Origin of the sequence: Mannheimia bovis (assembly GCF_014541205.1) — a bacterium.
In the GTDB taxonomy this organism is placed as follows: domain Bacteria; phylum Pseudomonadota; class Gammaproteobacteria; order Enterobacterales; family Pasteurellaceae; genus Mannheimia; species Mannheimia bovis.
Genome location: NZ_CP061280.1, coordinates 802769 through 860439, shown reverse-complemented (window position 1 = coordinate 860439; position 57671 = coordinate 802769). Strand labels below are relative to the sequence as shown.

The following is a 57671-nucleotide window of genomic DNA, read 5'->3' as shown; positions in this document are numbered from 1 at the left end:
ATTCGTCCGGAAAAAGTCATTGAAATGAACAATTTCTACACTGTAACTGTGTATGAAAAAGGGGCAGAAATCATTCGTATGATCCACACCCTATTAGGCGAAGAGAAATTCCAACAAGGAATGAAGCTCTATGTAGAAAGACACGACGGTTCAGCCGCTACCTGTGAAGATTTCGTTAAGGCAATGGAAGATGCTTCAGGCGTTGATTTAGAACAGTTCCGCCGTTGGTATAGCCAATCGGGAACACCTGAACTCACGATTTCCGATGAATATGATGAAGCTCGCAAAACCTATCGCTTACATATTTCACAAATGACACCAGCTACTCAAGACCAAATGGATAAGCTGAATTTGCATATTCCACTAAAAATTGCGTTATATGGTGAAAATGACGGAAAACATATTCCATTACAGTATGAACTATTAACGGTAAGTGATGTATTGGACGTTACCGCTGAACATCAAACCTTTGAGTTCCACAATGTAACGCAACGCCCTGTGCCTGCGTTATTATGTGATTTCTCTGCCCCTGTGCGTTTAGATTACAACTACACCACCGAACAGCTTTTAACCTTACTTAAACACGCTGAAAATGATTTCATACGCTGGGATGCTGCACAAATGCTCTACACCAACGAACTGCGTGAAAATTTAAGCCGTTATCAGCAAAATCAGCCGTTTAGCTTCTCAGAAGGTTTAGTCGAAGCCTTAACTTTCGTGTTAGATAATTCAGCCAAATCGCCTGAATTAACCGCATTAACGCTCACATTACCGAAAGAAACTGAATTTGCCGAGTCGTTTAAAACCATTGACCCAACGGGTATTTCTCTTGTCCGTGAGTTTATGCAACATTCGATTGCTCAAGCATTACAAGATAAATTATTAATTGTTTATAACCAAAACAAATGTGATGCTTACCAAGTGGTCGCAGAAGATATTGCTAAACGTGCGTTACGCAATGTCTGCTTAAGTTATTTAGCCTTTACTGACTTAGGTAATACCCTTGTGCATAAACATTACAATAATGCAGACAATATGACTGATACGCTAGCCGCATTACAAGCAGCGACTAAAGCACAGCTAAGTTGCCGTGATGCATTATTGGCAGATTTTGAGGAAAAATGGAAACACGATGGCTTAGTAATGGACAAATGGTTTATGCTCCAAGCCACCCGCCCGGATGAAAACGTATTGGCGATTGTACAAAGTTTAATGGAACACCCAAGTTTTAACTTTAACAATCCAAACCGACTACGTTCATTAGTAGGAGCATTCTGCGGTCAAAACCCGAAAGCCTTCCACGCTATTGATGGCTCAGGTTATCGTTTCTTAGTCGATACCCTTATCAAACTAAATGAAAGCAACCCACAAGTGGCTGCACGACTTATTGAACCACTCATTAAACTCTCTCGTTACGATAATCAACGCCAAACCTTGATGCGTCGTGGTTTAGAGCGTTTACGTGAGATGGATAATCTCGCTCGTGATTTATTCGAGAAAATCGAAAAAGCGTTAGATTAGATAACCTCAAACTACAAGCGGTCGAATTTTGTAAATTTTTTACTAAAAACGACCGCTTGTTTGTTATTTTTAACCTTTTATCTCAAACCTATCAAAGGTTTCTCCACTACTATAATCACTAACGATCACTCGCTCTACTTTTGCAGAAGGTGAACCTTGATGTAACCATTGTTCAAACTGAGCCATTGCTAACTCATCTGCCGTTGCAATAACTTCTACCGAGCCATCATTGCAGTTTCTCACATAGCCTTTCACTCCCAATTTTTCAGCTTCTTTTAACGTGAAAAAACGAAAAGCAACACCTTGAACCCGACCATAAATCGAAAACCGTTTTACTACCATATTTTCCTCAAAAAATTAGGCTGCTTATTTTTCAATAAGCAGCCTAAACCTAAAAATGATTATTTCACGATGTATAAGTTACGAAGTAAAATATCATCTTGTGGATCTTTACCTTCATAGCCTTTCACATAAGGTTTCACCAAGCGTGGATTGACATAGTTGTAAATCGGCATAATAGCAAAATCTTTCGCTAACTGCTCTTCTGCTTTCGCATAAGCAGCTGCACGACCTGCGGCATCGGTTGCTTTGTAAGATTCTGCTACCGCAGCATCGTAGGCTTGGTTCTTATAGAATGCCGTATTGTTGCTGGAATTCGATAAGAAGTACTTAATGAAGGTCGAGGCTTGGTTATAGTCTGCCGCCCAGCCAGCACGAGAAACATCGTAGTTTGCATTACGGCGTGTATCTAAGAATGTTTTCCACTCTTGGTTCTCTAATTTCACATCCACAATACCATCTGTACCTTGTTTCCATAAGGACGAAACCGCAATCGCAATTTTCTTGTGGTTATCGTTAGTATTATAAAGAACTGTGAATTTCAGTGGGTTCGATTTGCTATAACCCGCTTCTTCCAACAATTTCAATGCTTTTGCTTTACGTTCTGCCATTGGTTGCGTTGAATACGCCGGCTGCTGGATTTTATCCCCTTCGTGGATATAAGGAGGCGTAAACACATAGGTTGGAGTTTGACCTTGCCCTAATACTTTATCGGTGATGATGTTACGATCTAAAGCTAAGTTTAATGCTTCACGCACTTTCACATTATCAAATGGAGCACGTTTGTGGTTAAACTCGTAGTAATAGGTTGAAAGTGTTCTTGCTGTGAATACTTCATTTGGAATCTCTTTTTTAAGAGTTGCAAACTGCTCCGGTGGTAAGGAATAGTTCGTCATATCCAAATCACCCGCACGATAACGAGCTACATCAGTTGTCGCATTAGGAATAGCTAAGAAAGTCGCTTTATTAATCACAGTTTCTTTGTCGTTCCAGTAATTCGGGTTACGGGCAAAAACGATTTTCTCATTAATGATGTGATCTGCTAAAGTATAAGCACCATTACCTACTAAATTTCCTTTTTTCACCCACGCATCACCTAATTTTTCTACTGTTGCTTTATGCACAGGTAAAACAGAAGAGTGAGTTACAAGCTCTGCTGCATAAGGAATTGGCTGGCTTAATTGCACTTGGAAAGTGTGATCATCAACCGCTTTCACCGCTAGCTCTTCCGGTTTTTTCTTTCCATCAATAATGTCTTGAGCATTTTCAACATTCAAATAAGTTAAGTAACTTGAGTAAGGTGAAGCAGTGAGTGGGTTCACTAAACGCTGCCAAGAGAAAACGAAATCGTGAGCGGTTACCGGCTCGCCGTTAGACCATTTAGCATCTTTACGTAATTTAAATGTCCAAGTCTTATAATCCGGTGTGCTTTCCCAAGATTCCGCCACCCCCGGTTGGATATTACCATCAGCATCTTTGGTCACTAAGCCTTCAAAAAGCTGATAAGCAACTTGAGACTCAGGCACACCTTCAATTTTATGCGGGTCAAAACTTGAAGGCTCAGAGCCGTTATTAATAACAATTTCTTGTTTGTCTGCTAATGCTGTACCTTCCGGCACTTTGGCTGCAAAAACATTAGCTGATAAGCCTAATACTAAAGAGGTGGCTAACAATGAAAGACGGAATTTTGACTGCATAATTTAAGCTCCATTTATAAATAAAGACTGGGTTCAAAATAATATTTTTCAAATTAATTTTTTTAAGTCTAGGGATTATTATTTTAATTGCAAGGGGATTTTTAAAAAAATGTGATAGATATCTCCTTTTAATCTAAAAAATGATGAAAAATATGTCAAAGAAAATAGCTCTATAAACTGTAATAATGACTAGATAACTTGCTGTAACAATTCAACAAATCAGCATAATATGCTAAACATTGATTATTAAAGCTATTTTTAGCTTGATTTAACAGAATAAAAATCCTTATTTTCTGTAAAAATACTATTTTACTTTCATTTTTTTAGTCGTTATATTCATATCCATCATTAACAAGCGGTCAATTTTGCAAAATTTTTTACAAATCTAACCGCTTGAGTACAAAATTATCTTATTGAGTTGGACTATTTTATGCAGCAAGCTAAAACCCTATATCAGAAACTTTTCGATTCACACGTTGTGTATGAAGCCGAAGGCGAAACGCCGATTATTTATATCAACCGACACTTAATTCACGAAGTAACCAGCCCACAAGCTTTCGATGGTTTGCGTGTTGCGGGTCGTCAAGTTCGCCAAGTGAGCAAAACCTTCGGCACTATGGACCACAGTATTTCTACTCAAGTGCGTGATGTGCAAAAATTGGAAGGGCAAGCGAAAGTTCAAGTATTAGAACTCGCCAAAAACTGTGAAGAAAACGGTATTTCGTTGTTCGACATCACCAAAAAACAACAGGGCATCGTACACGTTATGGGACCGGAACAAGGCTTGACTTTACCCGGAATGACCATTGTATGTGGCGATTCCCACACTGCTACCCATGGTGCTTTCGGAGCATTGGCATTTGGTATCGGTACATCTGAAGTAGAGCACGTTTTAGCTACTCAAACCTTAAAACAAGCCCGTGCGAAAAGTATGAAAGTAGAAGTGCGTGGCAAAGTGAACCCGGGTATTACCGCAAAAGATATCGTGCTTGCGATTATCGGAAAAACTACAATGGCTGGCGGTACAGGCTATGTGGTGGAATTCTGCGGTGAAGCCATTCGTGATCTTTCAATGGAAGGTAGAATGACTGTATGCAATATGGCAATCGAATTTGGTGCTAAGGCTGGTATTGTTGCCCCTGATGAAACTACTTTCGCTTACTTAAAAGATCGTCCAAATGCACCGAAAGGTAAGGACTGGGACGATGCCATTGAATATTGGAAAACGCTAAAAACCGATGAAGGTGCGGTTTACGATGCCGAAGTGATTTTAGAAGCGAAAGACATTGCACCACAAGTCACTTGGGGTACTAACCCTGGGCAAGTAATCGGGATTGATGATGTCATTCCAAACCCTGAGGAAATGGCAGATCCTGTTACTCGAGCTTCTGCGGAAAAAGCCTTAGCTTACATCGGCTTAGAGCCACATACAGATATGAAAAATGTGCCTGTTGATCAAGTCTTTATCGGCTCTTGCACCAATGCCCGTATTGAAGATTTACGTGCAGCAGCGGCAGTAATGAAAGGTCGTAAAAAAGCAGATAATGTTAAACGCATTCTTGTTGTACCGGGCTCTGGCTTAGTAAAAGAACAAGCGGAAAAAGAGGGTTTGGATAAAATCTTTATCGAAGCCGGTGCAGAATGGCGTAATCCGGGTTGCTCAATGTGTTTAGGAATGAATGATGACATCTTGGGCGAATGGGAGCGTTGTGCTTCAACCTCTAACCGTAACTTTGAAGGTCGTCAAGGGCGTAACGGTCGTACCCACTTAGTCAGCCCTGCAATGGCAGCCGCAGCAGCCGTATTTGGTAAATTTGTTGATATTCGTAATGTTTCATTAAACGCATAAGAGGTATAAAAAATGGCAGGTATCAAACAACATTCAGGCTTAGTCGTTCCTCTTGATGCAGCGAACGTGGACACTGATGCAATCATTCCAAAACAGTTTTTACAAGCAATTACCCGAGTAGGCTTTGGTAAACACCTATTCCACGAATGGCGTTATTTAGATGCGGCAGAAACCCAGCCTAATCCGGATTTTGTGCTGAATTTTCCACAATATCAAGGAGCAACAATTCTTCTTGCTCGCAAAAATTTAGGTTGCGGCTCTTCTCGTGAACACGCTCCTTGGGCATTGGCAGATTATGGCTTTAAAGTGATGATTGCCCCAAGTTTTGCGGATATTTTCTACAACAACAGCCTTAACAACCATATGCTTCCAATCAAATTAACCGAAGAAGAAGTGGAAGAGATCTTCCAATGGGTGTGGGCAAATGAAGGCAAACAGATCCACGTTGATTTAGAAGCAATGACCGTTACCTCTGGCGATAAAGTATATACTTTCGAGTTAGATGAATTCCGCCGCCACTGTTTACTCAATGGTTTAGATAATATCGGCTTAACACTTCAGCACGAGCAAAAAATTGCGGAATACGAGAGTAAAATTCCTGCATTCTTACGCTAATTTCTCAATAAAAAACGGCTAGAATTTAAATTTCTAGCCGTTTTTTCTATTCTCAACTAGCCTTCCCGACACTCTAACCAAGGCAGATTATGTTTGTAATAAACCGATTTAAACTCCCGAGCCACTAATTCTACGTAACTGCCCTCAATCGGCTGATAAGAGCGATAACGCACCTCAAATTTCGTGCCTCTAGCATTTAAATTAATATTCGCAATATGGTCGAATGGATACAGTTTCCCGCCGTCTAATTGGAAATAGATACCAAAATTCTCTTGCTTACGGCTCTCAGACCACAATGGGAAATAAGTTGCCAAATAAGAGCTGCCACCTGTGGTAAAATTCTTACAGTAATAGCTATAGCGTTTATAATTTTTCGGATTATTCAGCTCAGCTTGGCTGATATTCTCTTTTAAATAGCCTACCTGTTGCTTATGTTGCGTTGTTTTTGGTGATTGTAGTGGCGTACAAGCAAATAAGCCAATAACCGTTGTTGCCATTAAGGCAATTTTAAATTTTTTCATAAAAATCCTAATTAAATAATCCTTAAACCTGATATTTAGTTTTATCGCCAATATCAAAATGCAGCGGCATTCGCCATTTTTGAATGCTTAACACTAACAGTAACAAGCCACAGGTAACACTTAAAATCTGAACAACTACAATCCAGCCTAAAGCAAAGGCAATCCATAAGATGACCATCAAGATCGGCTGAAAATTCAAACCAAATACTCTAAAACAAAAATACTCTTTATAGCTTAATCCACCAATAACCAGTAGCATTGCACCTAAAGCTAACAACGGAAAATTAAAAATATAGAACAGTAAACCTAACCACGCTGAGAATTGGAAAATCAGGCGGAATATTTTGGCATAAAGATGTAAAGATGAAGCCAACATTGTGCCTGCTATCAATAAACCAAGTTGAGCCATTGATGTGTAATAAGGCAGCAAAAACAGCATTAATGTAGCTAGTACAAAACCGCTACGATAAACAATAACAGTTAAATAATCCCAAAAATCCATTGGCGATTTAATATGCGGATCTGCCATATTCACTCCTCCATCTTATCTGATAAACGCTAGAGCTTGTTCAACAACTTCTACGCCCGCCCCTTGTTTAGTCGCATTTTCGCTTAAATGACGACGCCACTGTCTTGCCCCTTTGCAATTTTGGAACGCCCCGAGCATATGACGAACAATATGATTTAAATAGACACCTTTTGCCAGCTCCCGTTCAATGTAAGGAAACATCTTTTTCACCGCTTCTTTAGCCATTACAAGCGGTCGATTTTCACCAAAAATTTGCAAATCAATCTCGCCTAACATCGATGGATTTTGATATGCCTCACGCCCTACCATCACGCCATCAACAAACTGTAGATGCTGTTTGATTTCCTCAATAGTTTTAATTCCGCCATTAATTGTGATATTGAGATGCGGAAAATCACGTTTGAGTTGGTAAACACGCTCATAATCCAGAGGTGGAATTTCACGGTTTTCCTTCGGGCTTAAGCCCGTAAGCCACGCTTTGCGGGCGTGGACGATAAAATCATTGCTATAAGGCTGCACTTTTTCAATAAAATCGCAGAGAAACTCATAGCTATCAAGATCATCAATTCCTATACGGTGTTTGACGGTAACCGGAATGTCTACCACATCTTGCATCGCTTTAATGCAATCGGCGACTAAATCGGCTTTTGCCATTAAGCAAGCCCCAAACATACCGTTCTGCACACGGTCAGACGGGCAGCCAACATTTAAATTGACTTCCGCATAACCTCGCTCTTCTACCAATTTAGCACAATGAGCAAGCTGAGTAGGATCACTTCCACCCAATTGCAATGCAACAGGATTTTCACTCGGGTCGTATTCCAGCAAATCATACTTGGCGTGCAAAATAGCCGGGGCGGTGATCATTTCAGTATAGAGCAACGCATTTTGGCTGAATTGACGGTGAAAATAACGACAATGACGCGTTGTCCAATCTAACATTGGTGCAACCGAAAAACGTCCACGATAAAATTGTTCAGTCTTATTCATAAAAATTCAAATAATATTGGTAAAAAATAGAAAAAAACGACCGCTTGTAACTTATAAAAACAGCCAAATATCATACTCGAAAAAGGAAGCTAAACATAGTTTTATCAAGGCTTTCTTAATTTATTGCATACTTTTGAAACAAACGATAAAACACAATATCTAGTGGTTAGACCATAAAATAAACACAATATATTGATATAAAAATTTACAAAATTATTTTCCTTTATAAATCAATAAGCTAACAAAAACGAAGTAAAAAGGTTGTTTGTCAAGTCTTGTCTTGAAACTTTTTTTGCATACAATCATCTCCCAGATTGAAATCAAACTTTAAGATAGAGCCTAAGAATATGTCTAGAAATCTTTTCCAAAAACGCTTAAATATTAAGCCGTATGAGTATCCTGAGCTTCTTGAATTTAAAGATGCTATCCGCCATTCTTACTGGTTACATACCGAGTTTAACTTTACCGGTGATATTCAAGATTACCGCACTACTATTAACGATCACGAACGCCACGTTTTAACCCGTGCGATGCTTGCTATTTCGCAAGTAGAGGTGAATGTAAAACGTTTCTGGGGTGAGTTATACCGCTATTTCCCCAAACCGGAAATGGACGATGTAGGCGGTACTTTCGCAGAAAGTGAAGTACGTCATAAAGATGCGTATTCATTCTTATTGGAAAAGTTAGGCTTAAACGAAATGTTTAGCCAAATTCACGATATTGAACCATTAATGAACCGTATTCGTTATATGGAAAGTTTTATGAAAGATAAAGATGCAGGCAAAGGCGAGTTTGTATTGTCTTTAGTGCTGTTCTCTTTATTTGTAGAGCATATTTCGTTATTCGGTCAGTTCATTATTATGATGTCATTCAACAAGCATAAAAACCTATTTAAGGGGATTTCAAATGCGGTTGAAGCAACCTCTAAAGAAGAGGAAATTCACGGAAAATTTGGTATTGCGTTATACGAAATCTTGCGTGATGAACACAGTGAACTTTTCACGCCGGAATTCTTTAGAGACTTAGAAACTCTTGCTACTCAAGCATTTGAGGCAGAAAAAGGGATCTTAGACTGGATTTTCGAAGAGGGCGATTTAAGCTTTATCACCAAAGCAACGGTAGAAAACTATATTAAGAACCGTTACAACAATTCGTTGAGTATTTTAGGTTTAGAACCGCCACACAATATTGATCCTGAATTGTTAAAAGAAACTGAGTGGTTTGATATTGAAATTCTTTCTACCAAAGAAACCGATTTCTTTAACAAACGTAGTACCGATTATTCTAAAAAAATGAAGCAGATTACCGCAGATGACTTATTCTAATACAGACCGCCCAGACTTCCACTGGTTAAATGAAGACAGCCGTTTATTCTTACAACGTGGCTATTTATTGGAAGGCACTACCGCATTAGACCGTATTCGTTTTATTGCCGAGCACGCAGAACGTAAACTTGGCATTGAAGGCTACGCGGATAAATTCTATCACTATATGGCGAGAGGCTATTTCTCACTTTCTTCACCAATTTGGTCAAACTTTGGTTTAGATCGTGGTTTGCCAATTTCGTGCTTCGGTAGCTATATTGGCGACTCAATTCACGAAATTATGGTAACCACCGCTGAAGTGGGTATGATGAGTAAAATCGGTGGCGGTACATCAGCGTATTTTGGTGATATTCGCCCACGTGGTTCTTTAATTAAGAATAATGGTAAATCAGACGGTTCATTTAACTTCAGTAAGTTATTCGATACAGTAATTGATGTGATTTCTCAAGGAACATCACGCAAAGGTCAATTTGCCGGCTATATTGATATTGAACACGGTGATATTGATGAATGGTTAGATATTCACACCGAAGGCAACCCAATCCAATTAATGTATTACGGTGTTTGCGTTGGACACGATTGGTTAGAATCAATGAAAGCAGGCGATCCATACAAACGTCAGCTTTGGGCAAAATTACTGCAACGTAAAACTGAAACCGGTATCCCATATTTATTCTTTAAAGACAATGCCAACGCAGGGCGTCCTGATGTCTATAAAGATAAAAATATGACGATTCACGCATCAAACTTATGTACTGAAATTATGTTGCCTTCAAGCAACGATGAAAGTTTCGTATGCTGTTTATCGTCAATGAACCTACTCTATTTTGATGAGTGGAAAGATACCGATGCACCGGAAACATTAACCTATTTCCTCGATGTGGTAATGAGTGAATTTATTGAGAAAAGTCGTTCAATTCCATTCTTAGAGCGTGCAAATCGTTTTGCGGTTCGCCACCGTGCATTAGGTTTAGGCGTGCTAGGTTGGCATAGTTACTTACAAGCGAACAATATTGCCTTTGATAGCTTCCAAGCAATGCAAAAAAACAATGAAATTTTCAAAACATTGCAACAAAAAACATTAAAAGCATCACAAGAATTGGCACAACGCTTTGGTGAGCCGGAAATTTTAGAAGGTTATGGTCGCCGCAATACTACTTTAATGAGTATTGCCCCAACTAAATCCAGTAGCTTTATTTTAGGTAGCGTTTCGCCATCAGTCGAACCGTTTAAATCAAACTACTATGTAAAAGATTTAGCGAAAATCAAAACTGTGTATAAAAACCCATTCTTAGAGAAACTACTCCAAGAAAAAGGCTTAGATACGGAAGAAATTTGGGAATCTATTTTACATAACGATGGCTCTGTTCAGCATTTAGAACAACTTTCCGAGCACGAAAAAGAGGTGTTTAAAACTTTTGCGGAAATCAGCCAATTAAGTGTCATTCAGCAAGCAGCTCAACGTCAGCAATATATTGACCAAGGGCAAAGTATTAATGTGATGATCCACCCTGCAACACCTGCACGTGATCTAAACCAACTCTACTTAACCGCTGAAGAGTTAGGCTTAAAGTCCATTTATTACCAAAACTCAATGAGTGCTGCTCAAGTGTTTAACCGTAACCTACTAAGCTGCTCAAGTTGTGAAGGATAATTGAAAGCGTAAAAATAAAAATGCTGAATAATGAACGTTATTCAGCACTTTTTATTTAATAAAACAAATCGTTATTTACCCCTGCTGCTCTCGACACAACTTTAGTGTTGCTTGAATTAACTCAAATGCAATTGTGCCTTTTTGTGGGATTTCGGGAAGTTCATCATCACAATCAAACCACTTCGCATCGCAAATTTCTTCTTCCTGTAGCTGAATTTCGCCACTTTCATAATCTGCCAAAAATCCAAGCATTAGAGAATTAGGAAATGCCCACGGTTGGCTACCAAAATAACGTACGTTTTTAACTTTCAATCCTGTTTCTTCAAATATTTCACGATGAACCGCATTTTCAACAGGTTCGCCCGCTTCCACAAAACCAGCTAAAGTAGTGTAAATCGTGCCTTTATGGCGTAAATGATTTGCCAGCAAAATTTGTCTGCCTTTACGCACAGCGACAATAATTGATGGGCTAATAGTTGGATAAACCCGATTACCGCAAGCATTACAATGAACCGCAATTTCATTATCTGCCAGTACGGTTTTCTCACCACATTTCCCACAAAATTGATGGGTGTGAAAGAAATGATTTAACGATACAGCCCTATGCAATAAATGACTTAATTCCGGCTCTCGCCCAATTTGCGTTCTTAAATAAACGAACTCTCGATAATTATCTTCCTCAGTTGCTTTCACTAAATAAACAGGCAAATTTTGATAAATCCCTATCGCTAATTTTTCACGCTCACTTAAGCCAAATTCTTCTGCCAAACCGCAAGGAATTTCGCCATTCACTAATGCAATATCAAAATCCCTAACAATGATCCAATATCCTTTATTCATCTTTTAATCCTAACTGTTTGAACAATTTACGTTTTTCACTTTCTGATAATATTCGGTATGCTCCACTGTCTAAATCTGCCAATTCAAAATCACCTAAACCGACACGGATCAGCCGTAAAGTTGGAAAACCAATATGTGCCGTCATTCGTCTGACTTGGCGATTTTTGCCCTCGTGAATAATCAATTCAACCCAGCTGGTTGGAATGCTTTTTCGCTCACGAATTTTGGGAGCAGATTGCCAATGATAGTTTGGCTCAGAAATCGCTTTTGCTTTCGCGGGCTGGGTTAAACCATCTTTTAATTCCACACCTTTTTCTAATTTCGCTAAATCGGTAAGAGTAGGAATGCCTTCTACTTGCACCCAATAAGTTTTTTGTTTCTCAAATTTTGGGTGAGCTAAACGATGTTGTAGCTCGCCATTATTGGTTAAAAGCAATAAGCCTTCGCTATCTCTGTCTAACCGACCTACAGGGTAAACATTGGGAATAGCGATAAAATCCTTTAACGTTTTTCGCCCTTGCTCATCGGTAAATTGCGTAAGTACATCGTAGGGCTTATTAAAGAGCACGACGGTCGTTTCAGCAAAAGTAAGCGGTCGTTTTTTCTCCCGTTTTTGCAAATTTTTAGCAAAATTTGACCGCTTGTTTGGTGCTCTTTTAAAGATTGGTTGTTTCATTTTTTCAAATTCGCCCACGCAACAGAGAGTAAAATAATTGCTCCGCCGATAATCATCTTAAGCGTTGGTATTTCACCAAAACAAATCCACGCAATTGCAATCGCGTAAACCGGCTCAAGTGAGATAATCATTGAAGCGGTACGTGCATTAATGGTATCAAGGCTTGAAATAAACAAAGTATAAGCAAGTGTTGTACACAAAAAGCCAATGCAGAAAATCCAAAACCAATCTTGTGCAGACACACTAGGCAATTCAGTTAGCGAAAAAGGTAGCAGTAAAATCGTTGCAAAAATATACTGCCACCAACTTGCCTGCACACCGGAAATTTTGCTCATTGTATTGCGGTTAAATACCGCAAGAATGCCGTAAACTAATGCCGAAAAAACACCCCAAAGTAAGCCTTGTGTGGCTTCATTACTGAAAGTAAATTCAGGAGTAACTAAAATCAAACCGATGGTAATTGCAATCAGTAATACGACTTCTCGAAAACGTAATTTTTCACGGAAGAATAAACTTTCAAACAACGCCACAAAGGCAGGGAAACTGGCAAAACCCAGCGTTGCAACCGCTACGCCTCCAACTTTAACGGCAATAAAAAAAGTTACCCAATGGGCTGATAATAATGCAGCAGAAACGACTTGTTGCCCTAATTGTTGAAAAGTGAGTTTTGCAAGCGGTTGCTTTTTCCATAAAAAATACAAAGAGATCATCGCAAATGCGATCATCACCCGCCCTAGCACGATGGTTTCGGCAGAACTTTGAATTAATGCTCCGAAAATACCTGAAGCACCGAAAAACACTGCTGTGCCGTGTACTTTCAACAGAGCAAGCGTTCTTTTATCCATTATTTGATCCTTTTGGTTTCATCTTGAGGCTCAGGCTTATGTTCAAACTCAGCATCAAACGTGTTGCTATCTTGTGGTGATTGTGAATGAAAATGGGTATTTTGCGAGGTAAAACGCATAAAAACTTTATTTTTCACACTATTAATCACAAAGGCTTGAATAAGTTTTCGGCTAAATGGCAGCACACATAAAATCGCCAAAATATCGCTTAAAAAGCCGGGAATAATCAATAAAATGCCTGCTAGAACAAACATTATTGAATTACCTACTGCTTCTGTTGGCATTTTGCCTTGACTGAGCTCCTGCTTAATTGAGTAAAGTGTGTAAACTCCCCTCAGCTTTACAAACCATAAGCCTAAAAAAGAGATAGCAACTAATAATAAAATGGTGGCTAGCACACCAATTTCAGAGCCGATGCTAACCAGCAGTGAAATTTCACAATAGATATAAAAGAAAATTCCAAAAAGGATTATTAAAATCGGCATTATTTCCTCACATTTAATTCTGCTTTTGCGGTTAAGTTTTCCGCACCTGTTGCACGTATCACAATATTATCTTCAGTACGAATACCGCCAAAGCGTTTAAAATCATCAATTTTCTGCCAGTTGAAAGCAGAAGAATAAGCACTATTTTTCCAGCTATTCAGCAACATATCAATAAAATAGAAACCCGGCTCAATAGTCAGTACCATATTTTCCTGTAAATCACGGGTACAACGCAGGCTAGGATAAGCCTCTGGTGGTGCTTTATGACTACCTCTTACATTTTGTTGAAAACCTGCCACATCGTGAACCTGAATGCCAAGTAAATGCCCTAATCCGTGTGGGAAGAATGTTCTGCTAATGCCTTCTTCAAAAATCTGCTCTGCCGGTAAATGAATAAATTGATGTTCGGCTAAGAGCTGAGAAATCATCTGCTGCATTCGGGTGTGATAATGTAAATAATTAATGCCAATCGATAAATCAGCAATAATCTCTAATTTGAATTGCTCCATTTTAGCCACCAATTCCGCAAATTCCGATGAACTATCAAAGGCATAAGTTCGAGTAAGATCAGAGGCATAGCCATTTACCGTTGTACCCGCATCAATTAAAAAGCTATGGCGTTTTGTTTCAGTATCAAAATCTAATGCCGTATAATGTAATATTGCTCCGTTTTGATTGATCGCCATAATATTGCCGTAAGGGACATTTAGATCAGACTGCTGAGTGGCTTTTAAATATTCAAGATTAATTTCAAACTCACTTTTGCCTGTAAAAAAGGCTTCTTTAGCTGCTTGATGTCCTTTCAACGCTGAAAATTGAGCTTGGTAAATACTCTCGATCTCAAATTCAGTTTTAATCGAACGCTCAAAATTAAGAATATTCAGGATTTTTTGCGGATTAATTTGGCTAAAGCCAAATGAATTTGCAAGCAGACTATCCTCTCCAATAAAAGCACAAGCGGTCGGATTTTGGATAAATTTTGCAATTTCAGTTTCAGACTTAAGTAAAACCCATTCAAATTCAGTGGCAAAAAAAGCTTCCGTCGGTATTTTTGGAGTAGAAACCCAATAATCTTCAGGGGCATAAAAGTAAATTGTTGGCTTATTTTTACCATCTAGGAATAACCAGCAATTTTCAGCTTGGGGATAAGGGAAAAAGTAATTAAAATAAGGGTTAATTTTAAATGGTGCAGTTTGATCGTCTAAAAACAATGTTCTTGCTTTGCCCGAATAAATCCACAAGCCATCTAAAAAGGTTTTCTCGAGTAAGTCTTGTACGACATTTTGCAAGCGAGAGAGATGTTTAGAAAATAATGTTTTCATAAGGAATAGAATGAATAAGTTAATTGTAAATAGAGAATTAGATACCTTAGGGCTACGCTGCCCGGAGCCGGTAATGCTGACCCGTAAAACAATCCGCACAATGGAAGATGGCGAGGTTCTACATATTATTGCCGACGACCCTGCAACTACTCGCGATATTCCGAGTTTTTGCGAATTTATGGATCATCAGCTTCTTCAAAAAGAGATTTCTTCCTCGCCATATCACTATTGGATAAAAAAAGGATTATCCTAAATGCAAGACAAGCGGTGAAATTATGCAAAAAATTTACATAAATCCACCGCTTGTATTTTTAATGACGAGTTGGTTCGTCATCAAAATCATCGTCTTCGTCGAAGAACTCGCCATCATCACCGTACTCATCGTCATCAGCATTTGGATCTTCAAAGTAAGTTCCCCAACCTTCATATTCAGCACCCGCTTTTTCAATTAAAGGCAGTAATTCTTTCTGTTGTGCCGTAATGAGATCTGCATTTAAGTTAATTTCACTCACGATATCACACACAAAAATGACTTTGCCATTTTCTTCTTCCACTTCTTCCGCTTCAGAAATTTCATAGCCAAGTTTATAAGCATCAACCACTAATTTCTCTAATTTATCAAAGTCTCGATGTGCAACGTGATGCTCAATAATATAAAGTGCATCAGGATCTGAACCGTCTTTTAATAAATTTTCAATAATTTCATCGGTTTCAGCTCGTAATTCTTCTAAATTGTACATACTCAATTCCTCATTTATTCTGCTTCAAAAATAGGGGCAAACCAGCTATCTAATTTAGCTGAGAGCTTATCCACGCCAATTTTATTTAATGCCGAGTAAGCCTCAACTTGAATATCGCCTTGAAAAGGCAAAATTGCCTCTCGCACCATTTTCACTTGTTTAGAGCGAGCTGATTGACTTAATTTATCCGCTTTGGTCAATAGTAATAAAACGGGTAAATCTGCTGAAACTGCCCATTCAATCATCTGTTGATCAAGATCTTTTAATGGATGTCGAATATCCATTAAAACCACTACACCACCTAAGCATTCTCGTTTTTGTAAGTATTCACCCAATGCCTTTTGCCATTGAATTTTCATTTGTTCTGGAACAGCTGCATAACCGTAGCCCGGCAAATCCACCAACTTACAATTCGGTTCTACTTCAAATAAGTTGATTAATTGGGTTCGACCCGGCGTTTTAGAGGTACGAGCTAAACTTTTTTGATTCGTTAAAGCATTTAATGCCGTTGATTTGCCCGCATTAGAACGGCCGGCAAACGCAATTTCCACACCTGTATCTTCCGGTAAGTGGCGAATATCAGGAGCGGAGGTTAAAAAATGGGTTTTATGATAATTTAATTTCATTTTATTCTCTTAATTTAAATGATAAGCCTCGCTCACCGTACTGGTTTGGATTTGGGTTTCCTTTAAAAATACCCCATTCTAAGAAGAGGATCATCGCAATAAAGGCAGGCATTACATTGCCAAGTAATACTTTCATTATACCTTGAGTATAGCCTGATGCCAGATAGCAAATAATCGGCACTAATACCATTAACAGGGCTTTACCTGAGCGGTCTCTATCGTGCAAACGTTTCACAATAATCGCAGATAGGCTAAATACTGAAACCCATAACGGTAAAAAACTAAAAAAAGTTAAATTAGCCAAATCTGCCAGAAAAATAGCGACTATCAATAGAAAAACAAAGTTAATCAAAAAGCCTGTCCAAAAGCCTTGTCTGTTTAATCTACCTTTAAAACCAAAAAGTGCATTATACCAAATCATACCTTACCCTAAAGCAACATCTAATATCATCATTACCACAAAGCCTAGCATTAAACTTAAGGTTGCAATATCGGTATTACCATTGCTTTGTGATTCAGGAATTAGCTCTTCTACTACCACGAAAATCATCGCTCCAGCGGCAAAAGCAAGAGCATAAGGTAGAATTGCCGTCATCGAAAGCACAAAAATCGCACCAATAACCGCTGCAATAGGTTCAACTGCCGCAGACATAGCTCCATACCAAAAGGCTTTTTTTCTACTATGCCCCTCAGCCCTAATTGGAAGAGCAAGAGAAGAACCCTCAGGTATATTCTGTAAACCAATACCTATTGCTAAGCCAATCGCTCCCATAATAGAAGCATCTACACTCGCCATTTGGCTTGCTAAAGCTCCAAAAGTTACACCAATAGCCAACCCTTCTGGAATATTATGGATCGTAATGGCTAAAAACAGTAAAGTAGTTTTTGACAACCCTTTTGTAAGCTGCTTATTTCCTTCTGCTTGCTCAATAGGCTTACTAAGGTGTAAATGTGGAACGATATAGTCAATTAGTCTGATGAAAGCACCACCAGCAAGAAAGCCAATCGCTGCCGGCAGCCAAGCTAGCTCACCATAATCAGCTTCGGCATAATCTAAAGAAGGTGAAAGCAAAGACCAAAATGAAGCTGCAATCATCACACCGGCAGCAAAGCCCATCATACTGTCCAATAATTTTCGATTTACCGATCTAAAAAAATAGACAAATGATGAGCCTAAAATTGTACATCCCCAAGTAAATAACCCGGCTAAAAATGCCTGCCATACAGGAGAAAGCGAAAGGAAATATTCAAACAAAGCAAATTAGCCATAAAAAATCAATATGTATTTATTCTATCAAATATTCAGATCTATTAATATAGCGTAAATATAGCTATGATGATGATTCTATTTGTAAAATTTAATAAAAAACCCCAAGTATTCTTTACCTTGGGGCTTGGGGTTCGTTCTTAATCTTTTTGCTTCTTTAAGAAGCTCACTAAATCGAATTTGAGATAGGTTACTTAAACATTTTCAACAGGCTCGCTAAACCACCTAATCTAGATAAAGAAAATATTTTCTGAACTGTTATAAATCGCTTTTCGCAATTCCACTTGTTCATTTCTTTAAATGATATATCGATATCATTAAATGCCATAAATATTTCTATGGAATCATCATATCCATTACTTACGAGATAATTCATACCATCACGAGTAAATGCAATAAGACCTCGTTTAACAATTCTCACATTTTCATAATCTGCTTCTTCTAAAATAGACACTAATTGTCTATCCGTAAATTCATCAAAAACTTCTTCATAAGAACTACTCATAGATACCTCCACCATTTTTATCTCTAGTCAGATTTAGCGATAATTGATCTCTCATTTGAGCATCTACATCTATTTTATAACTAAGTTGGTCACTTGGATCAGTTAAATCATATTGGTATTTATTTCCTATATTATCGGTATAAAACCATTTACCATTTTCAAATTTCATTATCAGCATTATTGGGTTCCTATATAAAAACCATATTAACTAAACAAAATATCTCATTATTTTGTCAGTACTTTATTTGTTCTACTTGCATAGCAAGTAGAACAATGGGATTATCCCATTGGCTGTCTAATTTTTATCCCATCTTCATTTTGCAAATTTCAGTTATAAAAAAACCGCTTGCTACCTCATTTCAGGCAACAAACGGTTATTTTTTCCTGCTCTTTAAAATAATAAAAACCCCTAAGTATCTCTACTTAGGGGCTCTTCTCTCTATCTATCTTCTCTTATGTATTCGGTAAAACCCGATGATGCTCTACTCTCACATGGCGAAACACCACACTACCATCGACGTTACTGCGTTTTACTTCTGAGTTCGGAATGGTGTCAGGTAGAACCACAGCACTATGGTCATCGGGATAATTCAGTTAAAATCTAAAAACAAGCTGCTACTTTGAGTATTCTTCTCTTTGTTTGTCTTTTCTTCATTCGTCTTTTTTGTTTAGTCTTTACTTTACTTCGCCTTGTGTCTTCTTGTTTCTCTATAAAAACACTTGAGCGTTGTATAGTTAAGCCTCTCGGGCAATTAGTATGGGTTAGCTCAACGTCTCGCAACGCTTACACACCCCACCTATCTACGTCGTAGTCTCCAACAACCCTTACAGACTTATAGTCTGGGAGAACTCATCTCTTGGCAAGTTTCGTGCTTAGATGCTTTCAGCACTTATCTCTTCCGCACATAGCTACTCGGCAATGCGTCTGGCGACACAACCGAAACACCAGCGGTGCGTCCACTCCGGTCCTCTCGTACTAGGAGCAGCCCCAACCAATTCTCCAACGCCCACGGCAGATAGGGACCGAACTGTCTCACGACGTTCTAAACCCAGCTCGCGTACCACTTTAAATGGCGAACAGCCATACCCTTGGGACCTACTTCAGCCCCAGGATGTGATGAGCCGACATCGAGGTGCCAAACACCGCCGTCGATATGAACTCTTGGGCGGTATCAGCCTGTTATCCCCGGAGTACCTTTTATCCGTTGAGCGATGGCCCTTCCATTCAGAACCACCGGATCACTATGACCTGCTTTCGCACCTGCTCGACTTGTCTGTCTCGCAGTTAAGCTTGCTTCTACCATTGCACTAACCTCACGATGTCCGACCGTGATTAGCAAACCTTCGTGCTCCTCCGTTACTCTTTGGGAGGAGACCGCCCCAGTCAAACTACCCACCAGACACTGTCCGAGTACTCGTTCCGAGTACTTCGTTAGAACATCAAACGTTAAAGGGTGGTATTTCAAGGACGCCTCCACAATCACTGGCGTGACTGCTTCAAAGGCTCCCACCTATCCTACACATCAAAATTCAATGTTCAGTGTCAAGCTATAGTAAAGGTTCACGGGGTCTTTCCGTCTAGCCGCGGGTACACCGCATCTTCACGGCGATTTCAATTTCACTGAGTCTCGGGTGGAGACAGCCTGGCCATCATTATGCCATTCGTGCAGGTCGGAACTTACCCGACAAGGAATTTCGCTACCTTAGGACCGTTATAGTTACGGCCGCCGTTTACTGGGGCTTCGATCAGGAGCTTCTCTTTCGATAACACCATCAATTAACCTTCCAGCACCGGGCAGGCATCACACCCTATACGTCCACTTTCGTGTTTGCAGAGTGCTGTGTTTTTAATAAACAGTTGCAGCCAGCTGGTATCTTCGACCGGTTCAACCTTCATCCGCAAGGGACTACAATCTACGCCGGCGCACCTTCTCCCGAAGTTACGGTGCTATTTTGCCTAGTTCCTTCACCCGAGTTCTCTCAAGCGCCTGAGTATTCTCTACCTGACCACCTGTGTCGGTTTATAGTACGGTTTAGATAAACCTGAAGCTTAGTGGCTTTTCCTGGAAGCGTGGTATCGGTTACTTCAGCACCGTAGTGCCTCGTCATCATCTCTCGGTGTTAAGAATGTCCGGATTTGCCTAAACATTCCACCTACCAACTTAAACAGGGATATCCAACACCCTGATAACCTAACCTTCTCCGTCCCCACATCGCAGTTTATCCAAGTACGGGAATATTAACCCGTTTCCCATCGACTACGCTTTTCAGCCTCGCCTTAGGGGCCGACTCACCCTGCCCCGATTAACGTTGGACAGGAACCCTTGGTCTTCCGGCGAACGAGTTTTTCACTCGTTTTGTCGTTACTTATGTCAGCATTCGCACTTCTGATACGTCCACCGGACTTCTCAATCCAGCTTCTTCCGCTTACAGAACGCTCCCCTACCCAACAGTGTTACCACTGATGCCGCAGCTTCGGTGACTAGTTTTAGCCCCGTTACATCTTCCGCGCAGGCCGACTCGACTAGTGAGCTATTACGCTTTCTTTAAATGATGGCTGCTTCTAAGCCAACATCCTAGCTGTCTAAGCCTTCCCACTTCGTTTCCCACTTAACTAGTACTTTGGGACCTTAGCTGGCGGTCTGGGTTGTTTCCCTCTCCACGATGGACGTTAGCACCCACCGTGTGTCTCCTGAGTATCACTCTTCGGTATTCGCAGTTTGCATCGGGTTGGTAATCCGGGATGGACCCCTAGCCGAAACAGTGCTCTACCCCCGAAGGTGTCCGCTCAAGGCTCTACCTAAATAGATTTCGGGGAGAACCAGCTATCTCCCGGTTTGATTGGCCTTTCACCCCCAGCCACAAGTCATCCGCTAATTTTTCAACATTAGTCGGTTCGGTCCTCCAATTAGTGTTACCCAATCTTCAACCTGCCCATGGCTAGATCACCGGGTTTCGGGTCTATACCTTGCAACTACACGCCCAGTTAAGACTCGGTTTCCCTTCGGCTCCCTTATTCAGTTAACCTTGCTACAAAATATAAGTCGCTGACCCATTATACAAAAGGTACGCAGTCACAGAATTAATCTGCTCCCACTGCTTGTACGCACAAGGTTTCAGGTTCTATTTCACTCCCCTCGCCGGGGTTCTTTTCGCCTTTCCTTCACAGTACTGGTTCACTATCGGTCAATCAGGAGTATTTAGCCTTGGAGGATGGTCCCCCCATCTTCAAACAGGATATCACGTGTCCCGCCCTACTTGTTGTTAGCCTAGTACCACAATAAATACTTCGGATACGGGATTATCACCCTCTACGATTGAGCTTCCCAGCTCATTCTCCTGTATTTACTGCTATCACTAACTGGCTCTTTCGCGTTCGCTCGCCGCTACTAACGAAATCTCGGTTGATTTCTTTTCCTCGGGGTACTTAGATGTTTCAGTTCTCCCGGTTTGCCTCATTATCCTATGTATTCAGATAATGATAGTAGATTCTTCATCTACTGGGTTTCCCCATTCGGATATCTTGGATTAAACGCTTCTTATCAACTCATCCAAGCTTTTCGCAGATTAGCACGTCCTTCTTCGCCTCTGATTGCCAAGGCATCCACCTTGTGCGCTTAGTCACTTAACTATACAACCTCAAATGTTTTCTGTTATTTCAATCCAGAGAAAGAAAAAACAAAACACTTAAAGTTAGTTTTTAAACTAAACACTTAGCTGCTTTTGTTCAGCTAAGATTTTTGAACTACTCAGACTTTCTTTCGAAAATCTCTCAGTTTTTCAGCTTGTTTCTAAATTTTTAAAGAACATTAAGACAATAAAAATCATCTTTAAATGGCGTCCCCACGGGGATTCGAACCCCGGTTACCGCCGTGAAAGGGCGATGTCCTAGGCCTCTAGACGATGGGGACAACATTTAAAGATGCTTTCCACTTTTCCATTTTGGGTTAAACATTTTAGCGACATTTGCAAAATCTTGCAAGATTTTAACCGCTTGAATGTCTAAATCTCATTCATCTTGTCCTACTGCTTTATCAAACAATCTGTGTGAACACTTGCTGTCGTTTCTGCTCCACTTCGCTCTCGCTTAGCTTCGCCCTTGATTTTTGGTAAGGAGGTGATCCAACCGCAGGTTCCCCTACGGTTACCTTGTTACGACTTCACCCCAGTCATGAATCATACCGTGGTAAACGCCCCCCCGAAGGTTAAGCTATCTACTTCTGGTACAACCCACTCCCATGGTGTGACGGGCGGTGTGTACAAGGCCCGGGAACGTATTCACCGCAACATTCTGATTTGCGATTACTAGCGATTCCGACTTCATGGAGTCGAGTTGCAGACTCCAATCCGGACTTAGACGTACTTTGTGAGATTCGCTCACCATCGCTGGGTCGCTGCCCTCTGTATACGCCATTGTAGCACGTGTGTAGCCCTACTCGTAAGGGCCATGATGACTTGACGTCATCCCCACCTTCCTCCGGTTTATCACCGGCAGTCTCCTTTGAGTTCCCGACCTAATCGCTGGCAACAAAGGATAAGGGTTGCGCTCGTTGCGGGACTTAACCCAACATTTCACAACACGAGCTGACGACAGCCATGCAGCACCTGTCTCTAAGTTCCCGAAGGCACAAACTCATCTCTGAGTTCTTCTTAGGATGTCAAGAGTAGGTAAGGTTCTTCGCGTTGCATCGAATTAAACCACATGCTCCACCGCTTGTGCGGGCCCCCGTCAATTCATTTGAGTTTTAACCTTGCGGCCGTACTCCCCAGGCGGTCGATTTATCACGTTAGCTACGGGCACCAAGCTCAAAGCCCAATCCCCAAATCGACAGCGTTTACGGCGTGGACTACCAGGGTATCTAATCCTGTTTGCTCCCCACGCTTTCGCACATGAGCGTCAGTACATTCCCAAGGGGCTGCCTTCGCCTTCGGTATTCCTCCACATCTCTACGCATTTCACCGCTACACGTGGAATTCTACCCCTCCCTAAAGTACTCTAGACTCCCAGTCTGAAATGCAATTCCCAGGTTAAGCCCGGGGCTTTCACATCCCACTTAAAAGTCCGCCTGCGTGCCCTTTACGCCCAGTTATTCCGATTAACGCTCGCACCCCCCGTATTACCGCGGCTGCTGGCACGGAGTTAGCCGGTGCTTCTTCTGTAGTTAACGTCAATTGATTGCTCTATTAAAACAATCACCTTCCTCGCTACCGAAAGAACTTTACAACCCGAAGGCCTTCTTCATTCACGCGGCATGGCTGCATCAGGGTTCCCCCCATTGTGCAATATTCCCCACTGCTGCCTCCCGTAGGAGTCTGGACCGTGTCTCAGTTCCAGTGTGGCTGGTCATCCTCTCAGACCAGCTAGAGATCGTCGGCTTGGTGAGCCTTTACCCCACCAACTACCTAATCTCACTTGGGCTCATCTTATGGCAGGTGGCCCGAAAGTCCCACCCTTTAGTCCTTAGACATTACGCGGTATTAGCTACCGTTTCCAGTAGTTATCCCCCTCCATAAGCCAGATTCCCAAGCATTACTCACCCGTCCGCCACTCGTCACCCAAGGAGCAAGCTCCTCTGTGCTACCGTTCGACTTGCATGTGTTAAGCCTGCCGCCAGCGTTCAATCTGAGCCATGATCAAACTCTTCAATTCAAAAAGTTTAATCGCTCAATATGTACTGACATAAAATCGCACTTTCAAACTTAGCTCAACTTAAAAAAGTTCAGTTAAAAGAAAGTAATGAATTTCTAGTTAAGCACCTATTAAGACTTCAAAATTAAAAAAATAGTTTTAAATCAAGTCTATCAACAAGTGCCCACACAGATTGTCTGATAAATTGTTAAAGAACAAAAAAGAACGACGCACTGAATATTAACTTAACTGTTCACAACAGTGCGTCGTTGTGTGCGGTGCATTATAGAGAAATATTAAATCTACGCAAGTGTTTTTTGCAAAAAATTTTAAATTTTTTACCGCTTGTTGAATTTACAATCATATTGAAAATAATTTCATCAAATATCGCTTTCTATTACATCAATAAAAATGATGCCCCTTAATACCAAAGTATCAAGGGGCAGAGCATTACGGTAATTCTTTCGAATTCCTTATTGTAGCAACGTTTCTCATTTCGCAGTACTACACGGCATATTCTAACTGTTGTATAATTTTTGTCAAATCTATTTGATAGGAGAAACGCAGATGAAACAGCTTCACTATATTCTTGGTCTTGATTTAGGCATTGCTTCCATTGGCTGGGCAATAGTAGAAATTGATGAAGATGGCTTTCCGATTCGGTTGATTGATGTCGGTGTACGTACCTTTGATAAGGCAGAAGTTGCCAAAACCGGTGAATCACTCGCCCTTGCCCGTCGTCTTGCCCGTTCAACCCGCCGTTTAATCCGTCGCCGAGCCTTTCGCCTATTAAAAGGGAAACGTCTATTAAAACAATATAATATCATTAGTAAAGAAGAACTTGCTAAATTGCCTATTGATTGCTGGGCATTACGAGTGAAAAGCTTAGATGAACGTCTTTCACCCCGAGAGTGGTCCGCCGTCTTACTTCATCTGTTAAAACATCGTGGCTATCTTTCTCAACGTAAAAATGAAGCGAAAAGTGCGGATAAAGAAATGGGTGCATTGCTTTCTGGTGTGAAGGACAACCATCAATTATTGATTGAAAACCAATTCCGCACACCGGCAGAAATTGCGGTGAAAAAATTTGCTCTTGAAGAGGGACATATCCGCAATCAGCGAGGGGCGTATACGCATACTTTCGACCGTAAGGATCTACTCGCTGAAATGCAACTACTCTTCCAAACCCAGCGAGAACTCGGAAACCCACATACAAGCGGTCAATTAGAGCAGGAATTTTGCAATTTGCTAATGTGGCAAAAACCGGCGTTATCAGGCGATGCGATTTTGAAAATGCTCGGCAAATGTACCTTTGAAACCAACAAATATAAAGCCGCCAAACACAGCTACACAGCGGAACGTTTTGTGTGGCTGACCAAACTCAATAATTTACGGATTTTGGAAAACGGCTCGGAACGTGCCCTAAATCTAGAAGAACGGACGTTGTTGCTCAATCAGCCTTATGAAAAAGCCAAACTCACCTACACCCAAGTGCGTAAATTATTGGGTTTATCGGAAGAGGCTCGTTTCAATGGTGTGCGTTACGGCAAAGAGAAAGCCGAAGATGCCACACTGATCGAGCTGAAAGCCTACCACGCTATTCGTAAAGCGGTGGAAAAGGCGGATAAATCAGCGTGGGAAACCTTGAAAAATCAGACCGCACTTTTAGACGAAATCGGCACGACATTCTCTATTTACAAAACCGATAACGACATCACTGAACAACTCAACGGAAAATTGTCTGAGACAGTGCTAAACGCTCTGCTGGAAAACCTCAACTTCGATCAATTCATTCAACTTTCCTTAAAAAGCCTCTACAAGATTGTGCCGTTGATGGAACAAGGATTGCGTTATGACGAGGCGTGCCAACAGATTTACGGCGACCATTTTGGTAAAAAATCAGGGGAAATTAACCGCTTGCTACCTCCAATTCCTGCTGATGAAATCCGCAATCCGGTGGTATTGCGTTCACTCAGCCAAGCCAGAAAAGTGATTAATGCCGTGATCCGCCTTTACGGCTCACCGGCTCGTATTCATATTGAAACCGCACGAGAACTGGGAAAATCCTATAAAGATCGCAAAGAAATTGAAAAACGGCAAGAGCAAAACCGTACCGAACGAGAAAAAGCGATACTTTCGTTCAAAGAACGCTTCCCCCATATTTTGGCAGAACCCAAAGCTAAAGATATTTTGGCATTACGTCTTTACGATCAACAAAACGGACAATGCCTATATAGCGGAAAAGCACTGGATTTACACCGTTTGTTAGAAAAAGGCTATGTAGAAATCGACCACGCCCTGCCGTTTTCCCGTACTTGGGACGATAGTCAAAATAACAAAGTATTGGTGCTTGCTGGCGAAAATCAGAATAAAGGCAATCAAACGCCATTTGAGTGGTTGAGCAAAGATGAACAGCGGTGGGCGTTATTTATTGCTCGGGTCAATGGTTGCCGTTTTCCGTATGCGAAAAAACAGCGAATTTTAACCCAAAAATTAGATGAGCAAGGCTTTATTGAACGCAACTTAAATGACACACGCTATATTGCCCGTTTCTTAGTGAATTTTGTGCGTGATAACTTGCATTTAACCGGCAAAGGAAAAAATCGGGTGTTTGCCTCAAACGGTCAAATCACCGCTTTCTTACGTGGGCGTTGGGGCTTAACCAAAGTGCGAGAAGAGAGCGACCGCCACCACGCCCTTGATGCAGTTGTGGTTGCCTGCTCTACCGTGGCAATGCAACAGAAGATTACCCGTTTTGTGAAATACCAAGAGGGTAATCTTAAAACGGCTGAACGAATTGATTATGAAACCGGCGAAATTATTCCGTTGCATTTCCCTGAACCGTGGCATTTCTTCCGCCAAGAGGTGATGATCCGCATTTTCAGTGAAAATCCACAAGAAGATCTGATTATCCAACTGCCGGATCGCCCTGAGGCAAACCACGAATTTGTACAACCGCTGTTTGTATCCCGTATGCCAACCCGCAAAATGAGTGGACCAGGGCATATGGAGACGATTAAATCTGCTAAACGCTTAGCTGAAGGGGTGAGTGTCTCCAAAGTGCCACTCACTCAGCTCAAATTAAAAGATCTGGAAAATATGGTCAATCGTGAACGGGAAAAAGATCTTTATGAGGCATTAAAAGCCCGTTTAACTGAGTTTAAAGACGATCCTTCCAAAGCTTTTACCGAGCCGTTCTATAAAAACGGCGGACAACAGGTGAAAGCCGTGAGGGTCGAACAAGTACAAAAATCAGGCGTAGTGGTGCGTAATGGCAATGGCGTAGCCGACAACGCCTCAATGGTGCGGGTTGATGTGTTTATTAAAGGCGGAAAATACTTCCTTGTGCCGATTTATACTTGGCAAGTGGCGAAAGGGATTTTGCCGAATAGAGCGGTTATTCAAGGTAAACACGAAGATGAATGGGAAATTATGGATGAAACAGCCCAATTTCTATTCTCGATGTTCCCGAATGATTTAATCCAAGTCAAAACGAAGAAAGAAACATTCTTTGGTTATTACAATGGATTAGATCGTGCAACAGGTGCAATTAACCTCAAAGAACCCGATAGTAATATCAACAAAGGTAAGTCGGGCTTACATCGTGGCATTGGAGTAAAAACCGCTCTTTCCTTTGAAAAATACCAAGTCGATGAACTCGGTAAAAATATCCGCCCTTGTCGCCCAAGCAAACGACAAGGTGTTCGCTAATCCAATCCCTGCCCCGTTCTGCGGTGCAGGGATTTTTTTATAGGAGATAAAAACAATGAGCTGGCGAAGTATTTTAATCAGCAAAGGCGGAAAATTATCCCTTCGCCAAAATCAAATGGTGATTTGGCAAGAAGAGCAGGAATTTAGTGTGCCATTGGAAGATATTGCCGTGATTGTAATCGAACATCGGGAAACCGTGATCACCACGCCCTTACTTTCTGCCCTTGCCCTTAACGGCATAACCCTACTGACCTGCGATGAGCAATTTATCCCGTGCGGACAGTGGTTGCCGTTTGGACAATATCACCGCCAACTGAAAACCTTAAAACTGCAACTGGAAATGAGCCAACCGCTGAAAAAACAGCTTTGGCAGGTAATTGTACAGCAGAAAATCCGCAACCAAGCCTTCGTTTTGAGCCAAACCAAGCGGTCAGATATCGCCGAAAAATTGCAAAATATGGCAAAACGGGTCAAATCCGGTGACAAAGAAAACCTAGAAGCCCAAGCCGCCCTTCTCTACTTCCAAACCGCTTTCGGTAAAAATTTCCGCCGTTGGCAAGAAAATGCGATCAATGCCCATCTCAACTATGCCTACACCGTTCTACGTTCAGCAGTAGCACGCTCGCTAGTGCTCTACGGCTGGTTGCCTACCTTGGGCATTTTTCACCATAGCGAACTCAACCCATTCAACCTAGCCGATGATTTTATCGAACCGTTTCGACCACTGGTGGACTTACAAGTGTGGGACCTGTGGCGACAAGAGAAATTAAGCGACAACCTAAACCCTCACACCAAACAGAAATTAGTCGGACTGTTACATTATCAATTGCATTTCCAAGACCAAACATTCAGCACTCTGGCGGCAATTGACCGCACGGTTGGCTCATTCCAAGCCGCTATATCCCAACGAGATCCGAGTTTGTTGAAACTGCCCGAAATTCTGCCGTCAAAGGAACATCATTATGAGTGAGGCAACATTTATGCGAATTATTGTTTTCTTTGACCTACCGGTTACCACCAAAGCCAAACGCAAAGCCGCCAACCAATTTAGGCAATTTTTGCTAAAAGACGGCTATCAAATGCTGCAACTTTCAGTTTATACACGGATCGTACGAGGTCGGGATTCACTCGAAAAACATAACAAACGCCTAACCCAGCATTTACCGGAAGAAGGCTCAGTACGTTGCTTGGAAGTAACCGAAAAGCAATTTACTTCAATGTTATTGCTCGTCGGCGAATTAAAGCCACAGGAGGAAAAAGTCAATGCAAACCAAATGCTACTCTTTTAGCAAAAATACAGACTAGAAATTTTTTTATGCCACATCGTTAATTTTGGTTTAATTGCTACATTTTTAATCAAAACACAATACCAAGATAGTTATTTTTATCCCTTTTCAGCAAAAAGCAAGCGGTTATTTTTCTAAAAAAATCTGCAAAATTTGCAAAAAATTTCAGGAAAATAACCGCTTACAAACGACTTTTTACTCAATTTTTTATCGAGCTATTCCTAGCAAAACCCTTGATAAATAAGGCTCTGAGCGAGGTCTATTGTAGCACTGCGAAATGAGAAAGGGAGCTACAACAAATAATAATCTTTATTACTTACTGTCATCATTGTAGCACTGCGAAATGAGAAAGGGAGCTACAACTGGGAGTTGCAATGGGGGCAAATGCGGTTAATTGTAGCACTGCGAAATGAGAAAGGGAGCTACAACACCACCCGCCCTCGTAATATCGCATTCCAAATTGTAGCACTGCGAAATGAGAAAGGGAGCTACAACAGTAGAATTGGTAGAAAGTGAGAGCGGTTTATTGTAGCACTGCGAAATGAGAAAGGGAGCTACAACCGTGGCGACCGTTTTTAGCTGGTAAGATAAATTGTAGCACTGCGAAATGAGAAAGGGAGCTACAACACCAACTCTTTGCTGATTGGCATTTGGTTAATTGTAGCACTGCGAAATAATAAATACTTACCTCAAACACTAAATCAGATAAAATAAACATTCGCAATTTTCTTTCACAAGCGGTAGAATTTTATCCAACTTTTACCAATTAAGGAGTAGATTATGGAACATTTTATCGGTTTAGGTGTAGCTGGTAATTTTGCGGGGCACTTGGAGCAAGCTGGTGAGGCTGCGGATTTTATGAAAGTCAAAACGGCTGAAGCTATTCAACCAAAAGCAATTTTTCCATTTTATGTGCCTGCGGAAAATTTAGGGGATTACCAATTCTTATCCACTTATCCGCTTTCAAATACCGCGATTAATTTTCCTGAAGATGCAGATAATCTACAAATTGAACCTGAAGTAGCGTTGATTTGTGCTATTGGCTATCAAGATAATCACGTTGTTTCCCTTACTCCAACCCATTTTGCCGCTTATAATGACTGTTCTATTCGCCGTCCGAATGCAAACAAAATCTGTGAAAAGAAAAACTGGGGGGCTTCGTCTAAAGGGCTTTCTGCCACTTTGCTTGAATTAGATAATTTTAACGAAGGGAGCACATTAGATAATTATAATATCGCTTGTTTTCATAAACGTAATGGCGAGTTGAATACTTATGGTATTGATAGTCCTGCCGCGGAATACAGCTACTTCCATCAAAAATTATTAGATTGGATTGTGGATAGAATGAATAATCAGCCGGACGAAGGTCCGATGAATAATATTGCTGAAATGTTAAAACAGGCAAATTATCCAACCAAAGCGATTATTAGCATTGGGGCAACACGTTATACCCCTTTTGGCGAAACCAATTTCTTACAGGTTGGCGATGTGAGTATAGTCGTGGTTTACAATGCGAAAAAATATTCTCACAGTCAAATTGAAGAAATGGCGAAGTTAGAAACCTTTAGCGAAGATATTTCTGCCTTAATTCAAACAGTTCGTTAATTACAAGCGGTCTTTTTTGAAGCAAATTTTGCGATCTGCATCGAAAATTTGAATTTCTTTTCTGACGCTTTCCTTCCTTTACTTTATAGTGCCTTCAACCGTTGGAGGCACTATGAAAAAATTTCTCTTTTTATTACTACTCTGCCCTTCTCTTTTTGCCAAATCACCCGATTTAATGTTACTTGGGCAATATAAAGATCAAGATATTACCGGCTGGGTAATGAGCGAGAAGCTTGATGGCGTAAGGGGCTTTTGGAACGGTAAGCAACTGATTAGCCGTCAAGGCTATCCGCTTAATCCGCCAGATTATTTTATAAAAGATTTTCCCCCTTTTGCCATTGATGGCGAACTGTTTAGCGAACGAGGAAAATTTGAGGAAATTTCCTCTATCGTCCGTTCTGTTGAGCCTAAAGGTTGGCATAAACTCAAATTACAGGTTTTTGATGTGCCTTATGCCAAAGGTAATTTGTTTGAACGGCTAAATTCATTAAAGCAATATATTGCTCAGCACCGCTCTCCACATATTGAGATCATTGAACAAATACCAATTCAGGATAAAACCCATCTTAATACCTTTTATCAGGCTATTATAGTAAAAGGCGGAGAAGGTGTGGTTGTACGTAACCCGAATGCTGAATATATTCAAGGGCGATCAGCACAAATTCTAAAAATTAAACCCGTTTTAGATGAAGAGTGTACTGTTATTGCTCATCACAAAGGTAAAGGAAAATATGCTCACAAATTAGGGGCGATTACTTGTGAAAACCAGCGAGGTCGATTTCGTATTGGCTCAGGTTTTAAAGATAAAGATCGAGAAAATCCGCCGCCGATTGGTTCAACTATTACTTATAAATATCGAGGATTAACAGAAAGTGGAAAACCAAGATTTGCAACCTTTTGGCGAATAAGAAACGAGAACACTTCTAAAAAATAAGAGCTATCTCACATTTTCAACAAAATAAAATTGACAGATTAAATGTATCGGCGTAAAAAGTTGTTACCTTTTTTTAACAATCTGTGAACAATTTTATGCTAACTATTCATCATACCAGTGAACATAGTTTGCTCTGCTTAGCAGTTCCACCTGCCGAACTTTCTAAACAACAACAAATCTGGGCAGTGGCTGAGCAAGCAAGAGCACAAGAAAATGTAGTAGAAGTGGTAGTAGGAATGAATAATTTCACTATATTCCACAACTTATTAGCGAATTCAAACACTCTCATTTCGACTATTCAGCAACTGTGGCAAAATTATCAAGCTCAAGTAAGTCAAGCACCTCGCTTAATTGAAATCCCTGTTCATTACGGTGGAGAATTTGGCGAAGATCTGTTTGAAGTGGCAAAATTCCACAATACCACTGCCGAAGAGATTATCCGCCGTCATACCGAACCAACCTACACCGTGTTTATGATTGGTTTCCAACCAGGCTTTCCTTATCTCAATGGCTTACCTGAAAATCTTCATACGCCTCGACGTGATGTGCCGAGAACGAAAGTACCAGCGGGTTCCGTTGGTATTGGTGGTAGCCAAACAGGTATTTACCCTTTTACTTCACCCGGCGGCTGGCAACTACTCGGACGCACCGAGCTACCTCTATTTAACATTCAGCACAATCCGCCAACACTACTTTCGGCTGGCGATAATGTTCGATTTGTCGCGGAGAGCATTACCCTATGATTTATATTGAAAAAGTACAAGGCTTTGCCCACATTCAGGATTTAGGGCGCTACGGTTATCGTCATTTAGGGGTAAGCCACGGGGGAGCAATGGATACTCTTGCTCTTCAAGCGGGTAATTTATTGTTAAAAAATGCAAACAATGCCCCAGCCCTTGAAATAACCGCAGGTGGGCTAACGCTAACTTTCGATTGCAACACCCCATTCTGTTTTACCGGTGCTTTGGTAGAAGCCGAATTAGATGGAATACCGGTCTTTTCCTACTTTCGCTATACTGCAAAAGCTCGCCAGACCTTAACGCTAAAACGGATTGCAACAGGCAATTATGCTTACTTATGTGTTTCAGGCGGTTTCCTTGTACCACAGGTGCTAGGTTCAGCAAGTACCGACTTAAAAGCCCAATTCGGTGGTTTTCAAGGCAGAATGTTAAAAGCAGGCGATAACTTACCCACCGGTTTAAGAGATACCCAACTCTCAATGCTCGCTATTGAACCGATTGATTTCACTTCCCGAATTAGAGCAACAGCTTCCAGCGAATATGAAGCCTTTACCGCAGACAGTCGTGAACGCTTTTGGCATCAAGGTTGGAAGCTACAAGCGAACAGCAACCGTATGGGCTACCGCTTTGCAGAAAAAGCGTTGAAATTAACAACTTCCCTGGAAATGCTCTCATATGCTGCCCCAAGTGGCACGGTTCAAGTTCCTCCTGACGGACAGCCGATTGTACTATTGGCGGACGCTCAAACGACGGGAGGCTACCCCAAAATTGCTTGTATTATCCAAGCCGATCTAGGGAGACTTGCCCAAAATCCGTTTGGTTCAGCAGTGCAATTTGAGCAAGTTAGCCGTGAACAAGCAGTCAAAATTTATCAAAGAGATCAAGATTATTTAGATAGTATCCGGAGAAAAGTAAATGAAGCACGTTGATTTAAATGTGGATTTAGCCGAAGGCTGTGGCAATGATCATCGCCTGTTACAACTGGTTACCTCAGCCAATGTCTGTTGCGGTTTACACGCAGGCGATTACAACGAAATACGTAAAGCTATTTTATGGGCAAAAGAAAACGGAGTACGAGTTGGAGCTCACCCCGGTTTTCCCGATAGAGAAAATTTTGGACGTACCAATATGCAACTGTCTGATGATGAGCTCAAAGCGTGCCTACTCTACCAACTCGGTGCAATTAAAGCCTTATGTGATACCGAAAATGTAGCGATGGATTATGTGAAACCACACGGAGCTTTATACAATATGGCAGCAAAAGATCCTCACTTAGCCGGATTGATTGCTCAAACGGTGAAACAGTTCGACCCTGCTCTTAAATTAATGGGCTTATCGGGTAGTTTAATGCTCACTGTTGCTGAACAACAGGGGTTACACACTATTTCCGAAGTATTCGCCGATCGCCACTATTTAGCTGACGGCTCACTTGTGCCACGCACCCGTGATGATGCTATGGTAGAAAGCGATGATGAAGCGATCAGCCAAGTATTACAAATGGTATTAGAAGGCACAGTACCAACTGTTGATGGTAGCAATGTAGAGATAAAAGCAGATAGCATTTGCCTACATGGCGATGGTGAACACGCAGTAGAATTTGCAGAACGGATTAGAAGGGAACTAGAAGTGAAAGGAATCTCAGTTAAGGCATAACTGTAATCAGCTGCCATCTCAGCACTGTTTACCCCTACTAGGTCTATTACAAGCGGTCAAATTTCACTAAAAAATACCCATTTTTGATCAAATCCAAAAACAACAAAAAGGAACTAATACAATGTCCAAAAACAATAATCGCAGTGCTTTACTTGGAGCAGCATTCTTAATGGCGACTTCCGCCATTGGACCCGGATTTTTAACCCAAACGGCAACATTTACCCAAACCCTTCTTGCCAGTTTCGGTTTTGTGATCTTACTCTCAATCCTGCTTGATATCGGTGCACAACTGAATATTTGGCGAATTGTTGCGGTATCTGAAAAGAAAGCCCAAGACATCGCCAATGCAGTATTACCGGGTGCGGGTTATTTTCTTGCCCTATTAATTGTAATGGGCGGTTTAGCCTTTAATATCGGGAATGTCGGTGGTGCAGGCTTAGGTTTAAATATTCTAACCGGTCTTTCGCCTGAAATGGGGGCGATTATCAGCGGTGCAATCGCGGTTGGGATCTTCCTGTTCCGTGAAGCCGGTAAAGTAATGGATAGATTTGCTCAAATTATGGGCTTTGTGATGATTGCCTTAACGATCTTTGTTGCAATTAAAGCTAATCCACCTATTGGCGATGCTGTGGTTCATACTTTTGTACCAGAAAAACTTGATGTCATTGCGATTGTAACTCTTGTAGGCGGTACAGTTGGTGGCTACATTACCTTTGCAGGTGCTCATCGTTTACTTGATGCAGGCATTAAAGGTAAAGAAAATCTCAAAGAAGTGAGCAAAAGCTCCGTATCAGCCATTCTAATTGCTTCAATTATGCGAGTTGTGTTGTTCTTAGCAGTACTTGGAGTGGTGTCAATGGGTGTTCAGCTCGATCCGAAAAACCCTGCTTCAACCCCATTTGCCCACGTTGCCGGCAATGTTGGCTTAATGATCTTCGGTGTAGTAATTTGGGCGGCTTCAATTACCTCCGTTATCGGTGCGGCTTATACATCCGTTTCTTTCATCACTTCATTTTCACCATTTATCGAAAAACATAAAAATTGCTTTATCGTCGCCTTTATTGTGATCTCAACTGCGGTATTAGCAACAATTGGACGTCCTGCACAAGTACTGGTTTTTGTCGGTACGCTGAACGGCTTAATTCTGCCAATTTCACTTGGTTTAATCTTACTTGCAGCACATAAAACTAAAATTGTGGGCGACTACAAACACCCTGTGTGGATGACCATTTCAGGAGCTATTGTGGTCGTTTCAATGGCAATATTAAGTGCAATGACACTCTCCAAATATATTTCAGGGTTGATGGCTTAATCATTAAATTTTAACAAGCGGTCAGATTTCAACAACTTTTTGCAAGTAGAATCGCAAAAGGTTTACAAAATCTGACCGCTTGCTATTTAAGTTTGTGATCTATCACAAATTTTTATACTAAATCATTTGAAATTAAGCCGGAATTTTTCTACATTTCATATATCACTTTTATTATTAAGGATAACTCTATGACAAACGCAGAACTATTTGGCGAAGGGGTAAATCTGATGTTTGCAGGAATGGGTTTTGTGCTCCTGTTCTTATTCTTACTTATTTATGCCATCAGTTTTATTTCTACGCTCATCAACCGATATTTCCCAGAACCAATCTCTGTTCCAACACAAAAATTGCCAATCTCACAGACTCAAGATGATTTAGAACGTTTACGTCCTGTCATTGTAGCGGCAATTGCTCATCATCGTAGAATTAACAAACAAAATTAGTACAAATTATAGTTTAGAAGGAATTTAATATGAAAACTCAACCGAAAAAAATTGCGATTACTGATGTGGTCTTGCGTGATGCTCATCAATCTTTATTTGCCACCCGTTTACGTTTAGATGATATGTTACCGATTGCGGCTGAGCTAGATAAAATCGGCTATTGGTCGTTGGAAACTTGGGGAGGAGCAACTTTTGATAGCTGTATTCGTTTTTTAGGTGAAGATCCTTGGGTGCGTTTGCGTGAGCTGAAAAAAGCGATGCCAAAAACGCCAATGCAAATGCTGCTACGAGGTCAGAATTTACTTGGTTATCGCCATTATGCTGATGATGTGGTAGATAAATTTGTTGAGCGTTCAGTGGCTAACGGAATGAGCGTATTCCGAGTGTTCGATGCGTTAAACGATCCTCGCAATATGCAAGCGGCACTGCAAGCGGTGAAAAAACACGGTGGACACGCACAGGGTACATTAAGTTATACCACAAGCCCGGTTCACACCTTAGAAACTTGGTTAGATGTAACAGAACAATTATTAGAAATTGGTGTGGATTCTTTAGTCATCAAAGATATGTCGGGTATTTTAACTCCAATGGCAGCTTACGAATTAGTGAGCGAAATTAAAAAACGCTATGATGTGGAACTTCACTTACATTGCCACTCCACCACCGGTATGGCTGAAATGGCGTTATTGAAAGCAATTGAGGCAGGTGTTGATGGCGTAGATACCTCGATTTCTTCAATGTCTGGCACTTACGGGCACCCGGCTACCGAATCTATTATCGCAACCTTACAAGGTACACCGTATGACACCGGCTTAAATATTCCTGAACTCGAAAAAATTTCAGCTTACTTCCGTGATGTACGTAAAAAATATGCAAAATTTGAAGGGCAACTTCGTGGTGTAGACAGCCGTATTTTAGTCGCTCAAGTGCCGGGCGGAATGCTCACTAACCTTGAAAGCCAATTAAAACAACAAAATGCTTCCGATAAACTTGACCTTGTATTACAAGAAATTCCTCGTGTACGTGAAGATTTGGGTAATATTCCGCTTGTAACGCCAACCTCTCAAATTGTCGGTACACAAGCAGTTATGAATGTGTTGATGGGCGAACGTTACAAAACGATTGCTAAAGAAACCGCAGGGATTTTAAAAGGTGAATATGGTCGTACACCGGCACCGGTGAATAAAGCATTACAAGACAAAGTGCTTGAAGGGGCTGCCCCAATCACTGACCGCCCTGCTGATCATATTCCACCGGAATTGGATAAACTTGTGGCAGAAGTTACTGCTCAAGCGAAAGAAAAAAGCATCACACTTGCTGAAAATGCCATTGATGATGTGTTAATTGTGGCACTCTTCCAGCAAATCGGTTGGAAATATTTGGAAAATCGTAATAATCCTTCTGCCTTTGAACCTGTACCAAGTGCCGATGATGTAAAAGCTGTGCCAGTCGCAGCACCAAAAACGCAACCACAATCCGGATCTGCGGTTTACACCGTTGAACTTGAAGGCAAAGCCTTTGTAGTGAAAGTGAGCGAAGGTGGGGATATTACCAACATCGCCCCAACTACCGCACCAAGCAGTACAACACCGGCACCACAAGTGGTCAATTCTGTTCAAAAATCTGCAAATGCCGAACCGGTGAATGCTCCAATGGCAGGGAATATCCTCAAAGTAGAAGTGAAAGAAGGTCAGCAAGTGGCTGAAGGCGATGTGTTATTAATTCTTGAAGCAATGAAGATGGAAACCCAAATTTGTGCGGCAAAATCAGGCACGATTCAAGGCATTAATGTGAAACAAGGCGATGTGGTTGCTGTAAATGACACCTTAATGAGCATTGCGTAGAGGTGATGTATGGAAGGTATTATCGCTCTATTTAAAGGAATGGGGATTATGCACATTGAGTGGGGGCAAGCCGTAATGATTGCGGTGAGTGTGCTTCTGCTTTGGCTTGCGATCGCCCGTAAATTCGAGCCGCTGTTGCTCGTACCAATCGGTTTTGGTGGTTTGATGTCCAATATTCCGGAAGCCGGAATGGCAATGACAGCATTAGACAATCTACTGCATAGCGGTCAAACTGAACAACTTGCGATTATTGCTGCGAAAGTAAATAGTACAAGCCTTGATGTCCAAGCTATTAAAGACGCCATTGCTCTTGCTGCCCCATCGGTTCAAAACGAACTTGAAGTAATGGCAGGTGATATGGGCTATACCGCCGGTGTGTTAGCACTATTCTATAAAGTCGCTATTGGCTATGGAGTTGCTCCATTAATCATCTTTATGGGTGTTGGAGCAATGACTGACTTTGGACCATTACTTGCCAATCCAAGAATGTTGTTACTTGGTGCAGCAGCACAGTTTGGGATTTTTGCCACAGTATTAGGAGCTTTAGGCTTGAACTGGTTAGGAATTATTGATTTTACCTTACCACAAGCGGCAGCTATTGGGATTATCGGCGGTGCTGATGGTCCAACCGCAATTTATTTGGCAAGCAAATTAGCCCCTGAATTATTGGGTGCAATTGCAGTTGCCGCATACTCTTATATGGCATTGGTTCCGCTAATCCAACCGCCGATTATGAAAGCCTTAACCACCGAACAAGAGCGTAAAATCAGAATGACTCAGCTACGCAATGTCAGCAACCGTGAAAAAATCATCTTCCCGATTGTGCTATTGCTATTAGTTGCATTGTTACTGCCTGATGCTGCACCGTTACTTGGTATGTTCTGCTTCGGTAACTTGTTACGCACCAGTGGTGTGGTAGAACGCTTAAATGATACCGCTCAAAATGCGTTAATTAACATCGTGACTATTTTCTTAGGCTTATCGGTTGGGGCAAAATTGGTTGCCGATAAATTCTTACAACCACAAACCTTAGGGATTTTAGTGCTAGGTGTGATTGCATTTGGTATCGGGACTGCAAGCGGTGTAATTATGGCAAAAATTATGAATCGCTTTAGCAAACATAAAATCAACCCGCTTATCGGTTCAGCTGGCGTGTCAGCTGTACCAATGGCAGCTCGTGTATCCAATAAAGTCGGTCAGGAATACGACAAACAAAACTTCCTATTAATGCACGCAATGGGACCAAATGTTGCCGGCGTAATTGGCTCTGCCATTGCCGCCGGTGTAATGTTGAAATACATTGCGAATATGTAGTCGTTATTCAAAAGTTAAAAATGCCTTCGAAAATCCTCTCTCAAAGGCACTTTTAATTTTGTTGATAATAATTCTCAAAAAGTTATTGACTTATTATTTGAGAACCATTATCATCAACTCACTTCAAAAATAATAGGTAATCACTCCAACTCTTTACGCCGTATTCCCCCACAAAATACGGCGTTTTTTTTGCTTATCCGCCAAAACCCCTATTAATTTCAATTCATACCGCTATAATAGAACCATTTTTATTGATAAAAAGAGAAGGAAGATCAATGACTCAATCTAGCGAATCGCTCCTTGCCGAACTTAAACGTGGCGTGGAAAATATCTATTCAGAAGAAGATTTAATCGCAAAACTTAAAGAAAACCGTCCGTTACGCATTAAATTAGGGGCAGACCCAACTGCACCGGATATTCACTTAGGGCATACTGTAGTGTTAAACAAACTTCGCCAATTCCAACAATTTGGGCACGAAGTCTATTTCTTAATTGGTGATTTCACTGGTATGGTGGGCGATCCGTCAGGTAAAAACTCTACCCGTCCGCCACTAAGCCGTGAAGATGTATTACGTAACGCTGAAACTTATAAAGAGCAGATCTTCAAAATTTTAGATCCGCAAAAGACTAAGATCGTGTTCAACTCAGATTGGTTAGGTAAATTAGGTACGGAAGGAATGATCCGCCTAGCCTCAAATTACACAGTGGCTCGTATGCTTGAACGTGAAGATTTCAAAAACCGCTTCACTAACCAACAACCTATTGCAATTCACGAATTTATCTACCCACTATTACAGGGGCACGACTCCGTTGAATTAAAAGCAGATGTAGAGTTAGGTGGTACAGACCAAACCTTTAACCTATTAGTCGGTCGTGAATTACAAAAATCGGCAGGACAAAAACCACAAGTCGCGATGACCTTACCGCTCTTAGTCGGCTTAGACGGCGAGAAGAAAATGTCAAAATCACTCGGCAACTACATCGGCGTAACCGAAGCCCCAAGCGAAATGTTTGGTAAAATTATGTCAATTTCTGATGATTTAATGTGGGATTGGTATAACTTACTTTCATTCCGTCCATTAGACGAAATCGCCCAATTAAAAGCAGATGTTACCAACGGCAAAAACCCACGTGATGTGAAAATTCTGTTAGCGAAAGAAATCATTGCTCGCTTCCACGATGAAGCCGCCGCTGATGCCGCAGAGCAAGAATTTATCAACCGTTTCCAAAAAGGAGCAATTCCGGATGAAATGCCTGAATTTACCTTTGAGGGCGAAATCGGCTTAGCGGCACTGTTAAAAGAGGCAGGTCTTGTGCCATCAACCTCTGAAGCAATCCGCTCGGCACAACAAGGCGGTGTGAAAATTGATGGCGAGAAAGTCGAAGATGTGAAGCAAAATGCACAGAAAGGCACTTTCGTCTACCAAGTAGGTAAGCGTAAATTTGCCCGTATTACCGTAAGATAATCCTTCTATGTAAGCAAGCGGTCATAATTTGCAAATTTTTTACAAATTATGAATGCTTATAAATAAAACTGCCCCAAAATGAAAATTCTGGGGCAGTTTTATTTATTTTATACAGTATTATAAACGCTGATTATTTGAACTCATAACGTCTGATTGTTTTTAAATCTTCGTGTTGGTTTTTGAGTTCATCAGCTAAATGAACGCGTGCACCCACTGCTGCGTGAGCATCATATTTACGAGTTAACGTTACTTTTTCGCCATTATCACGTTGAACAACTAATTCCACTACTTCATTTGATAATGGTTTGCTTGATAATACTGTTGCATTACCTTTATCAGAATAAACATCTGCAGTACAAGCTGCTAAAGCTAATGAAACTAATACCGCTAAAGAAAGTTTTTTCATTATAAAAATATCCTATAGGAAGAATTAAAAATTAAAGCAGAGAAACATTCAGATCTGAGTTAGACCCGACAATTCTCACACGTTTGCCAGGAACAAAACCGTCTTCTTTCTTCTGAACGACCACGATTTCTTTACCATCATCTTTACGAATCACCATTTCTAAAGAAGAAACTTGGCTCGCTTTTTGTTCTACTTGGTTACCGATTACAGAACCTGCAATCGCACCTACTGCTGTTGCAATAGCTTGACCTGTACCACCACCTACTGTGCTACCGGCAATGCCACCTAATACGCCACCGCCAACAGTACCAATTACACCTTGACTATCTGCTTGGATTTTAACATCACGCACAGATAAAATCGTTCCATAAGAGATAGAGCGAGCTTCTTTGGCTTGTGCTCCAGAGTAAACGCTACCGCTATAAATATCTGTATTGGCACAACCAACTAACACAAAACTTGACATTAACGCCGCTGCTAAAGCTAATTTTTTCATTTTAATTCTCCGAAATACCAAAAATTACATTTCTGACATAATTATGCTGTTTATATCATAAGGGTGCAGCTTTAGACAACAAGGATTACAAAAAGTTACATTTCTCAAGGTTATCGCAATACTAGGATTAGGTAAACGCTCCCCTTCTACTTGCGGTTGACTAATTTTCAGTTTGGTGTCCGGATTTTCCGATAAATTAAAGTACGACAAGGCTCTCTCCACCCACTGCTCGGTATTTTCGCCCTCTAAAAATGGAAAAACCACCTCAATATGCTCCCACCCTTCTTCTGGATAAACCTTGCCTTTAGGAAAAGGTAACTCAACAAGTTTTACAAATTGTCCACAAAATTTGACCGCTTGATCTAAGGTAAATAAACCAATCGGTCTGCCGTTCACTTCGCTTTCTTTCGACAAGTTAGCCCCTTCTAATAAAAGGCTTTTCCATTGTTCCGCTGTATGTTGCTCATTCATACGAACAGCAAGATGATCGATTTGATAAAGGGATAAATCAATACCGGCGATATCGGCAATTTGTTGAATTTTTTGCTCAAATTGAGATAAATCACCAAAACAAGCGGTCATTTTCTCGAAAAATTTTGCATTTTCTGCTATAATCTCGTCCATTTTTGTAAATCGAATTTAATAGGTTAAATCAGTGAATATTCAACAAATTTTAGCAGATAAAATTAAACAGGCAATGATTGCGGCAGGAGCAGACGAAAATGTAGAGCCATTAGTGCGTCAATCTGGCAAACCGGAATTTGGCGATTATCAAGCCAATGGAGCAATGGGTGCAGCGAAAAAATTGGGTATGAACCCTCGTGAGTTTGCTCAGAAAATTTTAGATAACGCCAATCTCAACGGTATTGCCGACAAATTAGAAATTGCCGGTCCGGGTTTTATCAACATCTTCTTAAATCAAGAATGGTTAGCACAAAATGCCAATAATGCGTTACAAGCGGTCAATTTTGGCATAAAAACGGCAAATCCGCAGACCATTGTGATCGACTACTCCTCACCAAACGTAGCAAAAGAGATGCACGTTGGTCATTTACGCTCAACCATTATTGGTGATGCGGTAGTTCGCACTCTTGAATTTCTAGGCAATAATGTGATTCGTGCCAACCACGTGGGCGACTGGGGTACGCAATTCGGTATGTTGATTGCCTACCTTGAAAAAATGGAAAACGAACACGCCAGTGAGATGGAATTAAGCGATTTGGAAGCTTTCTACCGTGCAGCCAAAGAGCATTACGATTCCGATGAAGTCTTTGCCGAAAAAGCCCGTAACTATGTGGTGAAACTGCAAAGTGGCGATGAGTATTGCTTAACGATGTGGAAAAAACTCGTGGACATTACAATGCACCACAACCAAGAAAACTACGATCGTTTAAATGTGACCTTAACCGAAAAAGATGTGATGGGCGAAAGCCTTTACAACCCAATGTTGCCTGAAATTGTGGCAGACCTCAAAACCAAAGGCTTAGCGGTGGAAGATGATGGTGCATTGGTGGTATTCCTAGACGAATTTAAAAACAAAGACGGCGACGCGATGGGCGTGATCGTACAGAAAAAAGATGGCGGTTTCTTATATACCACCACTGATATCGCCGCCGCAAAATACCGTTATGAAACCTTAAAAGCTGACCGTGCATTAGTGTTCTCAGACAGCCGCCAAGCACAACATATGCAACAAGCGTGGTTGATTACCCGCAAAGCAGGCTATGTACCGGATTCATTCAGCCTTGAGCACCCATTCTTCGGAATGATGCTAGGCAAAGACGGCAAACCGTTTAAGACCCGTAGCGGTGGCACAGTGAAGCTGAAAGATCTATTAGACGAAGCAGTAGAGCGTGCCGATAAGTTGATTTCAGAGCGTTCTACCGACTTAACCGCAGAAGAAAAAGCAGCAGTGGTGGAAGCGGTAGCAATCGGCTCGGTAAAATATTCGGATCTGTCGAAAAATCGTACCACCGATTATGTGTTCGATTGGGATAATATGCTAACGTTTGAAGGCAACACCGCTCCTTATATGCAGTATGCCTACACCCGTATTCGCTCGATTTTCGCTCGTGCAGGCATTAATGCTGACAGCTTAAATGCGGAAATTCAGCTTGGTGAAGATAAAGAACGTGCCTTAGCAGTGAAATTATTGCAATTTGAAGAAGCTTTAAATGGCGTAGCAAAAGACGGTATGCCGCATATTCTCTGCCAATACTTATACGAATTAGCCGGCAGTTTCTCAAGTTTCTACGAGGCTTGCCCGATTCTTAATGCAGAAGAAAACGTGAAAAACAGCCGCTTAGCCCTAGCCGCCTTAACCGCAAAAACGTTAAAACAAGGTTTAGATTTACTCGGCATTAAAACGGTTGAGAAGATGTAAGAATAGTTCCCCTCTTTATCTAAAGAGGGCAGATATTATAAGGAACAATGTTAAATGAAATTTATTGATGAAGCCCTGATTCGTGTTGAAGCAGGCGATGGCGGAAACGGTTGTGTCAGCTTCCGCCGTGAAAAATATATCCCAAAAGGCGGACCTGACGGTGGTGATGGTGGCGATGGTGGCGATGTTTACTTAATCGCAGACGAAAACCTCAATACCCTTATCGACTACCGCTTTGAAAAACGTTATGCCGCCGGTCGTGGTGAAAATGGTCGCAGTGCCGGTTGTACAGGTCATCGTGGCAACGATATTACGTTACGTGTGCCAGTCGGAACTCGTGCTATCGACAACGACACCCAAGAAGTAATTGGCGATCTAACCCGCCACGGAATGAAAATGTTGGTGGCAAAAGGCGGTTATCACGGCTTAGGCAACACCCGCTTTAAATCTTCGGTAAACCGTGCTCCACGCCAAAAAACCAACGGCACACCGGGCGAAAAACGTGATTTATTGTTAGAGTTAATGCTACTTGCCGATGTGGGGATGTTAGGCTTACCAAATGCCGGTAAATCGACCTTTATCCGTAGCGTTTCTGCTGCTAAACCGAAAGTGGCTGATTATCCGTTTACTACGCTTGTTCCAAGTTTAGGTGTAGCTCGTGTTGGGGCAGATCGCAGCTTTGTAGTTGCCGATATTCCGGGTTTGATCGAAGGTGCAGCAGAAGGGGCTGGTTTAGGGATCCGTTTCCTAAAACACTTGGAACGTTGCCGCATTTTGATTCACTTAGTGGATATTATGCCGATTGATGAAAGCGACCCGGCTCACAATATTTCGGTCATTGAATCTGAGCTATACCAATACAGCGAAAAACTGTCCGAAAAACCGACTTGGTTGGTGTTCAACAAAATCGACACCATCGGCGAAGAAGAAGCCGCTGAACGAGCCAAAGAGATTGCCGAGCAAATCGGTTGGGAGGGTGATTACTACTTAATCTCCGCCGCCACCGGTCAGAACGTGCAAAACCTTACCCGTGATATTATGGATTTCATCGAAGCCAACCCTCGTGAAGTGGAAGAGGAAAACAAAGAAGCGGAAGAAGTGAAATTCAAATGGGAAGATTATCACAACGAAGCAATGCAAAACCCAGTTGAAGAAGAGTGGGACGACTGGGACGATGATTGGACCGAAGAAGATGACGAAGGCGTAGAGTTTATTTACGAACGCCGATAAAATACAAGCGGTTGTTTTTAACTGGAAATTTGCAAAATTTCGGGGGAAAACAACCGCTTGTTTATTTAAGGAAAACCGATGCTTAGTTCAAAATCTTGTGAGATCTTTAATATTCCGTTCTTCCAATTTGCTCAGCTGAAAAAATATTGTCCTGAGGAAATTCCTCGTATCAAGGCTGATTATAAAACCCATTGGGAAATTTGGAAAAACTTGCATCTTGAGCTCCATCGCCAATTAGGGCAACCGTTTAGCGAGCCTCATATTGAGCGTTGGTGCAATGGCTGGCAAGTGCGGGCACATTTTTTTGCCTACTATAAATATGAATTTAATAAAAATTCAGCCGCAATTATTTCAGTGATTTTAAATCGCCGTCGTTTGCAGGTAAGCCTTGATTGGCATTGCTATCGGGCAGATAGATCGCAGATTAACGTGCATCAATACAATCAATGGTGGGATAATTTAGATCGGAAACGCTTTGCCGATTTTGAGATTTGGAACGGAAGTGAGAGTGAATACGCTGACTTTCGTCAAGTAAATGCCTTTTCAGAAAACGAATTTGTATTAAAAGATGCAGACGATTTTTGGTGCATCGGGCGGAATTTGGAGAAGGACGATTTAGATAAAACCGATATAGTAGAATTTATTTATCAGACAATTCGAGAGCTGTTGCCGCTTTATGAAAAATGTCATCAATAAATCCTAAAACAAAAGGACTAAGCGGATAAGCTTAGTCCTTTCAATTTATGCAGTTACTGCTTCTTTATTTTGTAGGCGTAAACGATAGCGTTTGTCCATCATACAGAGTAAACCGCCTAACGCCATAAAGAGTCCACCAATCCAAATCCAGCGGATGAACGGTTTATAATATAAGCGAACCGCCCAAGAATTATCTTCAAGTTTTTCTCCTAATGCAGCGTAAAGATCACGGGTGAAGCCCCAGTCGATTGCTGCCTCGGTCATCCCCATTTTACTGACGTTGTAGAAACGTTTTTCTGCATTGAGCATGGCTTCATATTTGCCGTGTCGGGTGATTTCAAGTTCAGCCGTACCGCCTTGATAGTTCGCTCCATCACTAATTTTGATCCCTTTGAACTCAAATTGGTAATCTAAAATTTCCGCTTTATCCCCCACATTCATTCGCACATCTCGTTCGACACTGAAGTTTTGGCTAAAAGCAATACCAAATACCGTCATCGCCACACCGAGGTGAGCTAAAACCATTCCCCAATGTGAACGGGAAAGTTTGAAAATACCACTTAAGAATGAGTGACGGTGCGTTGCACGTTGGTGCAATTCATATAAGCTCAATAATACGATAAAGACTGACATCATTGTGCCAAGCACTACGCTAATAGTAATCGTATTGCGGAATAGATAAGGAAGAGCAAAGCCAAGCACAGCCATTAAAATCAAGGTAATAATTACTGGTTTACGAATAGCTGAAACTTGATCTCGACGCCATTTCACAAGTGGACCAATACCTAACACAAAAGCAAATGGCACCATTAAAATCATAAACATTTGGTCAAAGAACGGTGCACCGATTGAGATTGTACCTAAACCGATTTGCTTATGAACAAGCGGTAATAAAGTCCCCAAGAATACTACCGATAAAAATGCCATCAATAAAATATTATTGATTAATAACATTGTTTCACGCGAATAGCGTTCGTAGTTATCAAGACTTTTAATTTGAGAGCCTTTAAACGCATATAACAATAATGAACCACCTACTACCACAACTAGATAAGCCAAGATATATAGCCCTCTCGTTGGGTCTGATGCGAAAGCGTGAACTGAAACTAAAATACCTGAACGAACTAAGAATGTCCCAACCAAACAGAGTGAGAAGGCTAAAATAGCTAATAACACCGTCCACGCTTTGAATGTGCCACGTTTTTCAGTTACCGCTAATGAGTGAATTAAGGCTGTACCGGCAATCCAAGGCATCAAAGAGGCATTTTCAACAGGGTCCCAAAACCACCAGCCGCCCCAACCAAGTTCGTAATACGCCCACCAAGAGCCTAGCACGATACCAAGTGTTAAAAACACCCAAGCTGCCATTGTCCAAGGACGAGACCATCTTGCCCAAGCGGTATCTAAGCGACCTGTCATTAATGAGGCAATCGCAAACGCAAAAGCGACCGAGAAACCCACATACCCCATATAAAGCAACGGTGGGTGGAAAATCAAGCCCACATCTTGCAACATTGGGTTTAATTCTCTGCCATCAACCGGGAAATTCGGAAAAGTTCTATCAAATGGATTTGAGGTAAAAATAACAAATACCAGAAAACCGATACTAATCAGCCCCATTAAACCCAATACTCTGGCAACCGCTTCTTCCGGCATTTTACGGGTAAACGTCGCAACGCCTATCGACCAGAGTGAAAGTAACCATACCCAGAGCAATAATGAGCCTTCGTGCGCCCCCCAAACCGCAGATAAGCGATACTGTAGCGGTAATTTACTGTTAGAATTATTCACCACATATTGCACGGTAAAATCATTTATCGCAAATAAGTAAAACAGTGAACCAAAAGAAACCGTTAAGGCTAAAAACATCGCCCAAGTCATCGGTCTAGCTAGGGCAATTAATGTGCTGTTATGTTTTTCTGCCCCCCAAATCGGTAAAATTGCCAGTAATACTGAAATTGCCAGCGACAACGCCAAGGCATAATTGCCTAATTCTGCAATCATTTGGTTTCCCCTTGAGTATTGGCTTTTTGGGCTTCTTCTTCCGCTTTCATTTTGCGATCAGTTTCAGATTCGCCTTTTAAATCCTGCTCTGAAACTCCCGATTTTTTATGTTGATCTTTTAATTTATCCCCCAATTCTGGTGGCATATAGTTTTCATCGTGTTTTGCCAATACTTCAGTTGCTTTTAAACGTGTTGGCTCAATGAGCACACCTTGTGCCACAATACCCTGTCCTTCACGGAATAAGTCCGGCAGAATACCTTCGTATTCCACAGTAATGGAAGGTCCAACATCATTTAAATCAAACACAACTTTTAAGGTTTTATCATCACGTTTAACCGTATCTTCAACAACCATTCCGCCAACACGAATACGCTGCCCGACTTCCGGTTTTTGTTTAGGATCATCATTTTTACCATTGACAATTTCAGATGGTGTGTAGAAAAGATCGATATTTTGGCTTAACGCATAAAGTGTCAATCCTGCTGCTACAGAAAGACCAAGCAATACTGAAAGTACTACTTTCAATCTTGATTTTCGTCTTGGATTCATCGTAATCACCCTTATAAAAATAAATGCCTAAAATAAATGCTATTGCATCAAAAAATTAAAAATATAACCAACTGTAAGAATAACAAAAAATCGCAAAACATTCCCTAAATTTCAAGGAAGTTTTGCGATTTCTCAAACTAAATACCTATAAAGAAGTATTAATGAAATATTTGCAAAATTTTAACGTTTTTTAACCGCTTGTACTGTCTGTTAAAGTGGCTGCTTGAGTTTTTCTTCTCTTGCCAGTTCTTTTTTAGCTTGAGCTAGAATTGCTTTATGTTTACGACGGCTTAACCAAATCAGCCCACCCATTGCAATAAAGGTAACTGTATAAGAGAGCCAAACATAGAAGCCATAACCACCCATTGCGAAGAAATCGCTAATTGATTGAAATTGAAACGTCATTTTTCTCTCCTTATTCCACTTTTGCCAAGGCTTTCACCCACGGGCGTTTTTGTTCGTCTTTCAGTAAAGCAATGCGATAACGCCAAATGCTGAACCAAATCATAAAAATCATTGAACCGAAAATCGCTAAAAGTAGTGGAATCAACATCTCCACCGCCATTGATGGTTTGTCGAACTTAGTAATGGTTGCACCTTGATGTAACGTGTTCCACCACTCTACCGAGAAGTGAATAATCGGCAGATTAATTACCCCAACCACAGAGAGTACCGCAGCAGCTTTTGCTCCTGTTTGCTTATCTTGGAATGCGGAATAAAGAGCCATCACGCCAATATAAAGGAAGAAAAGCACTAAAGCAGAGGTTAAGCGAGCATCCCATACCCACCAAGTTCCCCACATTGGTTTACCCCAAATCGCCCCGGTTGCAAGGGAAAGAAAAGCAAATACTAAACCGATAGGCGCCATTGAAATCATTGCTAAATTTGCTTGGCGAATCTGCCAAACTAGGGCAACTAAACCTGCCACCGCCATTGAGCCATATACGCCCATAGACCAAATTGCTCCCGGAACGTGAATAAAGATGATACGGTAACTATCGCCTTGTTGGTAATCTTTTGGTGCAAACCCAAGCCCCCACACAAAAGCTACTGTTAGCATAATCAAACTTAACCAACCTAAAAATGGTTGGATTTTCCCCAGCAAATGATATTGTGTTTCAGATTTTGCATAAGGGTGTAGCCATTTCCACATAGAAAAACTCCGTAATAAATGAAATGTTTATTTACTTATTTTTGTAAAATTACTGCTTTCAAATCTCCCCTAGCCCCTCTTTTCTAAAGAGGGGGACTCAATCTAGGCGTACCAAACATTCATCTTTCTTCGATACATTCCCCCTCTTTAGTCAAAGAGGGGGTTAGGGGGAGATTTGTAAAATCTAGTTCAAACTAATCCTTAACGCCCCTGCAATCGCAAATGGCGAAAAAGTTAAGGTAATTGCTAAAATTGCCCCAAGAATGGCAAGTTGTCCGTTATATCCCATATTCAAAGTTGCAGCCTCTAGCACAGCAGCGGCAAAAATTAATACTGGCAGAAATAGCGGTAAAATCAACAAGCTCAATAAAGTCCCACCCTTACGTAAGCCGACTGTTAAGGCAACGCCTATAGCCCCTAAACAACTTAAAATAGGTGTGCCAAGTAATAATGTCAGCACCAATGCCCACCAAACGTTGGTTTCAAGGGAAAGCAAAATTGCCGCAATCGGGGAAAGTAAAATCAATGGCAATCCGGTTAATGCCCAGTGAGCAACCACTTTCGCCAATGCAACTTGCGGTAAGCCTACCGGCAAGAGCATTAGTTGTTCAAGTGAGCCATCTAAATAATCATCTCGGAATAAACGTTCGAAGGAAAGCAGTGCGGAAAGTAACGCCGCTACCCACGCAATGCCACCGGCAATTTTGCCCAATAATTCAGGGTTTGGTCCCATTAAGATCGGGAATACGGTAATTACCATCAAAAAGAACCAAAGCGGATTTAAAATTTCCGATGGTTTGCGAAAGGCAATGGTTAATTCTCGCTGAATAATAGTGAATAAAATCATACTTTAAATTGATCTAAAGAAATAATAGCAACTTTATCGCTCTCAGCCGTTTGATGGCTGGTAAAAATGACTAATCCGCCTTTGGCACAATGCTGCTCAATGTGAGCAATTAAATCTGCTACCCCTTTTTTATCAATGGCGGTAAAAGGTTCATCTAAAATCCAGAGTTTAGCGTTCGTTAGCCACAATTTAGCCAACGCAACTCGGCGTTGCTGTCCTGCTGACAATTGAGAGCAAGGTAAATCTTCTCGTCCGATAAGGGAAACTTTGTTCAATGCCTCCCACAGTGCCTCGTCATTTTGTGGCAGTTGTTGTACTTTTTGGAAAAAACGCAAATTTTCCCACGCAGTCAGTTCCGGTTTCACGCCCGAATAATGCCCTAAATAAAAGAGTTCCGAATAATATTCATCACGTTGCTTTTGAATAGGAATATCATTCCATAACACTTCGCCTTCAGCAGGTAACGAAAGACCTGCTAAAATGCGTAAAAGGCTGGTTTTTCCAATCCCGTTATGCCCTTCAATTTGCACCCAATCACCACTGTTTACAGTAAGATTACACCCTTCAAATAAACGGGTTTCGCCTCGCTCACAAGCGATATTCTGTAATTTAAGCTGATATTGGGTTGTTTGCTTCATCATAACTCAATGGGTAGAAAAATATTAACTGAAGTGTAACATAAGCTATTCTTTTAACGTAGCAAATAAGTTACTTATTTAGAGGTAGCAAGCGGTTAAATTTTCAAAAAGTTTTGCAAATTTTGATAAGAATCAAACCGCTTGTTACAGAGAAAGGGCTTCCTTTACAAAAGGAATGGTTAATTTTCGTTGAGCTTGGAGAGATGCGTGATCTAATTTATCTAATATTTTGGACAATTCTTCCAAATCAGACCCTATTTTTTTCAGCAGAAAATGAGCAACTTCATCGGATAGCTCAATTCCTTTTTGATGTGCATTGGCTTGCAAAATATGGCATTTTTGCTCGTCGGTGAGATCACTTAATTGATAAACTTCCCCCCACGTTAAACGGGAACGCAAGTCCGGCAATTTAATATTTAATTGATGAGGCGGACAATTCGCACTGATTAATAACAAGGTTTTTATACCATCACTAAATAACCCTTGTTGCTCTCGAATTTGATTGAATAAGTTGAAAATGGCTAATTCCCATTCCTCATCGCCAGCAATCGCTTGAATGTCATCTAAACAAATCACATTCAGCAGCTCGGCATTATCTAAAACTAATGGAGAGAAATAATGAGCTTTTGTTAAAGGAATGTAACTTGAAGTTTGCTGGTTTAAAAGGAAGTGATTGCTCACGGCTTTTAACAGATGACTTTTACCACAGCTTTTTTCGCCCCAAATATAGAAAAACGGCTGTTGTACATCGGCAAAATTCCGTTTGAGAGATTCAAGCAACACTTCACTATTTTCTGCGTAAAAATTATCGAAAGTGTCTTCATCAATTTGATAAATCGGTAGAGGTAACTGCAAAAATATTCCTTAACGCCAGCCATCAAAACCTTGTAAGAATATCGGAAAACTACCGTTTTGAGAAGTGGAAATTGTTCAATCGAATTTCATTTGTAAATTTTGATAAAGTCCTACCTCTATTTGTTAAAAAAAGATTGCAGTTCTCTAAAAAAATTGTATATTCAAAACTTCACACAAAAAAAGTAATTCAACCTATAAATAAAACTCAAGGAGTGAAAATGAAACACCTAGCTAAACTTTCATTAATCGCTATGGCAGTAGCAGGTTCTGCAACAGCAATGGCAGCACCAAAAACCTTCGTCTATTGCTTGGAGGCATCACCTTCAGCAATGAGCCCTGTTCTTGTAACAGACGGTGCAAGCCTTGATGCCAACGCTCGCCCTATCTATAACAAGTTAGTGGACTTTGCAGAAGGTACAACCAATGTAATTCCATCATTAGCAGAAAAGTGGGATATTTCTGAAGATGGTAAAACCTACACTTTCCACCTGCGTAAAGGCGTGAAATTCCACGACAACAAAGAATTCAAACCAAGCCGTGAGTTAAACGCTGACGACGTGCTATTCTCAATCAACCGTCAGCTTGATCCTAACCACCCGTTCCACAAAGTATCTGGTGGTAACTATGAATACTTTATCGGTATGGATATGCAAAATATCATTGATAAAGTGGAAAAAGTGGACGATTACACCGTTAAAATCAGCTTAAAAGTGCCAAATGCCCCGTTCTTAGCAAACTTAGCAATGGACTTCAACGCTGTCTACTCCGCTGAATATGCAGAACAATCATTAAAAGCGGGCAAACCGGAGCGTATTGATACGAACCCGATCGGTAGCGGTCCGTTCCAATTTGTTGATTACCAAAAAGATGCAACAGTTCGTTACAAAGCCTTTGAAAACTACTGGCAAGGTAAAGCAAAAATTGATCGCCTAGTATTTGCAATTACACCGGATGCTTCTGTACGTTTAGCTAAATTACAAAAAGGCGAATGCCACGCAATGCCATATCCTAACCCGGCGGATATTGAAGCATTGAAAAAAGATACGAATATTGAGTTAATGAGCCAATCAGGTATGAACGTAGGTTACCTTGCATTGAACTCATCAATCAAACCGTTAGATAACCAAAAAGTTCGTCAAGCATTAAACCACGCAGTAAACAAACAAGCGATTGTTGATGCAGTGTATCAAGGTGCAGGTCAAGTTGCGAAAAACCCAATTCCACCAACAATGTGGAGCTATAATGACGCAGTTCAAGACTATGACTACAACCCTGAAAAAGCAAAAGCATTATTAAAAGAAGCTGGTTTTGAGAACGGCTTTACAACCGAACTTTGGGCAATGCCGGTGGCTCGTCCGTACAACCCAAATGCTCGCCGTATGGCTGAACTTATCCAAGAAGACTGGAAAAAAGTCGGCGTGAATGCGAAAATCGTAAGCTACGAATGGGGTGAATACCTCAAACGTTTACGTCAAGGTGAAGCAGCAACTTCAATGATCGGTTGGACCGGTGATAACGGTGACCCTGATAACTTCTTGAACACGCTATTAAGCTGTTCAGCAGTGGAAGCAGGTTCAAACTATGCGAAATTCTGCCACAAACCGTTTGAAGAAGTGGTGGTTGGTGCTGCTCAAGAAAGCGATAAAGCAAAACGTACCGAGCTTTACAAACAAGCTCAAGTAATCTTCAAAGAGCAAGCTCCTTGGATTACCATTGCTCACTCAACCGTCTACTTCCCAGTTCGTAAAGAAGTAAAAGGCTATGTAATGAGCCCGTTTGGCTTACATAACTTCTACAATGTGGATTTAGCGAAATAATCCGTTTAACAAGCGGTCAATTTTGCAGATTTTTTGACAAATTTGACCGCTTGTTTTCGCTATCGTAGGGGCGGGTCCTGTGCCCGCCCGATAACTTACTGATATTATGGGCGGGCACAGGACCCGCCCCTACACATTAAATATAGTCGTGCAATCAATTGTACGCAACATTTTCATTATGTTCCAATTTATCCTTAAACGCGTATTAATGGTGATTCCCACCTTTATCGCAATTACTTTAATTACTTTTGCCCTTGTGCATTTTATCCCCGGTGATCCGATAGAGATCCGAATGGGAGAGCGTGGATTGTCGCCAGAGGTTCATCAACAAATGATGGAACAACTCGGATTGAACCGCCCATTGTTTGAGCAGTACATCAGTTATATTCAAGGTGTACTACAAGGCGATCTCGGCAGGTCATTTCGTAATAACGAACCTGTACTGAAAGAATTTTTTACCCTTTTCCCTGCAACGGTTGAGCTGGCGTTTTTTGCATTGTTATGGTCGCTCATTTTAGGGATCTTCTTAGGCGTGATTGCGGCGGTTAAAAAAGAGTCTTGGATTTCTCACACCGTTACCACTCTTTCACTGACCGGCTACTCAATGCCGATTTTCTGGTGGGGCTTGGTGCTAATCCTTTATTTTTCTACCCCGCTAGGCTTACCCGCTTCGGGACGTTTACCGTCTGAATATTGGATTGAAGCCGAAACAGGTTTTATGCTGATTGATACTTGGCGTTCAGACGAACCGGGGGCATTTTTAGCAGCGATAAAATCATTAATTCTACCTGCTATTGTACTGGGTACAATTCCACTTGCGGTAATTACCCGAATGACACGTTCTTCAATGCTTGAGGTACTGGGCGAGGATTATATCCGCACTGCAAAAGCTAAAGGTTTGAACACAACACGCATTGTGGTTGTGCACGCCCTGAGAAATGCGTTAATTCCTGTGGTAACCGTTGTCGGTTTGATTGTAGGACAACTTTTGTCAGGGGCAGTTTTAACCGAAAATATTTTCTCGTGGCCGGGCATCGGCAAATGGATTATTGATGCTATCAATAGCCGTGATTACCCTGTGTTACAAGGCTCTGTATTAATCATAGCCACTATTATTATTTTAGTTAATTTAACCGTAGATTTAATATACGGTATTGTAAACCCAAGAATCCGCCATTCATAACAAGGTTTCAAGCGGTTAATTTTGCTTATAAATTTGCAAAAAGTATCTAAAAACCAACCGCTTGTTCTCTAGGATTTGGGATCTTTTTATTTTTGGAGTGATGAATGTCTTCAATAACATTATCTGCACCTAAACCAAAAACGCCATTACAGGAATTTTGGTACTATTTTTGTCAAAATCGAGGTGCATTAATCGGACTTGCCTTTATTGCAATAGTCTTTGTAGCCTGCGTTTTCGCACCTTGGGTTGCCCCATTTGATCCAATTGAGCAAAATCGCAGTGCATTATTACTGCCTCCCGCCTGGTTGGAAGGGGGAAATTCCGCTCATTTACTGGGTACTGATGATATCGGGCGTGATATTCTGTCTCGTATTATTTATGGTGCAAGATTATCTGTCTTTATCGGCTTAATCATTGTGTTACTTTCTTGTGTATTCGGGGTAATTTTAGGCTTAGTTGCCGGCTACTACGGCGGTATGCTTGATATTATCATTATGCGATTTGTGGATATTATGTTGGCTATTCCAAGCCTGCTATTAACTATCGGGGTAGTGACCATTCTTGGTCCATCGCTCACCAATGCGGCAATTGCGATTGCGGCAGTGTCCATTCCAAGTTATGTACGTTTAACTCGTGCTCAAGTATTAAGTGAGAAAAACCGTGATTATGTAACCGCTTCCCGTGTAGCCGGTGCAAGTGTGTTCCGCTTAATGTTTGTAGTTATCTTACCAAACTGTTTAGCTCCACTGATCGTTCAAATGACAATGGGGATTTCAAATGCGATTTTAGAACTTGCCGCACTCGGCTTTTTAGGCATTGGGGCTCAGCCCCCAACACCTGAACTGGGTACGATGTTGGCAGAATCACGTGGCTTTATGCAATCCGCAAACTGGTTAGTTACCATTCCGGGTCTAGCTATTTTATCGTTAGTGTTAGCCTTCAACTTAATGGGCGATGGTTTGCGTGACGCACTCGATCCAAAACTAAAACAATAGGAGGGACAAGATGGCATTATTAACTGTTAATCAGCTTTCCGTCCATTTTGGCGATGAAAAAACGCCATTTAAAGCGGTGGATCGCGTAAGCTACGAAATCAACGAAGGCGAAGTATTAGGCATTGTTGGCGAGTCAGGTTCAGGGAAATCGGTGAGTTCATTAGCAATTATGGGCTTAATCGACTTTCCCGGTCGTGTAATGGCGGAAAATTTACATTTTAACGGCAATGATTTGTTGGCATTAAAACCAAAGCAAAAACAGCAAATTGTAGGTGCTGATGTGTCTATGATTTTCCAAGATGCAATGACTAGCCTCAACCCAAGCTACACTGTTGGTTATCAGATTATGGAAGCGTTAAAAGTCCATCAAGGAGGTTCAAAAGCAAGTCGCCGTGAGCGAGCTGTTGAGCTACTTACAATGGTGGGTATTCCGGATCCTGAGTCTCGTTTAGAGGTTTATCCGCACCAACTTTCAGGCGGTATGAGCCAGCGAGTAATGATTGCAATGGCGATTGCCTGTAACCCTAAATTATTGATTGCCGATGAGCCAACCACCGCATTAGATGTAACCATTCAAGCACAGATCATTGACTTACTTTTAGAGTTACAACGCAAAGAAAATATGGCGTTAATTCTGATTACTCACGATCTTGCTCTTGTAGCAGAAGCGGCTCACCGTATTATCGTAATGTATGCAGGACAAGTGGTTGAAGAAGGAAAAGCAGCAGAAATTTTCAGCTCGCCACTTCACCCTTACACCCAAGCATTGCTGAAAGCCTTGCCTGAATTTGCCGAAGGGAAATCTCGTTTGCAATCTCTACCAGGCGTTGTACCAGGTAAATACGACCGACCACAGGGCTGTTTGCTCAATCCTCGCTGCCCTTATGCAACGGATAAATGTCGTGTAGAAGAACCTCTAATGCAGACTATCAATGGCAGACAAGTAAAATGCCATACCCCTTTAACACTTGCGGGCACACCACTTGCATTTGAACAACATCTGAGAGGTTAAAATGAGCGATTTACAAAAAAATAATAAAAACGCACCGCTTCTCGATGCGATTAATTTAAAAAAATATTACCCGGTTAAAAAGGGAATGTTCTCGCCACCAAAGCTGGTTAAAGCGGTTGATGGTGTGTCATTCACGCTTGAACGTGGCAAAACATTGGCGATTGTAGGCGAATCGGGCTGTGGAAAATCAACTTTAGGGCGAATGCTCACAATGATTGAAAGCCCAACTGAGGGAGAATTATTCTACAACGGGCAGAATTTCTTAGTAAATGATAAAGAAACCACCCAGTTACGCCGTAAAAAAATTCAGATTGTGTTCCAAAATCCATATAGCTCGCTCAATCCTCGCAAAAAAGTAGGGGCGATTTTGGAAGAACCATTGCTGATTAATACCGATTTATCTGCAAAACAGCGTAAAGAAAAAGTATTAGAAATGATGGCAAAAGTCGGGTTAAAACCTGAATTTTATGACCGCTATCCACATATGTTCTCCGGTGGACAACGCCAGCGAATCGCCATTGCTCGTGGTTTGATGCTACAACCTGACATTGTAGTGGCTGATGAGCCCGTTTCCGCCTTAGACGTTTCGGTTCGAGCCCAAGTGCTTAACTTGATGATGGATCTACAAGAAGAAATGGGTCTGTCTTATGTCTTTATTTCACACGATTTATCTGTTGTTGAACACATTGCAGATGAAGTGATGGTTATGTATTTAGGGCGTTGTGTTGAACAAGGCGACACTAAAACGATTTTTAGCAACCCTCGCCACCCTTATACACAAGCCTTGCTCTCAGCAACACCACGTTTAGATCCAAATCAACGTCGTGAACGCATTAAGCTAACAGGTGAATTACCAAGCCCGCTTAAGCCACCGAGAGGCTGTGCTTTTAATGCTCGTTGTCGTTTTGCAACTGATCTATGCCGTGTTAGCCAGCCCGATCTCAAGACCTATGCAGATGGCACTCGCATTGCCTGTTTTGTGGTAAATGAGTAATAAAAAGCGGTTTAATTTTGTAAAAATTTTGCAAATTTAAACCGCTTATAAAACTTATAGTAAGGAGAAACAATGGCAAATATCATTCAAAAAACATTTGGTGGGTTATCACTTAATTACTATCTAAG

The 57671-nt window shown here is 41.2% G+C and carries 54 protein-coding genes, 1 tRNA gene, 3 rRNA genes and 1 CRISPR repeat array (2 of these 59 running past the window's edge); of the genes, 28 read left to right on the top strand and 30 right to left on the bottom strand.

Annotated features, from left to right (window positions below):
• Positions 1 to 1521, top strand: the 3' portion of a protein-coding gene (pepN, locus tag ICJ55_RS04400) for an aminopeptidase N (RefSeq protein WP_188157475.1). The gene continues 1092 nt to the left of window position 1, outside the view; the window shows 1521 of its 2613 coding nt (coding positions 1093–2613); the start codon falls outside the window, past its left edge; its stop codon occupies positions 1519 to 1521.
• A 69-nt stretch (positions 1522 to 1590) separates the two neighbouring features.
• Here pepN and ICJ55_RS04395 read toward each other — a convergent pair whose 3' ends face one another.
• Positions 1591 to 1863, bottom strand: coding sequence for an acylphosphatase (locus tag ICJ55_RS04395; protein WP_188157474.1), 273 nt, complete (start codon positions 1861 to 1863; stop codon positions 1591 to 1593).
• Positions 1864 to 1922: 59 nt separating this feature from the next.
• The gene (locus ICJ55_RS04390; RefSeq protein ID WP_188157473.1) at positions 1923 to 3557 is read right to left on the bottom strand and encodes an ABC transporter substrate-binding protein; all 1635 of its coding nucleotides are present in this window, start codon (positions 3555 to 3557) and stop codon (positions 1923 to 1925) included.
• A gap of 430 nt (positions 3558 to 3987) precedes the next feature.
• On the opposite strand from ICJ55_RS04390, the gene leuC reads away from it, so the two are divergent.
• Both leuC and leuD read left to right on the top strand, forming a co-directional pair.
• Complete coding sequence (gene leuC / locus ICJ55_RS04385; RefSeq protein WP_188157472.1) at positions 3988 to 5406, top strand: 3-isopropylmalate dehydratase large subunit; 1419 nt, start codon at positions 3988 to 3990, stop codon at positions 5404 to 5406.
• Positions 5407 to 5418: 12 nt separating this feature from the next.
• Positions 5419 to 6021: a 3-isopropylmalate dehydratase small subunit gene (leuD, locus tag ICJ55_RS04380; protein ID WP_188157471.1), complete on the top strand. Its 603-nt coding sequence runs from the start codon at positions 5419 to 5421 to the stop codon at positions 6019 to 6021.
• A 56-nt stretch (positions 6022 to 6077) separates the two neighbouring features.
• Here leuD and ICJ55_RS04375 read toward each other — a convergent pair whose 3' ends face one another.
• The 3 genes from ICJ55_RS04375 to dusA are packed head-to-tail and all read right to left on the bottom strand — an operon-like array spanning position 6078 to position 8061.
• Positions 6078 to 6542 (bottom strand): hypothetical protein, encoded by a 465-nt coding sequence (locus tag ICJ55_RS04375; protein ID WP_188157470.1) that lies wholly within the window; start codon positions 6540 to 6542, stop codon positions 6078 to 6080.
• 22 nt (positions 6543 to 6564) lie between these two features.
• Complete coding sequence (locus tag ICJ55_RS04370) at positions 6565 to 7071, bottom strand: DUF2301 domain-containing membrane protein (RefSeq protein WP_188157469.1); 507 nt, start codon at positions 7069 to 7071, stop codon at positions 6565 to 6567.
• Positions 7072 to 7086: 15 nt separating this feature from the next.
• On the bottom strand, positions 7087 to 8061 hold the full coding sequence (gene dusA / locus ICJ55_RS04365) for a tRNA dihydrouridine(20/20a) synthase DusA (RefSeq protein WP_188157468.1): 975 nt from the start codon (positions 8059 to 8061) through the stop codon (positions 7087 to 7089).
• Between the two features lie 347 nt (positions 8062 to 8408).
• On the opposite strand from dusA, the gene ICJ55_RS04360 reads away from it, so the two are divergent.
• Together ICJ55_RS04360 and ICJ55_RS04355 are read left to right on the top strand one after the other, a co-directional pair.
• A complete protein-coding gene (locus ICJ55_RS04360; protein WP_188157467.1) occupies positions 8409 to 9386 on the top strand; it encodes a ribonucleotide-diphosphate reductase subunit beta in 978 nt (325 codons plus the stop codon).
• A complete protein-coding gene (locus tag ICJ55_RS04355) occupies positions 9373 to 11040 on the top strand; it encodes a ribonucleoside-diphosphate reductase subunit alpha (RefSeq protein ID WP_188157466.1) in 1668 nt (555 codons plus the stop codon). Before ICJ55_RS04360 ends, ICJ55_RS04355 begins: the two co-directional genes overlap by 14 nt.
• Before the next feature lie 75 nt (positions 11041 to 11115).
• On the opposite strand, the gene nudC is transcribed toward ICJ55_RS04355, so the two are convergent.
• Genes nudC through pepQ form a run of 5 tightly spaced genes read right to left on the bottom strand, consistent with a single transcriptional unit; the run spans position 11116 to position 15208 of the window.
• Positions 11116 to 11880, bottom strand: a complete 765-nt coding sequence (gene nudC / locus ICJ55_RS04350) for an NAD(+) diphosphatase (RefSeq protein ID WP_188157465.1) — start codon at positions 11878 to 11880, stop codon at positions 11116 to 11118.
• Positions 11873 to 12556: a pseudouridine synthase gene (locus tag ICJ55_RS04345; RefSeq protein ID WP_188157464.1), complete on the bottom strand. Its 684-nt coding sequence runs from the start codon at positions 12554 to 12556 to the stop codon at positions 11873 to 11875. Before ICJ55_RS04345 ends, nudC begins: the two co-directional genes overlap by 8 nt.
• Entirely contained in the window at positions 12553 to 13401 is an 849-nt protein-coding gene (locus ICJ55_RS04340) for a DMT family transporter (RefSeq protein ID WP_188157463.1), read from the bottom strand. The genes ICJ55_RS04345 and ICJ55_RS04340 overlap by 4 nt, the downstream gene beginning before the upstream one ends.
• Positions 13401 to 13886, bottom strand: a complete 486-nt coding sequence (locus ICJ55_RS04335) for an FxsA family protein (protein WP_188157462.1) — start codon at positions 13884 to 13886, stop codon at positions 13401 to 13403. The genes ICJ55_RS04340 and ICJ55_RS04335 overlap by 1 nt, the downstream gene beginning before the upstream one ends.
• The gene (gene pepQ / locus ICJ55_RS04330) at positions 13886 to 15208 is read right to left on the bottom strand and encodes a Xaa-Pro dipeptidase (protein ID WP_188157461.1); all 1323 of its coding nucleotides are present in this window, start codon (positions 15206 to 15208) and stop codon (positions 13886 to 13888) included. The genes ICJ55_RS04335 and pepQ overlap by 1 nt, the downstream gene beginning before the upstream one ends.
• Before the next feature lie 10 nt (positions 15209 to 15218).
• On the opposite strand from pepQ, the gene tusA reads away from it, so the two are divergent.
• On the top strand, positions 15219 to 15461 hold the full coding sequence (tusA, locus tag ICJ55_RS04325) for a sulfurtransferase TusA (RefSeq protein WP_025247284.1): 243 nt from the start codon (positions 15219 to 15221) through the stop codon (positions 15459 to 15461).
• Positions 15462 to 15519: 58 nt separating this feature from the next.
• Here tusA and rraB read toward each other — a convergent pair whose 3' ends face one another.
• The 10 genes from rraB to ICJ55_RS04275 all read right to left on the bottom strand — a co-directional run bounded on the left by rraB (position 15520) and on the right by ICJ55_RS04275 (position 23996).
• Complete coding sequence (gene rraB, locus ICJ55_RS04320; protein WP_025247283.1) at positions 15520 to 15948, bottom strand: ribonuclease E inhibitor RraB; 429 nt, start codon at positions 15946 to 15948, stop codon at positions 15520 to 15522.
• A gap of 14 nt (positions 15949 to 15962) precedes the next feature.
• Positions 15963 to 16574 (bottom strand): ribosome biogenesis GTP-binding protein YihA/YsxC, encoded by a 612-nt coding sequence (gene yihA / locus ICJ55_RS04315; protein ID WP_188157460.1) that lies wholly within the window; start codon positions 16572 to 16574, stop codon positions 15963 to 15965.
• Between the two features lies 1 nt (position 16575).
• Positions 16576 to 16995 carry a DUF805 domain-containing protein gene (locus tag ICJ55_RS04310; RefSeq protein ID WP_188157459.1) on the bottom strand — a complete coding sequence of 140 codons (420 nt, stop codon included), beginning with the start codon at positions 16993 to 16995 and terminating at the stop codon, positions 16576 to 16578.
• A 3-nt stretch (positions 16996 to 16998) separates the two neighbouring features.
• Entirely contained in the window at positions 16999 to 17829 is an 831-nt protein-coding gene (locus ICJ55_RS04305) for a ZIP family metal transporter (RefSeq protein ID WP_188157458.1), read from the bottom strand.
• A 202-nt stretch (positions 17830 to 18031) separates the two neighbouring features.
• Positions 18032 to 18346, bottom strand: a complete 315-nt coding sequence (locus ICJ55_RS04300; RefSeq protein WP_188157457.1) for a hypothetical protein — start codon at positions 18344 to 18346, stop codon at positions 18032 to 18034.
• A complete protein-coding gene (locus tag ICJ55_RS04295; protein WP_244141788.1) occupies positions 18339 to 18515 on the bottom strand; it encodes a hypothetical protein in 177 nt (58 codons plus the stop codon). Before ICJ55_RS04295 ends, ICJ55_RS04300 begins: the two co-directional genes overlap by 8 nt.
• 300 nt (positions 18516 to 18815) lie before the next feature.
• Positions 18816 to 18931 (bottom strand): 5S ribosomal RNA (rrf, locus tag ICJ55_RS04290).
• A gap of 146 nt (positions 18932 to 19077) precedes the next feature.
• Positions 19078 to 21977: ribosomal RNA gene (locus tag ICJ55_RS04285) — 23S ribosomal RNA — on the bottom strand.
• 204 nt (positions 21978 to 22181) lie between these two features.
• Positions 22182 to 22257: transfer RNA gene (locus ICJ55_RS04280), tRNA-Glu, on the bottom strand.
• Between the two features lie 199 nt (positions 22258 to 22456).
• Positions 22457 to 23996, bottom strand: a 16S ribosomal RNA gene (locus ICJ55_RS04275).
• Together the 16S, 23S and 5S rRNA genes with 1 tRNA gene alongside form the textbook arrangement of a ribosomal RNA operon.
• A 546-nt stretch (positions 23997 to 24542) precedes the next feature.
• On the opposite strand from ICJ55_RS04275, the gene cas9 reads away from it, so the two are divergent.
• The 13 genes from cas9 to tyrS all read left to right on the top strand — a co-directional run bounded on the left by cas9 (position 24543) and on the right by tyrS (position 40283).
• A complete protein-coding gene (gene cas9 / locus ICJ55_RS04270; protein ID WP_188157455.1) occupies positions 24543 to 27686 on the top strand; it encodes a type II CRISPR RNA-guided endonuclease Cas9 in 3144 nt (1047 codons plus the stop codon).
• A gap of 55 nt (positions 27687 to 27741) precedes the next feature.
• Positions 27742 to 28656: a type II CRISPR-associated endonuclease Cas1 gene (gene cas1, locus ICJ55_RS04265; RefSeq protein WP_188157454.1), complete on the top strand. Its 915-nt coding sequence runs from the start codon at positions 27742 to 27744 to the stop codon at positions 28654 to 28656.
• Positions 28649 to 28975 (top strand): CRISPR-associated endonuclease Cas2, encoded by a 327-nt coding sequence (gene cas2 / locus ICJ55_RS04260; protein ID WP_188157453.1) that lies wholly within the window; start codon positions 28649 to 28651, stop codon positions 28973 to 28975. Before cas1 ends, cas2 begins: the two co-directional genes overlap by 8 nt.
• A 258-nt stretch (positions 28976 to 29233) precedes the next feature.
• A CRISPR array of direct repeats spans positions 29234 to 29599; the repeat unit is 36 nt; unit sequence ATTGTAGCACTGCGAAATGAGAAAGGGAGCTACAAC.
• A 153-nt stretch (positions 29600 to 29752) separates the two neighbouring features.
• Entirely contained in the window at positions 29753 to 30577 is an 825-nt protein-coding gene (locus ICJ55_RS04255) for a DUF5718 family protein (protein ID WP_188157452.1), read from the top strand.
• A 112-nt stretch (positions 30578 to 30689) separates the two neighbouring features.
• A complete protein-coding gene (locus ICJ55_RS04250) occupies positions 30690 to 31511 on the top strand; it encodes a DNA ligase (protein ID WP_188157451.1) in 822 nt (273 codons plus the stop codon).
• 95 nt (positions 31512 to 31606) lie between these two features.
• On the top strand, positions 31607 to 32254 hold the full coding sequence (gene pxpB, locus ICJ55_RS04245; protein WP_188157450.1) for a 5-oxoprolinase subunit PxpB: 648 nt from the start codon (positions 31607 to 31609) through the stop codon (positions 32252 to 32254).
• The gene (locus ICJ55_RS04240; RefSeq protein WP_188157449.1) at positions 32251 to 33180 is read left to right on the top strand and encodes a 5-oxoprolinase subunit C family protein; all 930 of its coding nucleotides are present in this window, start codon (positions 32251 to 32253) and stop codon (positions 33178 to 33180) included. The genes pxpB and ICJ55_RS04240 overlap by 4 nt, the downstream gene beginning before the upstream one ends.
• The gene (gene pxpA, locus ICJ55_RS04235) at positions 33167 to 33904 is read left to right on the top strand and encodes a 5-oxoprolinase subunit PxpA (protein WP_188157448.1); all 738 of its coding nucleotides are present in this window, start codon (positions 33167 to 33169) and stop codon (positions 33902 to 33904) included. Before ICJ55_RS04240 ends, pxpA begins: the two co-directional genes overlap by 14 nt.
• A 121-nt stretch (positions 33905 to 34025) precedes the next feature.
• The gene (locus tag ICJ55_RS04230) at positions 34026 to 35216 is read left to right on the top strand and encodes an NRAMP family divalent metal transporter (protein ID WP_188157447.1); all 1191 of its coding nucleotides are present in this window, start codon (positions 34026 to 34028) and stop codon (positions 35214 to 35216) included.
• 188 nt (positions 35217 to 35404) lie between these two features.
• The gene (locus tag ICJ55_RS04225) at positions 35405 to 35659 is read left to right on the top strand and encodes an oxaloacetate decarboxylase subunit gamma (protein WP_188157446.1); all 255 of its coding nucleotides are present in this window, start codon (positions 35405 to 35407) and stop codon (positions 35657 to 35659) included.
• A 29-nt stretch (positions 35660 to 35688) separates the two neighbouring features.
• Positions 35689 to 37503: a sodium-extruding oxaloacetate decarboxylase subunit alpha gene (gene oadA, locus ICJ55_RS04220; RefSeq protein ID WP_188157445.1), complete on the top strand. Its 1815-nt coding sequence runs from the start codon at positions 35689 to 35691 to the stop codon at positions 37501 to 37503.
• A 9-nt stretch (positions 37504 to 37512) separates the two neighbouring features.
• Entirely contained in the window at positions 37513 to 38817 is a 1305-nt protein-coding gene (locus ICJ55_RS04215) for a sodium ion-translocating decarboxylase subunit beta (protein ID WP_188157444.1), read from the top strand.
• A gap of 275 nt (positions 38818 to 39092) precedes the next feature.
• A complete protein-coding gene (gene tyrS / locus ICJ55_RS04210; protein WP_188157443.1) occupies positions 39093 to 40283 on the top strand; it encodes a tyrosine--tRNA ligase in 1191 nt (396 codons plus the stop codon).
• Between the two features lie 130 nt (positions 40284 to 40413).
• On the opposite strand, the gene ICJ55_RS04205 is transcribed toward tyrS, so the two are convergent.
• Genes ICJ55_RS04205 through ICJ55_RS04195 form a run of 3 tightly spaced genes read right to left on the bottom strand, consistent with a single transcriptional unit; the run spans position 40414 to position 41809 of the window.
• On the bottom strand, positions 40414 to 40689 hold the full coding sequence (locus tag ICJ55_RS04205; RefSeq protein ID WP_188157442.1) for a putative periplasmic lipoprotein: 276 nt from the start codon (positions 40687 to 40689) through the stop codon (positions 40414 to 40416).
• Positions 40690 to 40720: 31 nt separating this feature from the next.
• A complete protein-coding gene (locus ICJ55_RS04200) occupies positions 40721 to 41185 on the bottom strand; it encodes an outer membrane lipoprotein (protein WP_188157441.1) in 465 nt (154 codons plus the stop codon).
• A gap of 24 nt (positions 41186 to 41209) precedes the next feature.
• Complete coding sequence (locus tag ICJ55_RS04195) at positions 41210 to 41809, bottom strand: VOC family protein (RefSeq protein WP_188157440.1); 600 nt, start codon at positions 41807 to 41809, stop codon at positions 41210 to 41212.
• Between the two features lie 31 nt (positions 41810 to 41840).
• Between ICJ55_RS04195 and argS the strand changes: the two genes are divergently transcribed.
• From argS to ICJ55_RS04180, 3 genes are all read left to right on the top strand, one after another.
• Positions 41841 to 43568 (top strand): arginine--tRNA ligase, encoded by a 1728-nt coding sequence (argS, locus tag ICJ55_RS04190; RefSeq protein ID WP_188157439.1) that lies wholly within the window; start codon positions 41841 to 41843, stop codon positions 43566 to 43568.
• Between the two features lie 54 nt (positions 43569 to 43622).
• Positions 43623 to 44798 carry an Obg family GTPase CgtA gene (cgtA, locus tag ICJ55_RS04185; RefSeq protein WP_188157438.1) on the top strand — a complete coding sequence of 392 codons (1176 nt, stop codon included), beginning with the start codon at positions 43623 to 43625 and terminating at the stop codon, positions 44796 to 44798.
• 78 nt (positions 44799 to 44876) lie between these two features.
• Positions 44877 to 45494, top strand: coding sequence for a glucose-6-phosphate 1-dehydrogenase family protein (locus ICJ55_RS04180; protein WP_188157437.1), 618 nt, complete (start codon positions 44877 to 44879; stop codon positions 45492 to 45494).
• Positions 45495 to 45539: 45 nt separating this feature from the next.
• Here the strand turns inward: ICJ55_RS04180 and ICJ55_RS04175 are convergent, their stop codons facing one another.
• The 7 genes from ICJ55_RS04175 to hda form a co-directional block, all read right to left on the bottom strand.
• The gene (locus tag ICJ55_RS04175) at positions 45540 to 47498 is read right to left on the bottom strand and encodes a heme lyase CcmF/NrfE family subunit (RefSeq protein WP_188157436.1); all 1959 of its coding nucleotides are present in this window, start codon (positions 47496 to 47498) and stop codon (positions 45540 to 45542) included.
• A complete protein-coding gene (gene ccmE / locus ICJ55_RS04170) occupies positions 47495 to 48049 on the bottom strand; it encodes a cytochrome c maturation protein CcmE (protein ID WP_188157435.1) in 555 nt (184 codons plus the stop codon). Before ccmE ends, ICJ55_RS04175 begins: the two co-directional genes overlap by 4 nt.
• Before the next feature lie 210 nt (positions 48050 to 48259).
• Positions 48260 to 48454 carry a heme exporter protein CcmD gene (ccmD, locus tag ICJ55_RS04165; RefSeq protein ID WP_188157434.1) on the bottom strand — a complete coding sequence of 65 codons (195 nt, stop codon included), beginning with the start codon at positions 48452 to 48454 and terminating at the stop codon, positions 48260 to 48262.
• 10 nt (positions 48455 to 48464) lie between these two features.
• A complete protein-coding gene (locus ICJ55_RS04160) occupies positions 48465 to 49202 on the bottom strand; it encodes a heme ABC transporter permease (protein WP_188157433.1) in 738 nt (245 codons plus the stop codon).
• A 184-nt stretch (positions 49203 to 49386) separates the two neighbouring features.
• Entirely contained in the window at positions 49387 to 50049 is a 663-nt protein-coding gene (ccmB, locus tag ICJ55_RS04155) for a heme exporter protein CcmB (protein WP_188157432.1), read from the bottom strand.
• The gene (gene ccmA / locus ICJ55_RS04150; protein ID WP_188157680.1) at positions 50046 to 50687 is read right to left on the bottom strand and encodes a cytochrome c biogenesis heme-transporting ATPase CcmA; all 642 of its coding nucleotides are present in this window, start codon (positions 50685 to 50687) and stop codon (positions 50046 to 50048) included. Before ccmA ends, ccmB begins: the two co-directional genes overlap by 4 nt.
• 144 nt (positions 50688 to 50831) lie before the next feature.
• Complete coding sequence (gene hda / locus ICJ55_RS04145) at positions 50832 to 51542, bottom strand: DnaA regulatory inactivator Hda (protein ID WP_188157431.1); 711 nt, start codon at positions 51540 to 51542, stop codon at positions 50832 to 50834.
• Between the two features lie 218 nt (positions 51543 to 51760).
• Here hda and ICJ55_RS04140 point away from each other — a divergent pair, with 218 nt between their 5' ends.
• The 6 genes from ICJ55_RS04140 to ICJ55_RS04115 form a co-directional block, all read left to right on the top strand.
• Positions 51761 to 53359 carry an ABC transporter substrate-binding protein gene (locus ICJ55_RS04140; protein ID WP_188157430.1) on the top strand — a complete coding sequence of 533 codons (1599 nt, stop codon included), beginning with the start codon at positions 51761 to 51763 and terminating at the stop codon, positions 53357 to 53359.
• A 178-nt stretch (positions 53360 to 53537) separates the two neighbouring features.
• A complete protein-coding gene (locus ICJ55_RS04135; protein ID WP_188157429.1) occupies positions 53538 to 54542 on the top strand; it encodes an ABC transporter permease subunit in 1005 nt (334 codons plus the stop codon).
• Positions 54543 to 54646: 104 nt separating this feature from the next.
• Positions 54647 to 55537 carry an ABC transporter permease subunit gene (locus tag ICJ55_RS04130; RefSeq protein ID WP_188157428.1) on the top strand — a complete coding sequence of 297 codons (891 nt, stop codon included), beginning with the start codon at positions 54647 to 54649 and terminating at the stop codon, positions 55535 to 55537.
• A gap of 10 nt (positions 55538 to 55547) precedes the next feature.
• Positions 55548 to 56549, top strand: coding sequence for a dipeptide ABC transporter ATP-binding protein (gene dppD, locus ICJ55_RS04125; protein WP_188157427.1), 1002 nt, complete (start codon positions 55548 to 55550; stop codon positions 56547 to 56549).
• Position 56550: 1 nt separating this feature from the next.
• Positions 56551 to 57543 carry a peptide ABC transporter ATP-binding protein gene (locus ICJ55_RS04120; RefSeq protein ID WP_188157426.1) on the top strand — a complete coding sequence of 331 codons (993 nt, stop codon included), beginning with the start codon at positions 56551 to 56553 and terminating at the stop codon, positions 57541 to 57543.
• 72 nt (positions 57544 to 57615) lie between these two features.
• Positions 57616 to 57671, top strand: partial view of a hypothetical protein gene (locus ICJ55_RS04115; RefSeq protein ID WP_188157425.1) — the beginning only. It continues 325 nt past the right edge of the window; only the first 56 of its 381 coding nucleotides appear in the window; the start codon lies at positions 57616 to 57618; its stop codon lies beyond the right edge, outside the window.

Coding starts and splice junctions, on each gene's coding strand:
- ICJ55_RS04310 (WP_188157459.1), bottom strand. CDS start 16,995: ATGATTTGGTATAATGCACTTTTTGGTTTTAAAGGTAGATTAAACAGA.
- ICJ55_RS04335 (WP_188157462.1), bottom strand. CDS start 13,886: ATGCCGATTTTAATAATCCTTTTTGGAATTTTCTTTTATATCTATTGT.
- ICJ55_RS04175 (WP_188157436.1), bottom strand. CDS start 47,498: ATGATTGCAGAATTAGGCAATTATGCCTTGGCGTTGTCGCTGGCAATT.
- ICJ55_RS04355 (WP_188157466.1), top strand. CDS start 9,373: ATGACTTATTCTAATACAGACCGCCCAGACTTCCACTGGTTAAATGAA.
- cas9 (WP_188157455.1), top strand. CDS start 24,543: ATGAAACAGCTTCACTATATTCTTGGTCTTGATTTAGGCATTGCTTCC.
- ICJ55_RS04225 (WP_188157446.1), top strand. CDS start 35,405: ATGACAAACGCAGAACTATTTGGCGAAGGGGTAAATCTGATGTTTGCA.
- cas1 (WP_188157454.1), top strand. CDS start 27,742: ATGAGCTGGCGAAGTATTTTAATCAGCAAAGGCGGAAAATTATCCCTT.
- pxpA (WP_188157448.1), top strand. CDS start 33,167: ATGAAGCACGTTGATTTAAATGTGGATTTAGCCGAAGGCTGTGGCAAT.
- ICJ55_RS04240 (WP_188157449.1), top strand. CDS start 32,251: ATGATTTATATTGAAAAAGTACAAGGCTTTGCCCACATTCAGGATTTA.
- cas2 (WP_188157453.1), top strand. CDS start 28,649: ATGAGTGAGGCAACATTTATGCGAATTATTGTTTTCTTTGACCTACCG.
- ICJ55_RS04340 (WP_188157463.1), bottom strand. CDS start 13,401: ATGGATAAAAGAACGCTTGCTCTGTTGAAAGTACACGGCACAGCAGTG.
- ICJ55_RS04120 (WP_188157426.1), top strand. CDS start 56,551: ATGAGCGATTTACAAAAAAATAATAAAAACGCACCGCTTCTCGATGCG.
- ICJ55_RS04200 (WP_188157441.1), bottom strand. CDS start 41,185: ATGAAAAAATTAGCTTTAGCAGCGGCGTTAATGTCAAGTTTTGTGTTA.
- ccmE (WP_188157435.1), bottom strand. CDS start 48,049: ATGAATCCAAGACGAAAATCAAGATTGAAAGTAGTACTTTCAGTATTG.
- ICJ55_RS04370 (WP_188157469.1), bottom strand. CDS start 7,071: ATGGCAGATCCGCATATTAAATCGCCAATGGATTTTTGGGATTATTTA.
- ICJ55_RS04215 (WP_188157444.1), top strand. CDS start 37,513: ATGGAAGGTATTATCGCTCTATTTAAAGGAATGGGGATTATGCACATT.
- yihA (WP_188157460.1), bottom strand. CDS start 16,574: ATGAAATTAAATTATCATAAAACCCATTTTTTAACCTCCGCTCCTGAT.
- ccmB (WP_188157432.1), bottom strand. CDS start 50,049: ATGATTTTATTCACTATTATTCAGCGAGAATTAACCATTGCCTTTCGC.
- ccmA (WP_188157680.1), bottom strand. CDS start 50,687: ATGAAGCAAACAACCCAATATCAGCTTAAATTACAGAATATCGCTTGT.
- ICJ55_RS04160 (WP_188157433.1), bottom strand. CDS start 49,202: ATGTGGAAATGGCTACACCCTTATGCAAAATCTGAAACACAATATCAT.
- dusA (WP_188157468.1), bottom strand. CDS start 8,061: ATGAATAAGACTGAACAATTTTATCGTGGACGTTTTTCGGTTGCACCA.
- ICJ55_RS04295 (WP_244141788.1), bottom strand. CDS start 18,515: ATGAAATTTGAAAATGGTAAATGGTTTTATACCGATAATATAGGAAAT.
- ICJ55_RS04135 (WP_188157429.1), top strand. CDS start 53,538: ATGTTCCAATTTATCCTTAAACGCGTATTAATGGTGATTCCCACCTTT.
- ICJ55_RS04390 (WP_188157473.1), bottom strand. CDS start 3,557: ATGCAGTCAAAATTCCGTCTTTCATTGTTAGCCACCTCTTTAGTATTA.
- rraB (WP_025247283.1), bottom strand. CDS start 15,948: ATGTACAATTTAGAAGAATTACGAGCTGAAACCGATGAAATTATTGAA.
- ICJ55_RS04375 (WP_188157470.1), bottom strand. CDS start 6,542: ATGAAAAAATTTAAAATTGCCTTAATGGCAACAACGGTTATTGGCTTA.
- ICJ55_RS04205 (WP_188157442.1), bottom strand. CDS start 40,689: ATGAAAAAACTTTCTTTAGCGGTATTAGTTTCATTAGCTTTAGCAGCT.
- ICJ55_RS04130 (WP_188157428.1), top strand. CDS start 54,647: ATGTCTTCAATAACATTATCTGCACCTAAACCAAAAACGCCATTACAG.
- ICJ55_RS04140 (WP_188157430.1), top strand. CDS start 51,761: ATGAAACACCTAGCTAAACTTTCATTAATCGCTATGGCAGTAGCAGGT.
- ICJ55_RS04230 (WP_188157447.1), top strand. CDS start 34,026: ATGTCCAAAAACAATAATCGCAGTGCTTTACTTGGAGCAGCATTCTTA.
- ICJ55_RS04345 (WP_188157464.1), bottom strand. CDS start 12,556: ATGAAACAACCAATCTTTAAAAGAGCACCAAACAAGCGGTCAAATTTT.
- dppD (WP_188157427.1), top strand. CDS start 55,548: ATGGCATTATTAACTGTTAATCAGCTTTCCGTCCATTTTGGCGATGAA.
- nudC (WP_188157465.1), bottom strand. CDS start 11,880: ATGAATAAAGGATATTGGATCATTGTTAGGGATTTTGATATTGCATTA.
- leuD (WP_188157471.1), top strand. CDS start 5,419: ATGGCAGGTATCAAACAACATTCAGGCTTAGTCGTTCCTCTTGATGCA.
- ICJ55_RS04300 (WP_188157457.1), bottom strand. CDS start 18,346: ATGAGTAGTTCTTATGAAGAAGTTTTTGATGAATTTACGGATAGACAA.
- oadA (WP_188157445.1), top strand. CDS start 35,689: ATGAAAACTCAACCGAAAAAAATTGCGATTACTGATGTGGTCTTGCGT.
- ICJ55_RS04395 (WP_188157474.1), bottom strand. CDS start 1,863: ATGGTAGTAAAACGGTTTTCGATTTATGGTCGGGTTCAAGGTGTTGCT.
- ccmD (WP_188157434.1), bottom strand. CDS start 48,454: ATGACGTTTCAATTTCAATCAATTAGCGATTTCTTCGCAATGGGTGGT.
- ICJ55_RS04180 (WP_188157437.1), top strand. CDS start 44,877: ATGCTTAGTTCAAAATCTTGTGAGATCTTTAATATTCCGTTCTTCCAA.
- ICJ55_RS04360 (WP_188157467.1), top strand. CDS start 8,409: ATGTCTAGAAATCTTTTCCAAAAACGCTTAAATATTAAGCCGTATGAG.
- ICJ55_RS04250 (WP_188157451.1), top strand. CDS start 30,690: ATGAAAAAATTTCTCTTTTTATTACTACTCTGCCCTTCTCTTTTTGCC.
- tyrS (WP_188157443.1), top strand. CDS start 39,093: ATGACTCAATCTAGCGAATCGCTCCTTGCCGAACTTAAACGTGGCGTG.
- leuC (WP_188157472.1), top strand. CDS start 3,988: ATGCAGCAAGCTAAAACCCTATATCAGAAACTTTTCGATTCACACGTT.
- tusA (WP_025247284.1), top strand. CDS start 15,219: ATGAATAAGTTAATTGTAAATAGAGAATTAGATACCTTAGGGCTACGC.
- ICJ55_RS04195 (WP_188157440.1), bottom strand. CDS start 41,809: ATGGACGAGATTATAGCAGAAAATGCAAAATTTTTCGAGAAAATGACC.
- cgtA (WP_188157438.1), top strand. CDS start 43,623: ATGAAATTTATTGATGAAGCCCTGATTCGTGTTGAAGCAGGCGATGGC.
- pepQ (WP_188157461.1), bottom strand. CDS start 15,208: ATGAAAACATTATTTTCTAAACATCTCTCTCGCTTGCAAAATGTCGTA.
- ICJ55_RS04255 (WP_188157452.1), top strand. CDS start 29,753: ATGGAACATTTTATCGGTTTAGGTGTAGCTGGTAATTTTGCGGGGCAC.
- pxpB (WP_188157450.1), top strand. CDS start 31,607: ATGCTAACTATTCATCATACCAGTGAACATAGTTTGCTCTGCTTAGCA.